Annotated in this window: 74 protein-coding genes and 1 rRNA gene (1 of these 75 cut by a window edge); 60 read left to right on the top strand and 15 right to left on the bottom strand. The window is 53.8% G+C overall.

Features of this window, described 5'->3' with window-relative positions; all coding sequences use genetic code 11:
- On the top strand, positions 1–1078 hold the 3' portion of the coding sequence (locus PFH44_RS01565; RefSeq protein WP_283824113.1) for a cytosine deaminase. The gene continues 245 nt to the left of window position 1, outside the view; only the last 1078 of its 1323 coding nucleotides appear in the window; its start codon lies off the left edge, out of view; its stop codon occupies positions 1076–1078.
- A 6-nt stretch (positions 1079–1084) separates the two neighbouring features.
- Here PFH44_RS01565 and tsgA read toward each other — a convergent pair whose 3' ends face one another.
- Positions 1085–2269, bottom strand: a complete 1185-nt coding sequence (gene tsgA, locus PFH44_RS01560; protein ID WP_123709748.1) for an MFS transporter TsgA — start codon at positions 2267–2269, stop codon at positions 1085–1087.
- Positions 2270–2546: 277 nt separating this feature from the next.
- On the opposite strand from tsgA, the gene ppiA reads away from it, so the two are divergent.
- The 5 genes from ppiA (at position 2547) to argD (ending at position 5892) form a co-directional block, all read left to right on the top strand.
- Positions 2547–3116, top strand: coding sequence for a peptidylprolyl isomerase A (gene ppiA, locus PFH44_RS01555; protein ID WP_045854052.1), 570 nt, complete (start codon positions 2547–2549; stop codon positions 3114–3116).
- Between the two features lie 109 nt (positions 3117–3225).
- On the top strand, positions 3226–3387 hold the full coding sequence (locus tag PFH44_RS01550; protein WP_283824112.1) for a YhfG family protein: 162 nt from the start codon (positions 3226–3228) through the stop codon (positions 3385–3387).
- A complete protein-coding gene (locus tag PFH44_RS01545; RefSeq protein WP_283824111.1) occupies positions 3384–3974 on the top strand; it encodes a putative adenosine monophosphate-protein transferase Fic in 591 nt (196 codons plus the stop codon). Before PFH44_RS01550 ends, PFH44_RS01545 begins: the two co-directional genes overlap by 4 nt.
- Before the next feature lie 44 nt (positions 3975–4018).
- On the top strand, positions 4019–4582 hold the full coding sequence (gene pabA / locus PFH44_RS01540; RefSeq protein ID WP_283824110.1) for an aminodeoxychorismate synthase component 2: 564 nt from the start codon (positions 4019–4021) through the stop codon (positions 4580–4582).
- An 89-nt stretch (positions 4583–4671) separates the two neighbouring features.
- Entirely contained in the window at positions 4672–5892 is a 1221-nt protein-coding gene (gene argD / locus PFH44_RS01535) for a bifunctional acetylornithine/succinyldiaminopimelate transaminase (RefSeq protein ID WP_283824109.1), read from the top strand.
- On the opposite strand, the gene PFH44_RS01530 is transcribed toward argD, so the two are convergent.
- Together PFH44_RS01530 and crp are read right to left on the bottom strand one after the other, a co-directional pair.
- A complete protein-coding gene (locus PFH44_RS01530) occupies positions 5882–7960 on the bottom strand; it encodes a YccS/YhfK family putative transporter (protein ID WP_283824108.1) in 2079 nt (692 codons plus the stop codon). The genes argD and PFH44_RS01530 overlap by 11 nt on opposite strands.
- A gap of 52 nt (positions 7961–8012) precedes the next feature.
- Entirely contained in the window at positions 8013–8645 is a 633-nt protein-coding gene (crp, locus tag PFH44_RS01525; protein ID WP_000242758.1) for a cAMP-activated global transcriptional regulator CRP, read from the bottom strand.
- Between the two features lie 306 nt (positions 8646–8951).
- On the opposite strand from crp, the gene PFH44_RS01520 reads away from it, so the two are divergent.
- On the top strand, positions 8952–9356 hold the full coding sequence (locus tag PFH44_RS01520; RefSeq protein ID WP_041142986.1) for an OsmC family protein: 405 nt from the start codon (positions 8952–8954) through the stop codon (positions 9354–9356).
- A gap of 57 nt (positions 9357–9413) precedes the next feature.
- Here PFH44_RS01520 and PFH44_RS01515 read toward each other — a convergent pair whose 3' ends face one another.
- From PFH44_RS01515 to PFH44_RS01500, 4 genes are all read right to left on the bottom strand, one after another.
- Positions 9414–10283, bottom strand: a complete 870-nt coding sequence (locus PFH44_RS01515) for a phosphoribulokinase (RefSeq protein ID WP_041142985.1) — start codon at positions 10281–10283, stop codon at positions 9414–9416.
- Between the two features lie 36 nt (positions 10284–10319).
- A complete protein-coding gene (locus PFH44_RS01510; RefSeq protein ID WP_041142984.1) occupies positions 10320–10538 on the bottom strand; it encodes a YheU family protein in 219 nt (72 codons plus the stop codon).
- Entirely contained in the window at positions 10535–11494 is a 960-nt protein-coding gene (locus PFH44_RS01505) for a hydrolase (protein WP_463666787.1), read from the bottom strand. The genes PFH44_RS01510 and PFH44_RS01505 overlap by 4 nt, the downstream gene beginning before the upstream one ends.
- Before the next feature lie 262 nt (positions 11495–11756).
- Complete coding sequence (locus PFH44_RS01500; protein WP_283824107.1) at positions 11757–13661, bottom strand: ABC transporter ATP-binding protein; 1905 nt, start codon at positions 13659–13661, stop codon at positions 11757–11759.
- 172 nt (positions 13662–13833) lie between these two features.
- On the opposite strand from PFH44_RS01500, the gene kefG reads away from it, so the two are divergent.
- From kefG to slyD, 4 genes are all read left to right on the top strand, one after another.
- Positions 13834–14400, top strand: coding sequence for a glutathione-regulated potassium-efflux system ancillary protein KefG (gene kefG, locus PFH44_RS01495; protein WP_045854058.1), 567 nt, complete (start codon positions 13834–13836; stop codon positions 14398–14400).
- A complete protein-coding gene (kefB, locus tag PFH44_RS01490) occupies positions 14387–16192 on the top strand; it encodes a glutathione-regulated potassium-efflux system protein KefB (protein WP_283824106.1) in 1806 nt (601 codons plus the stop codon). The genes kefG and kefB overlap by 14 nt, the downstream gene beginning before the upstream one ends.
- A gap of 13 nt (positions 16193–16205) precedes the next feature.
- On the top strand, positions 16206–16406 hold the full coding sequence (locus tag PFH44_RS01485) for a YheV family putative zinc ribbon protein (protein WP_013364433.1): 201 nt from the start codon (positions 16206–16208) through the stop codon (positions 16404–16406).
- 94 nt (positions 16407–16500) lie between these two features.
- On the top strand, positions 16501–17100 hold the full coding sequence (gene slyD / locus PFH44_RS01480; RefSeq protein WP_041142979.1) for a peptidylprolyl isomerase: 600 nt from the start codon (positions 16501–16503) through the stop codon (positions 17098–17100).
- A gap of 82 nt (positions 17101–17182) precedes the next feature.
- On the opposite strand, the gene PFH44_RS01475 is transcribed toward slyD, so the two are convergent.
- Positions 17183–17401, bottom strand: coding sequence for a protein SlyX (locus tag PFH44_RS01475; protein WP_041142978.1), 219 nt, complete (start codon positions 17399–17401; stop codon positions 17183–17185).
- A 222-nt stretch (positions 17402–17623) separates the two neighbouring features.
- On the opposite strand from PFH44_RS01475, the gene fkpA reads away from it, so the two are divergent.
- From fkpA to bfr, 11 genes are all read left to right on the top strand, one after another.
- The gene (fkpA, locus tag PFH44_RS01470) at positions 17624–18454 is read left to right on the top strand and encodes an FKBP-type peptidyl-prolyl cis-trans isomerase (RefSeq protein ID WP_283824105.1); all 831 of its coding nucleotides are present in this window, start codon (positions 17624–17626) and stop codon (positions 18452–18454) included.
- Positions 18455–18822: 368 nt separating this feature from the next.
- Positions 18823–19545, top strand: a complete 723-nt coding sequence (locus tag PFH44_RS01465) for a helix-turn-helix transcriptional regulator (RefSeq protein WP_004868391.1) — start codon at positions 18823–18825, stop codon at positions 19543–19545.
- Positions 19545–19931: a sulfurtransferase complex subunit TusD gene (gene tusD / locus PFH44_RS01460; protein WP_045854061.1), complete on the top strand. Its 387-nt coding sequence runs from the start codon at positions 19545–19547 to the stop codon at positions 19929–19931. The genes PFH44_RS01465 and tusD overlap by 1 nt, the downstream gene beginning before the upstream one ends.
- Entirely contained in the window at positions 19931–20290 is a 360-nt protein-coding gene (gene tusC, locus PFH44_RS01455) for a sulfurtransferase complex subunit TusC (RefSeq protein ID WP_283824104.1), read from the top strand. Before tusD ends, tusC begins: the two co-directional genes overlap by 1 nt.
- Positions 20291–20297: 7 nt before the next feature.
- Positions 20298–20585: a sulfurtransferase complex subunit TusB gene (gene tusB, locus PFH44_RS01450; protein ID WP_041142974.1), complete on the top strand. Its 288-nt coding sequence runs from the start codon at positions 20298–20300 to the stop codon at positions 20583–20585.
- Between the two features lie 124 nt (positions 20586–20709).
- Positions 20710–21084: a 30S ribosomal protein S12 gene (gene rpsL / locus PFH44_RS01445; protein WP_045854063.1), complete on the top strand. Its 375-nt coding sequence runs from the start codon at positions 20710–20712 to the stop codon at positions 21082–21084.
- A 96-nt stretch (positions 21085–21180) separates the two neighbouring features.
- The gene (gene rpsG / locus PFH44_RS01440; protein WP_004106370.1) at positions 21181–21651 is read left to right on the top strand and encodes a 30S ribosomal protein S7; all 471 of its coding nucleotides are present in this window, start codon (positions 21181–21183) and stop codon (positions 21649–21651) included.
- A gap of 96 nt (positions 21652–21747) precedes the next feature.
- Complete coding sequence (gene fusA, locus PFH44_RS01435) at positions 21748–23862, top strand: elongation factor G (RefSeq protein ID WP_045854064.1); 2115 nt, start codon at positions 21748–21750, stop codon at positions 23860–23862.
- A gap of 69 nt (positions 23863–23931) precedes the next feature.
- On the top strand, positions 23932–25116 hold the full coding sequence (tuf, locus tag PFH44_RS01430) for an elongation factor Tu (protein ID WP_045854065.1): 1185 nt from the start codon (positions 23932–23934) through the stop codon (positions 25114–25116).
- Positions 25117–25298: 182 nt separating this feature from the next.
- A complete protein-coding gene (bfd, locus tag PFH44_RS01425) occupies positions 25299–25493 on the top strand; it encodes a bacterioferritin-associated ferredoxin (protein ID WP_071844856.1) in 195 nt (64 codons plus the stop codon).
- Between the two features lie 73 nt (positions 25494–25566).
- Positions 25567–26043: a bacterioferritin gene (bfr, locus tag PFH44_RS01420; protein WP_041142971.1), complete on the top strand. Its 477-nt coding sequence runs from the start codon at positions 25567–25569 to the stop codon at positions 26041–26043.
- Here the strand turns inward: bfr and PFH44_RS01415 are convergent.
- Positions 26020–26499, bottom strand: coding sequence for a prepilin peptidase (locus PFH44_RS01415; protein ID WP_283824103.1), 480 nt, complete (start codon positions 26497–26499; stop codon positions 26020–26022). The genes bfr and PFH44_RS01415 overlap by 24 nt on opposite strands.
- Positions 26500–26876: 377 nt before the next feature.
- On the opposite strand from PFH44_RS01415, the gene rpsJ reads away from it, so the two are divergent.
- From rpsJ to PFH44_RS01260, 31 genes are all read left to right on the top strand, one after another.
- On the top strand, positions 26877–27188 hold the full coding sequence (gene rpsJ / locus PFH44_RS01410; protein WP_001181005.1) for a 30S ribosomal protein S10: 312 nt from the start codon (positions 26877–26879) through the stop codon (positions 27186–27188).
- Between the two features lie 32 nt (positions 27189–27220).
- Positions 27221–27850 carry a 50S ribosomal protein L3 gene (gene rplC, locus PFH44_RS01405; RefSeq protein WP_004868374.1) on the top strand — a complete coding sequence of 210 codons (630 nt, stop codon included), beginning with the start codon at positions 27221–27223 and terminating at the stop codon, positions 27848–27850.
- A 10-nt stretch (positions 27851–27860) separates the two neighbouring features.
- Positions 27861–28466, top strand: coding sequence for a 50S ribosomal protein L4 (gene rplD / locus PFH44_RS01400; RefSeq protein WP_015960716.1), 606 nt, complete (start codon positions 27861–27863; stop codon positions 28464–28466).
- A complete protein-coding gene (rplW, locus tag PFH44_RS01395; protein ID WP_004868363.1) occupies positions 28463–28765 on the top strand; it encodes a 50S ribosomal protein L23 in 303 nt (100 codons plus the stop codon). The genes rplD and rplW overlap by 4 nt, the downstream gene beginning before the upstream one ends.
- Before the next feature lie 17 nt (positions 28766–28782).
- Positions 28783–29604, top strand: coding sequence for a 50S ribosomal protein L2 (gene rplB, locus PFH44_RS01390; protein ID WP_002919786.1), 822 nt, complete (start codon positions 28783–28785; stop codon positions 29602–29604).
- A gap of 16 nt (positions 29605–29620) precedes the next feature.
- Complete coding sequence (gene rpsS, locus PFH44_RS01385; protein ID WP_001138115.1) at positions 29621–29899, top strand: 30S ribosomal protein S19; 279 nt, start codon at positions 29621–29623, stop codon at positions 29897–29899.
- Positions 29900–29913: 14 nt separating this feature from the next.
- Complete coding sequence (rplV, locus tag PFH44_RS01380) at positions 29914–30246, top strand: 50S ribosomal protein L22 (protein WP_002919773.1); 333 nt, start codon at positions 29914–29916, stop codon at positions 30244–30246.
- Positions 30247–30263: 17 nt separating this feature from the next.
- The gene (rpsC, locus tag PFH44_RS01375; protein ID WP_045854067.1) at positions 30264–30962 is read left to right on the top strand and encodes a 30S ribosomal protein S3; all 699 of its coding nucleotides are present in this window, start codon (positions 30264–30266) and stop codon (positions 30960–30962) included.
- Between the two features lie 12 nt (positions 30963–30974).
- Positions 30975–31385: a 50S ribosomal protein L16 gene (gene rplP / locus PFH44_RS01370; RefSeq protein ID WP_002919759.1), complete on the top strand. Its 411-nt coding sequence runs from the start codon at positions 30975–30977 to the stop codon at positions 31383–31385.
- Positions 31385–31576 (top strand): 50S ribosomal protein L29, encoded by a 192-nt coding sequence (gene rpmC / locus PFH44_RS01365; protein ID WP_002919754.1) that lies wholly within the window; start codon positions 31385–31387, stop codon positions 31574–31576. The genes rplP and rpmC overlap by 1 nt, the downstream gene beginning before the upstream one ends.
- A complete protein-coding gene (gene rpsQ, locus PFH44_RS01360; RefSeq protein WP_041142968.1) occupies positions 31576–31830 on the top strand; it encodes a 30S ribosomal protein S17 in 255 nt (84 codons plus the stop codon). The genes rpmC and rpsQ overlap by 1 nt, the downstream gene beginning before the upstream one ends.
- Before the next feature lie 160 nt (positions 31831–31990).
- Positions 31991–32362, top strand: coding sequence for a 50S ribosomal protein L14 (gene rplN / locus PFH44_RS01355; RefSeq protein ID WP_002919748.1), 372 nt, complete (start codon positions 31991–31993; stop codon positions 32360–32362).
- 10 nt (positions 32363–32372) lie between these two features.
- Positions 32373–32687, top strand: a complete 315-nt coding sequence (rplX, locus tag PFH44_RS01350) for a 50S ribosomal protein L24 (RefSeq protein WP_041142967.1) — start codon at positions 32373–32375, stop codon at positions 32685–32687.
- A gap of 14 nt (positions 32688–32701) precedes the next feature.
- A complete protein-coding gene (gene rplE, locus PFH44_RS01345; protein ID WP_041142966.1) occupies positions 32702–33241 on the top strand; it encodes a 50S ribosomal protein L5 in 540 nt (179 codons plus the stop codon).
- Between the two features lie 14 nt (positions 33242–33255).
- Positions 33256–33561 (top strand): 30S ribosomal protein S14, encoded by a 306-nt coding sequence (gene rpsN / locus PFH44_RS01340; RefSeq protein ID WP_002919667.1) that lies wholly within the window; start codon positions 33256–33258, stop codon positions 33559–33561.
- A gap of 33 nt (positions 33562–33594) precedes the next feature.
- Positions 33595–33987 carry a 30S ribosomal protein S8 gene (gene rpsH / locus PFH44_RS01335; protein ID WP_004106343.1) on the top strand — a complete coding sequence of 131 codons (393 nt, stop codon included), beginning with the start codon at positions 33595–33597 and terminating at the stop codon, positions 33985–33987.
- A 12-nt stretch (positions 33988–33999) separates the two neighbouring features.
- The gene (rplF, locus tag PFH44_RS01330) at positions 34000–34533 is read left to right on the top strand and encodes a 50S ribosomal protein L6 (protein ID WP_041142965.1); all 534 of its coding nucleotides are present in this window, start codon (positions 34000–34002) and stop codon (positions 34531–34533) included.
- Between the two features lie 9 nt (positions 34534–34542).
- Positions 34543–34896 (top strand): 50S ribosomal protein L18, encoded by a 354-nt coding sequence (gene rplR, locus PFH44_RS01325; RefSeq protein ID WP_000358960.1) that lies wholly within the window; start codon positions 34543–34545, stop codon positions 34894–34896.
- Positions 34897–34910: 14 nt separating this feature from the next.
- Entirely contained in the window at positions 34911–35414 is a 504-nt protein-coding gene (gene rpsE, locus PFH44_RS01320) for a 30S ribosomal protein S5 (RefSeq protein ID WP_004106339.1), read from the top strand.
- Positions 35415–35417: 3 nt separating this feature from the next.
- On the top strand, positions 35418–35597 hold the full coding sequence (gene rpmD, locus PFH44_RS01315) for a 50S ribosomal protein L30 (protein WP_001140434.1): 180 nt from the start codon (positions 35418–35420) through the stop codon (positions 35595–35597).
- 3 nt (positions 35598–35600) lie between these two features.
- Positions 35601–36035, top strand: coding sequence for a 50S ribosomal protein L15 (gene rplO / locus PFH44_RS01310; RefSeq protein WP_041142964.1), 435 nt, complete (start codon positions 35601–35603; stop codon positions 36033–36035).
- 7 nt (positions 36036–36042) lie between these two features.
- Positions 36043–37374 carry a preprotein translocase subunit SecY gene (secY, locus tag PFH44_RS01305; RefSeq protein ID WP_041142963.1) on the top strand — a complete coding sequence of 444 codons (1332 nt, stop codon included), beginning with the start codon at positions 36043–36045 and terminating at the stop codon, positions 37372–37374.
- 31 nt (positions 37375–37405) lie between these two features.
- Positions 37406–37522 (top strand): 50S ribosomal protein L36, encoded by a 117-nt coding sequence (rpmJ, locus tag PFH44_RS01300; RefSeq protein WP_000868187.1) that lies wholly within the window; start codon positions 37406–37408, stop codon positions 37520–37522.
- A gap of 146 nt (positions 37523–37668) precedes the next feature.
- Entirely contained in the window at positions 37669–38025 is a 357-nt protein-coding gene (gene rpsM, locus PFH44_RS01295; protein WP_004106333.1) for a 30S ribosomal protein S13, read from the top strand.
- Between the two features lie 16 nt (positions 38026–38041).
- The gene (gene rpsK, locus PFH44_RS01290; RefSeq protein WP_004138423.1) at positions 38042–38431 is read left to right on the top strand and encodes a 30S ribosomal protein S11; all 390 of its coding nucleotides are present in this window, start codon (positions 38042–38044) and stop codon (positions 38429–38431) included.
- Between the two features lie 33 nt (positions 38432–38464).
- Positions 38465–39085, top strand: a complete 621-nt coding sequence (gene rpsD / locus PFH44_RS01285) for a 30S ribosomal protein S4 (RefSeq protein ID WP_004868345.1) — start codon at positions 38465–38467, stop codon at positions 39083–39085.
- Positions 39086–39110: 25 nt separating this feature from the next.
- On the top strand, positions 39111–40100 hold the full coding sequence (locus PFH44_RS01280) for a DNA-directed RNA polymerase subunit alpha (protein WP_002919219.1): 990 nt from the start codon (positions 39111–39113) through the stop codon (positions 40098–40100).
- A gap of 40 nt (positions 40101–40140) precedes the next feature.
- Positions 40141–40527 carry a 50S ribosomal protein L17 gene (gene rplQ, locus PFH44_RS01275; protein ID WP_002919206.1) on the top strand — a complete coding sequence of 129 codons (387 nt, stop codon included), beginning with the start codon at positions 40141–40143 and terminating at the stop codon, positions 40525–40527.
- Positions 40528–40634: 107 nt separating this feature from the next.
- Positions 40635–41003, top strand: a complete 369-nt coding sequence (locus PFH44_RS01270; RefSeq protein ID WP_132512816.1) for a DnaJ family domain-containing protein — start codon at positions 40635–40637, stop codon at positions 41001–41003.
- Between the two features lie 2 nt (positions 41004–41005).
- On the top strand, positions 41006–41431 hold the full coding sequence (gene zntR / locus PFH44_RS01265) for a Zn(2+)-responsive transcriptional regulator (RefSeq protein ID WP_283824101.1): 426 nt from the start codon (positions 41006–41008) through the stop codon (positions 41429–41431).
- A gap of 57 nt (positions 41432–41488) precedes the next feature.
- Entirely contained in the window at positions 41489–41704 is a 216-nt protein-coding gene (locus PFH44_RS01260; protein ID WP_041142959.1) for an alternative ribosome-rescue factor A, read from the top strand.
- On the opposite strand, the gene mscL is transcribed toward PFH44_RS01260, so the two are convergent.
- From mscL to def, 5 genes are all read right to left on the bottom strand, one after another.
- A complete protein-coding gene (mscL, locus tag PFH44_RS01255) occupies positions 41705–42118 on the bottom strand; it encodes a large-conductance mechanosensitive channel protein MscL (protein ID WP_041142958.1) in 414 nt (137 codons plus the stop codon). It lies immediately after the preceding gene.
- A gap of 144 nt (positions 42119–42262) precedes the next feature.
- Positions 42263–43639 carry a Trk system potassium transporter TrkA gene (trkA, locus tag PFH44_RS01250; protein ID WP_041142957.1) on the bottom strand — a complete coding sequence of 459 codons (1377 nt, stop codon included), beginning with the start codon at positions 43637–43639 and terminating at the stop codon, positions 42263–42265.
- 13 nt (positions 43640–43652) lie between these two features.
- A complete protein-coding gene (gene rsmB / locus PFH44_RS01245) occupies positions 43653–44948 on the bottom strand; it encodes a 16S rRNA (cytosine(967)-C(5))-methyltransferase RsmB (protein WP_283824100.1) in 1296 nt (431 codons plus the stop codon).
- Positions 44949–45000: 52 nt separating this feature from the next.
- Positions 45001–45948 (bottom strand): methionyl-tRNA formyltransferase, encoded by a 948-nt coding sequence (fmt, locus tag PFH44_RS01240; RefSeq protein WP_045854069.1) that lies wholly within the window; start codon positions 45946–45948, stop codon positions 45001–45003.
- A gap of 14 nt (positions 45949–45962) precedes the next feature.
- On the bottom strand, positions 45963–46472 hold the full coding sequence (gene def / locus PFH44_RS01235) for a peptide deformylase (protein ID WP_283824099.1): 510 nt from the start codon (positions 46470–46472) through the stop codon (positions 45963–45965).
- A gap of 129 nt (positions 46473–46601) precedes the next feature.
- Between def and dprA the strand changes: the two genes are divergently transcribed.
- Genes dprA through PFH44_RS01205 form a run of 6 tightly spaced genes read left to right on the top strand, consistent with a single transcriptional unit; the run spans position 46602 to position 50393 of the window.
- The gene (gene dprA, locus PFH44_RS01230) at positions 46602–47726 is read left to right on the top strand and encodes a DNA-protecting protein DprA (protein ID WP_283824098.1); all 1125 of its coding nucleotides are present in this window, start codon (positions 46602–46604) and stop codon (positions 47724–47726) included.
- Positions 47698–48171, top strand: coding sequence for a DUF494 family protein Smg (gene smg / locus PFH44_RS01225; RefSeq protein ID WP_041142952.1), 474 nt, complete (start codon positions 47698–47700; stop codon positions 48169–48171). The genes dprA and smg overlap by 29 nt, the downstream gene beginning before the upstream one ends.
- 26 nt (positions 48172–48197) lie before the next feature.
- A complete protein-coding gene (locus PFH44_RS01220) occupies positions 48198–48752 on the top strand; it encodes a DNA topoisomerase family protein (RefSeq protein ID WP_071844854.1) in 555 nt (184 codons plus the stop codon).
- Complete coding sequence (gene tsaC, locus PFH44_RS01215) at positions 48745–49317, top strand: L-threonylcarbamoyladenylate synthase type 1 TsaC (RefSeq protein WP_283824097.1); 573 nt, start codon at positions 48745–48747, stop codon at positions 49315–49317. The genes PFH44_RS01220 and tsaC overlap by 8 nt, the downstream gene beginning before the upstream one ends.
- Positions 49318–49320: 3 nt before the next feature.
- A complete protein-coding gene (gene aroE, locus PFH44_RS01210) occupies positions 49321–50139 on the top strand; it encodes a shikimate dehydrogenase (RefSeq protein ID WP_283824096.1) in 819 nt (272 codons plus the stop codon).
- Positions 50136–50393, top strand: a complete 258-nt coding sequence (locus PFH44_RS01205; RefSeq protein WP_045854073.1) for a DUF1488 family protein — start codon at positions 50136–50138, stop codon at positions 50391–50393. The genes aroE and PFH44_RS01205 overlap by 4 nt, the downstream gene beginning before the upstream one ends.
- Here the strand turns inward: PFH44_RS01205 and PFH44_RS01200 are convergent.
- Positions 50369–50923, bottom strand: coding sequence for a gamma carbonic anhydrase family protein (locus tag PFH44_RS01200; protein WP_045854074.1), 555 nt, complete (start codon positions 50921–50923; stop codon positions 50369–50371). The two genes, PFH44_RS01205 and PFH44_RS01200, sit on opposite strands and share 25 nt — an antisense overlap.
- A gap of 474 nt (positions 50924–51397) precedes the next feature.
- Between PFH44_RS01200 and PFH44_RS01195 the strand changes: the two genes are divergently transcribed.
- A 16S ribosomal RNA gene (locus tag PFH44_RS01195) occupies positions 51398–51613 on the top strand; the annotation flags it as partial.

The raw sequence follows: 51613 nt of genomic DNA, 5'->3' as shown, positions 1-51613 counted from the left end.
GTTCGAGGGTATTGAGCGTTGGGCGGAGCGCAAGGCGCTGCTGAGCCATGAGGATGTCAAAGCCCGGGCGTGGAAAACCCTGAAGTGGCAAATTGCCAACGGCATACAGTTTGTACGCACGCATGTCGATGTTTCAGACCCGACGCTGACCGCCTTAAAAGCGATGCTGGAAGTGAAGCAGGAGGTAGCCCCGTGGGTAGATTTGCAGATAGTCGCCTTCCCACAGGAGGGGATTTTATCCTACCCCAATGGGGAGGCCCTGCTGGAAGAGGCGCTGCGCCTCGGCGCCGACGTGGTGGGGGCGATTCCCCACTTTGAGTTTACCCGCGAGTACGGCGTTGAGTCCCTGCATATCGCCTTTCGCCTGGCGCAGAAGTATCAGCGTCCGCTGGATATCCACTGCGATGAAATCGATGATGAGCAGTCGCGGTTTGTCGAAACGGTTGCGGCCCTGGCGCTAAAAGAGGGGATTGGCCCGCGGGTTACGGCCAGCCATACCACCGCCATGCACTCCTATAACGGCGCCTACACTTCGCGGCTGTTTCGCCTGCTGAAGCTCTCGGGGATCAACTTTGTCGCCAACCCGCTGGTGAATATCCACCTGCAGGGGCGCTTCGACGAGTACCCCAAGCGGCGCGGTATTACCCGGGTCAAAGAGCTGATGGCCGCAGGGATCAACGTGTGCTTTGGTCACGACGACGTTTTCGACCCGTGGTATCCGCTGGGCACCGGCAATATGCTGCAGGTACTGCATATGGGACTGCACGTCTGTCAGCTGATGGGCTACCAGCAGATTAACGACGGCCTGAAGCTGATTACCGACAATAGCGCCCGCACCTTTGGTCTGAGCGACTACGGCATCAGTACGGGGAATACCGCCAACCTGATTATTCTGCCTGCGGAAAACGGTTTTGAAGCCGTGCGCTGTCAGGTGCCGGTACGCTGGTCGATTCGTCAGGGGCGGGTTATTGCCACCACGCAGCTGGCGCAGACCTGGATACAGACCGATAGAGGCGGGGAGGAGCTGTTCTTTACTCGCAATAGCCCCTCTGCGGATGCAAAGGGGCCAAAGGGCTAGCGTGGCTTAGTGTGACCCCGCCTGCGCGCCGTGCTGGCGGTGGCGGGAGACGAAGCCGAGGATAATGCACATCACGAATACCACGGCATAGAGGCCGTTAGCGGTTTGCAGCGCTGCCTGCGGGCCGCTGGCGGCAACGATAGGACCGGTGACCACGAAGGTCAGCATCGTCCCGATGGTGCCGCAGGTGAGCACAAAGTTAACCAGCTTCGGCGAGGAGACTTTGGTCTGCTGCGAACCCAGGGTAATCAGCGAGGTGTAGATAGCGCTGGAGAAGAAGCCAAGGGTCAGGATAAACCACGGCATATGCTCCGGCGAACCGTTAATAAACAGGTACATCAGCACCGTTGCCAGGCCCGCCAGAACGGTAAGAATGCGCTGCAGGTCGAAGAAACGCAGGATGAAGCTGAATGACCACATACCTATCATGTACGACATCCAGAAATCGCTTACCAGCTTACCTGCGTCGCCAAGGCTCATGCCCAGGCCCTTGGCATACTCCGGCACCCAGGAGATAAAGCCCAACTGGCCAAGGATGTAGCACAGCGCGGCGATGGACAGGAACAGTACGCCGATACCCCATTTCTCTTTGACGACCGGCTGGCTGTCCTGCTGCGCTTTATGGCCCAGCACCGGGAATTCACAGCCGAAAGTCAGAACGAAGATGGCGACGTAAACCAGACCAATGCAGACATACACCCAGTACCACTCGATGCTGCGCGCCAGCAGATAGGCGGCAACCATCGGGAAAATCATTCCCGCCATGCTGAAGAAGGAGTCGGTGAACAGCAGGCGCGCGCCGCGCTGGCGGCCTTCATACATATGGGTTATCAGGAAGGTGCCGATCGACATGGTGATCCCGCTGACCAGACCCAGCACGAACATCGACGCGGAGAACAGCGTCAGGCTGTGGCCAAAGATCAGCCCGATTACCGCCAGTACCATCAGGATAAAGCCAAAGCGCAGCTGCGTTTTCAGCGGCACGATCTCCATCAGCCAGGCGTTGAGGAAGATAGAGATCAGGATCCCGGCATTGAGGAAAGTGAAGGTGTTGCTCATACTCGAAACGGGTACATGGAAGTAATCGGCGATATTGCCCATCACCATCCCGGTGACGATCACCAGCGCTCCGGTCAGGGCGTAGGAGAAGAAGCTGATCCATGTGAGCTTGATACGATTGCTGTTAGTCATGACTGGCCTGTGAATAGAAATGTAAAGCGCGTTGACTCTGCGCCAGGGCGGACAGATTTTATTCGTTCGGGTGATGTAAGCAAACGTTTATTATGAAATGTAGATCTTTTTGCATAGATTAGTGTGATGCAGATCGCTTTTATAGATTTGGCCGAGCGAAGTGCGCCTCGTTACAACTGTTTCAGCTACGTAAAATTAGGTAAAAGGCTGGCCCAGGATGCAAAGGCTCTTTAGAATCAATGCACTTGCTTTTTTTCAGCTCCGTTAAGGAATCTCGATGCTCAAATCAACTCTGGCGGCGGTGGTTGCCGTTTTCGCTATTTCCGCTTTCTCCCCGGCCATGGCAGCAAAGGGCGATCCTCATGTCTTGCTGACGACTTCTGCGGGAAATATTGAGCTGGAGTTAAATAGCCAGAAAGCACCGATTTCCGTCGATAACTTCCTGAAGTACGTGAACAGCGGCTTCTACAACAACACCACTTTTCACCGCGTAATTCCTGGCTTTATGGTGCAGGGCGGCGGCTTCAGCGAGCAGATGCAGCAAAAGCAGCCGAACCCGCCAATCAAAAACGAAGCGGATAACGGCCTGCGTAACACCCGTGGCACCATCGCGATGGCGCGCACCGCCGATCAGGACAGCGCGACCAGCCAGTTCTTCATCAACATCGCCGACAACGCCTTCCTCGATCACGGACAGCGCGATTTTGGCTACGCGGTGTTTGGTAAAGTCGTCAAAGGCATGGACGTCGCCGACAAGATTTCCCAGGTCCAGACGCATAACGTTGGGCCGTACCAGAATGTACCGTCCAAACCCGTTGTGATCCTCTCCGCGAAGGTTCTGCCTTAAGCTCTCCCGCGCGCGGGCGGCCTACGCTCGCGCCGTTGTTTCGGCCTTTCTGCGTGACCCGAAATTGCTGCTTATACTTGTGGCACAGGGGACGATAAGAGAGGCGAGCATGCGTTCACTCACCGATAAGCAAAAATCCCGGCTCTGGGAACAGACTCGAAACGTGAATTTTCAGGCCAGCCGTCGGCTGGAAGGCGCCGCTGTACCTTTGGTGACGCTAAGCGCCGATGAAGCGCTGGCGCGCCTTGCTGAGCTGAGGGGGGCGTCATGAGCAGTAAATTTGGCAACGACCGCGATCCCTATCTCTACCCCGTGCTCGACGTATTGCGCAATCTTCCCGGTATTCGCCAGGCCCGGCGGCTCGAGCAGGTCATGCTGGAGATAACCTCCCTACGCGCGGCAACGATTCCCCTGGGGCCGCGCGGGCGCGGGCTGCCCTATCTCTGCGCGATTCACCATCAGCTCTACCAGGATATTTTTGCCTGGGCCGGACGATTCAGGGAGATTGATATCTATCAGGGAGATACGCCTTTTTGTCATTTCGCATGGATTGAAAAGGAGGGCAACGCGCTGATGCGGGCTCTGGAAGAGGAGAACTATCTTAGCGGCCTTGAGCGCAGCGCTTTTATTACGCGCCTGAGCTGGTACTACGGTGAAATCAATGTGCTGCACCCTTTTCGCCTCGGCAGCGGGCTGGCGCAGCGTATTTTCTTTGAGCAGCTGGCGATTCATGCCGGCTTTATCCTCGACTGGCGCGATATCGATCCCGAGGCGTGGGGCCGGGCTAATCAGCTGGGGGCCATGGGCGATGCGCAGCCGCTGGAAGCGATCTTTGCCAAAGTGGTAAGCGAAGCGTGAGATTCTGAGTAGAATAGCCCGGTTTTGTTTTTTCCGGAGCCGCTATGATCCTGCTTATCGACAACTATGATTCTTTCACCTGGAATTTGTACCAGTATTTTTGCGAGCTGGGGGCTGAGGTGCTGGTTAAGCGTAACGATGAGCTGACGCTGGAGGAGATCGCGGCGCTGGCGCCGGAGAAAATCGTTATCTCTCCTGGCCCCTGCACGCCGGATGAGTCGGGGATCTCCCTGGCCGTCATCGGGCATTATGCCGGGAAGGTGCCGCTGCTGGGCGTGTGCCTTGGGCATCAGGCTATCGCCCAGGTCTTCGGGGCGACCATCGTCCGCGCCGCTAAAGTCATGCATGGAAAAACCGCCCCCATCAGCCACGACGGACGCGGCGTGTTTCGGGGGTTAAACAACCCCCTCACCGTGACCCGCTACCACTCTCTGGTCATTGACCCGGACACCCTGCCTGACTGCTTCGCAGTGACGGCCCGCAGCGAGAGCGGAGAGATTATGGCCATTCGCCATCGAGAGTGGGATCTCGAGGGGGTGCAGTTTCACCCGGAAAGCATCCTCAGCGAGCAGGGGCATCAGCTGCTGGCAAACTTCCTCAGGCGGTGATTTGTAGTTGCCATTGACTGATTTTTTATGCATATTTTGTGATTATAATATCACTATCATCATGGCATAACGAAGAAGGATGGCATCACATGGCAACTGAGCAACCGGCAATTACCCGCGCCACGTTCGATGAGGTTATTTTGCCGATTTATGCACCGGCAGAATTTATTCCGGTAAAAGGTAAAGGTAGCCGCGTATGGGATCAGCAGGGCAAGGAGTACGTTGATTTTGCGGGCGGTATTGCCGTCACGGCGCTCGGCCATTGTCATCCGGCGCTGGTTGCGGCGCTGCATGAGCAGGGGGAAACGCTGTGGCATACCAGCAACGTTTTCACCAACGAACCGGCGCTGCGCCTGGGCAGAAAGCTGGTCTATGCCACCTTCGCCGACCGCGTGGTGTTTATGAACTCCGGCACTGAAGCCAACGAAACGGCATTCAAGCTGGCGCGCAACTACACGATCACCCGCCATAGCCCCTATAAAACCAAAATCATCGCCTTCCATAACGCTTTCCACGGCCGTTCGCTGTTTACGGTCTCCGTTGGCGGGCAGCCGAAATATTCTGACGGCTTCGGGCCGAAGCCGGCGGATATCATTCACGTACCCTTCAACGACCTGCACGCGGTGAAGGCGGTTATGGACGATCACACCTGCGCGGTGGTGGTTGAGCCGATTCAGGGCGAAGGCGGCGTGATGGCCGCGACCCCGGAGTTCCTCAAAGGCCTGCGTGAACTGTGCGATCGGCACCAGGCGCTGCTGGTGTTTGATGAAGTGCAGTGCGGAATGGGGCGTACCGGTTCGTTGTTCGCCTATATGCATTACGGCGTGACGCCGGATATCCTCACCAGCGCGAAAGCGCTCGGCGGCGGTTTCCCGATTAGCGCCATGCTGACCACCCATGATATCGCCAGCGCGTTCCATGCCGGTTCCCACGGTTCGACCTACGGGGGAAATCCGCTCGCCTGCGCCGTCGCCGGAGCGGCGTTTGATTTGATTAATACGCCTGAGGTTCTGGACGGCGTCAACGCGAAGCGCGAGCGCTTTGTGCAGCATCTGCAGCAGATTGACGCCCGCTTCGATCTGTTTAGCGATATTCGCGGTATGGGGCTGCTGATCGGCGCGGAGCTGAAGCCTCAGCATCACGGCCGGGCGCGTGATTTCCTGTATGCCGCGGCGGAGGCGGGCGTTATGGTGCTCAATGCCGGGCCTGACGTGATGCGCTTTGTGCCTTCGCTGGTCATTGACGATAGCGATATTGACGAAGGAATGGCGCGCTTCGCACAGGCGGTACAGCGCGTACTTAGCGCTTAGTTGCGCGTAGCCAGATGCCGTGATGCGGGCGCTGACGCCATGCCACCGACGAGATGGTGTGCATGGTGTTCAGATGATCGAGGATCCGCTGCAGGTGCTGCTCCATGGTGCTCAGCGGGCCGCGGGGCACGTCCGCATCCTGCGACTCCATGATATTCACCTCGCCGGCGCTACCCGGCCCGTCGCTATCCAGCCGCTGCTGGCAGCGCTGCAGCGCAATCTCACAGGATTCAAGATAGCGCCGGGCCAGATCCGGCGTCAGCATATTGTGCTCGCGGGCCAGCGTGGTCATGGCGTTGATATGCTCGACAATAAACTGGCTATGGGTGACCCACAGCTTCATATCGTCAAGGTATTGCGAGTTAAAGCCGGGCTCCTGCATCGCCTGATTCAGCGAGTTATACAGCGAGTTGTGCGCCTGGTTGACCCGCATCCGCCGATAGGCCAGCGCCGGCGCCTGGTGATCGTCGCTGAGAATGAGGCGGATGGCTTCCTGGTCCGCCTCCAGCGCGTCATGGGCGTTTTTACGCAGCAGGCCGCTTTGCCACTGCGGCCACAGCCATACCATCCCGCCGAAGGCAATCAGGCACCCGATAAGCGTATCGATAAGCCTGGCGACAATAAACTGCTCGCCGTTGAGCGTCAGCAGCTGCAGGGTATACACCGCCGTGACGGTAAAGCCCACCATCGCCCAGCCGTAGCTCTTGCGAATAATCAGATAGCTCAACAGCGTGATAATCAGCATCGCGGTCAGCGTATAGCCCTCCGGGACGTGGAAGTGCAGCGTCAGTCCGGCAATCACCAGGCCGGCAAGGGTCCCCGCCGCGCGGTGGACGATGCGGACCCGCGTCGCGCCGTAGCCGTTCTGGGTGACAAAAAGCACCGTCATCAGGATCCAGTAGGGTTTGGGCAGGTTTAGCGCGCTGCCCATCAGGCTCGCTGCGGTGAGCATCACGCAGATCCGGGCGGCGCTGCGTAAAGCCGGCGATTTGTAAGAGAGATAGTTTTTCAGCGCAGGCAGCAGCGGCAGGCGCCGTTCCTTATCGGCCATCAGGTTACGCGGGTACAGCGGGCGCTGGGTGCGCAGCACCCGGGCAAGGCGGCTGAAGTGCCATGCGCAGAATTGCCCGACCGGGTTGTCGGGGTGCTGAGAGGCAATCTTCTCCAGGGCGCCGATCTGCTTATCCATGTTAAAGCGCTGCGGATAGCGGTGGTACAGGATGTCATCAGCCAGCACCCTTAGCCGCGCGGCGACGGTTTGCGCATTCCAGCGGATTACCGCTTCCGCGTGGCTGCGTTCGACCAGCTTCTGCACCTCTTCCGGCTGATGCAGGCTGACGGAAATATGCTCCTGCAGATCGAGGGCCACCTGAAACGCCCGCAGCAGGCGCTTATGATCGTTACGCTGATTGGCCGCCAGCATATGCATCTGCTGGTAGCACTGGGTGATCAGGTCGACGACCTTTTGCTGACGGGTAAGCAGCGGAGGCAGCGAGGTTGCCGGGTCGATATGCTGGGTCAGCAGGCTGTATTTGGCTTCACAATAGTTGGCCAGCTCCCGGTAGAGCAGGCTTAGCGATTCGCGCAGCGGCTGCTCGCGCCACAGCCAAAACCAGAACCAGTTGAATAGCCCGTACCACAGCGTGCCGAGCGCGTAGATCAGCAGCGGTTCCCAGACCGGCATATTGCCGGCGAGGCTCAGGGTAAAGATGGCGGCAATCAGCGAGGCGGGCAGCAGCCTCGCGTGCAGCGAGCTGATTTCCGCCGTGACGCCAAGGAGCAGGGTCAGGCCGCTGAGAATTAAAGGCAGCGGGATATCCTGCTGGAGAAGGAGCTGAACGATCAGGCTGCAGCCTGCAAAGAGCGAGCCGCCGATAATCAGGCGTTTAAAGAAGCGCTTGTGCGGCGTATCAAGGCCGGCGACGTTGCAGCATGCGGGTACCAGCGAGAACAGCAGGCCCTGCTGCAGGTGGCCGAGAAGGAGGCCAATTGCGACCGGCAAACACAGCACCAGCGTTTGCCGCAGTGCGTAGTTGACTTCCGGGTGGTAAATCAGCCTGCGCCACATAGAGGGAAAACAAAAACGGCGTATTGCAGGAGCAACACGCCGTTTTATCAGCTTAACGCGTGCCGTAGACGACGATAGTTTTACCGTGTGCGGAGATCAGATTTTGATCTTCCAGCATCTTCAGAATACGGCCAACGGTTTCACGTGAACAGCCGACGATCTGACCGATTTCCTGACGGGTAATTTTGATTTGCATACCGTCCGGGTGGGTCATGGCGTCAGGTTGTTTTGCCAGGTTCAGCAACGTCTGGGCGATACGGCCGGTGACGTCGAGGAAGGCAAGGTTACCGACTTTCTCAGAGGTAACCTGCAGACGGCGGGCCATCTGCGACGAGAGACGCATCAGAATATCCGGGTTTACCTGGATCAGCTGACGGAATTTTTTATAGGAGATTTCGGCCACTTCACATGCGGTTTTCGCACGTACCCAGGCGCTACGCTCCTGGCCTTCTTCGAACAAGCCTAATTCACCGATGAAATCGCCCTGGTTGAGGTAAGAGAGAATCATCTCTTTGCCTTCTTCATCCTTGATGAGCACAGCCACAGAGCCTTTGACGATGTAGTACAACGTTTCTGCTTTTTCACCCTGGTGGATCAGCGTGCTTTTAGATGGGTACTTATGAATGTGGCAATGAGACAAGAACCATTCGAGGGTAGGGTCTGTTTGCGGTTTGCCAAGCACCATGCGCGGTTATCCTCTGTTATAAGCTATCTCCGGGTGCCGACACTACACGGCATCCGGGCATGCAATCGTATTGTTTCCCTATGCCTGGGAAGCTGGCTGGTGATTTTTCTTCAGCCTGTAATGTGAATTCCTCTGCATACATGCAGTACATCAATGTAATACTGTAGCATCCTGACTGTTTTAGCATAGCTTTTGCCGCGTGTCTCCTGGTGTCTCGCTTCAGCATGATGCAGGTCGCCTTCCGTTGCGAGATTTGTTATGTGCGCGTAATCTGTCAGGAAAATTGCAACCTTGGAGTTAAATTTTATGCAAGCTCGTGTGAAATGGGTGGAAGGGTTAACCTTCATCGGTGAGTCGGCTTCCGGCCACCAGATTTTGATGGACGGTAACTCCGGGGATAAGGCGCCGAGCCCGATGGAAATGGTGCTGATGGCCGCCGGCGGCTGCAGCGCCATCGACGTGGTCTCAATTTTGCAGAAAGGACGTCACGATGTGACCAACTGTGAGGTGAAGCTGACCTCAGAGCGTCGGGAAGAGGCGCCGCGCCTGTTTACCCACATCAACCTGCACTTTATCGTGACCGGCCGCGAGCTGAAGGATGCGGTCGTTTCGCGCGCGGTAGACCTGTCGGCGGAGAAATACTGCTCGGTGGCGCTGATGCTGCAAAAAGCGGTAAATATCACGCATTCGTACGAGGTTATCGAGGGCTAAGCCGAATGGCCAGCCCGTCGCCCCGGTTTGCGTCGCGCAGCCGGGGTGTTTACCGGCTTAACCGATCTTTTTCCCCGCCATCAGCCGTTCAACCAGCGGCGCCATGATCAGCTCCATCGCCAGCCCCATTTTGCCGCCCGGTACCACCAGCGTATTGATATGTGAGATAAACGACCCTTGCAGCATCGCCAGCAGCCACGGGAAGTCGATATCCTGCAGGTTGCGGAAGTGGATCACCACAAAGCTTTCATCCAGCGAGGGAATACCTTTGGCGGCGAAGGGGTTCGACGTATCAACGGTGGGAACCCGCTGGAAGTTGATATGGGTACGCGAGAACTGCGGGGTGATGAAGTTAATATAATCTTCCATTGAGCGGACGACCGAATCCATTACCGCTTCGCGAGAGTGGCCGCGCTCGCTGGTATCGCGGATGAGCTTCTGGATCCACTCCAGGTTGACGATGGGCACGACGCCCACCAGCAGGTCGACATTGTGCGCCACGTTGTGCTGCGGGGTGACAACGCCGCCGTGCAGCCCTTCGTAAAACAGGACGTCGGTCGGCTCCGGCAGCGGCTGCCAGGGCGTGAAGGTGCCCGGTACCTGATTCCACGGCACGGCCTCGTCATAGGTATGCAGATATTTTCTCGACTGGCCGGTTCCGCTGCGCCCGTATTCGAGGAAGGTATTTTCCAGCAGGCCGAAGTCGTTTGCTTCCGGGCCAAAATAGCTGATGTGCTTCCCCTGATCCCGCGCTTTGCGGATCGCCATGTCCATTTCCGGGCGGGTATAGCGATGGAAGCTATCGCCCTCGACTTCGGCGGCACGCAGGTTCAGCTGGGCGAAGATTTTGCGAAAGGCGAGGCTGGTGGTGGTGGTTCCCGCGCCGCTGGAGCCCGTGACGGCAATCACCGGATGTTTGGCAGACATATCAACTCCCAGATTAAACGATGGTGTGGCGCCGCCTTAGCCGTGGAACTGCTTGCGGGGCATGATGTTGACCGTCTCGTGCAGCTCTGACCACACCAGTACGGCCTCTCCGCTTTTCAGCTGCTGTTTTACATCGGCGACCTTATCGGCCAGCGAGCGTTCATGTTCACCATAATCGGTGCCTTCGCGCAACACAAAGGTTTCAATCAGGTTATCCAGCGTTTCGGGATCCAGATCCTGCCAGGGAATAATCATTTTTTTCCTTCCAGCCAGCGCGTTAGCCAGTCCGGGATCCGTCTTTCCAGCCACATCTCCGGCCTGCGCAGCGTGCCGCCAACAAACCCGACGTGCCCGCCCTGTTCGGTCAGCTGGTACTCGACGTTGGCCGGCAGCTGCTCCTGCGGCGGAATGGAATGATGGTCCATGAACGGATCGTCTTTCGCGTGAATGATCAGCGTGGGTTTCGTGATATCGCTCAGACGCGGCATCGCGCTGCACTGGCGATAGTAGTCCAGCGCATCGGCAAAACCGTGAATTTTGGCGGTGATGGTATCGTCAAACTCGCGAATGCGCCGCATGCCTTTGAGCTGGCGTAAATCAACCGGCAGTGAGCCCGGGTAGGCTTTCAGCTTGCGCGCGGCGTTCGCTTTTAACAGGTTAAGCAGATAGCGCTGGTAGACGCGGGAGAAGCCTTTATCCATATGGTAGCTGCAGGCTTCCAGCATGAACGGGGCCGACACGATGACCGCCGCGTCGAGCGGGACGCTGTCGCCCTCGTTTGCCAGCAGGCAGCCGAGCATATTGCCGCCCAGCGAATAGCCGACGGCGGCCGTGGGCGCGGGACCAAATTCGCGCTGCAGCCAGCGCAGGAACCAGGTGCCGTCTTCCGTCTCTCCGGAGTGGTAGATGCGGTTATTACGGTTAGGCTCGCCGCTACAGCCGCGGAAATGCATCACCACGCCGAGCCAGCCGCGCTGCATTGCCGCGTGGATCAGACCGTGAGCGTAAGGGCTGTGCAGGCTTCCTTCCAGACCGTGAAAAACCACCAGCCGCGGCTTATGGCGGGCTGATTCGGGATCTTCGCTCCAGGCCAAATCGATAAAATCACCGTCGGGGAGTTCAAGGCGCTGCCAGTGTGGAGTAAAGCCCAGTTTGCGGCGGATCAGTCGCGGCAGCATGGTTTGCAGATGACGATTGCCCACGCCGCGCATCGGGTGAAACTCGCGCGAGTCGTCTTCGGGGGGCGTCATTTCTGTAGGGGTGATTTCAACCATAGCACCAGAGCAATTAATAATCTTATAAACACTATACCGCGCATGAGGTGCGCAGGTTAGCCAATATGTGGTCTTGCGGCCAGCTGGTGGAGATTACGCGAAAAAGAGCGGGTGCTACAGGGCCTTTTGCGGCATGAAGAGTGGCCTCGAAAGCTCATTGCCAGTGAACCGTCGAGGGCACGCGCTCGGCCCGCAGGACTTAGCCTTCCTGCAGCATCTGCTCCAGCTGTTCCTGCGCCTCCAGCCAGGCCATTTCGCACTCTTCCAGACCTGATTTGGCACCGGCCTGCTGCTGCAGGCAGGCGGTCAGGTCCGCTTTGCGGGATGCCTCATACAGGCCGCTGTCGCCCAGTTTCTCTTCCGCCTGCGCGAGCTGGGCGTTGAGTTTATCCATCTCTTTCTCAAGACGGGTAATCTCTTTACGCAATGGCTGAGTCAGAGTGCGCAGCTCCGCTTCCCGGCGCTTTTGGTCTTTGCGGGACTGGGCGCTGTTGCCGTTATCTTTGATCGCGTCAGACGACTGGCTCTCCTGCTTCTGCGAGTCGCTCAGCCACTGCTGGTAATCTTCCAGATCGCCGTCGAACGGTTCAACCTTGCCGTCGTGGACCAGATAGAGATCGTCGGTGGTCGAACGGATCAGGTGGCGATCGTGCGAGACCACCACCAGCGCGCCTTCGAAATCAATCAGCGCTTCGGTTAAAGCCTGGCGCATATCGAGGTCAAGGTGGTTAGTCGGTTCATCGAGCAGCAGAAGATTAGGGCGCTGCCAGACGATCAGCGCCAGCACCAGCCGCGCTTTTTCGCCGCCGGAGAAGCGCTGGGTTGCTTCGTTGACCTTATCGCTCTGGAAACCGAAGCCGCCGAGATAGTCGCGCAGCTTCTGCTCCAGCTCCTGCGGCGCCAGGCGAGCCAGGTGCTGCAGCGGTGATTCATCCGCCCGCAGAAACTCCAGCTGATGCTGAGCGAAGTAGCCCAGCTTAATCCCTTTTGCCAGCCCCACTTCGCCCTGCAGCGGCTGCAGCTCGCCGGCCAGCAGCTTGATGAGCGTCGATTTACCGGCGCCGTTACGCCCCAGCAGGCCGATGCGTGAGCCGGGAACCAAGTTCAGCTTGATCGAGTCGAGGATAATGCGTTCACCGTAGCCGGCGCTGACTTTTTCCATCTTCAGCAGCGGGTTGGGCAGGCTTTCCGGCGCGCGGAAGCTAAAGTGGAACGGGTTATCGACGTGGGCCGGGGCGATAAGCTCCATGCGCTCCAGCATTTTAATGCGGCTCTGGGCCTGCTTCGCCTTGGTGGCCTTGGCGCGGAAGCGATCGATGTAGCTTTGCAGATGGGCGACGCGCAGCTGCTGGCTTTCATACATCGACTGCTGCTGCGACAGACGGGTGGCGCGCTGTATTTCGAACGAGCTGTAGTTGCCGGTGTACTCGAACATGTTTTGCTGTTCGATATGTATAATTTTATCGACGATAGGATCGAGAAAATCGCGATCGTGCGAGATAAGGATCAGCGTGCCGGTATAGCTTTTGAGCCACTTTTCCAGCCAGATCACCGCATCGAGATCGAGGTGGTTAGTCGGTTCATCCAGCAGCAGCAGGTCGGAGCGGCAAATCAGCGCCTGCGCCAGGTTCAGACGCATGCGCCAGCCGCCGGAGAAGTCGCTCACCGGGCGATCCAGCTGTTCGTTGCTGAAGCCCAGGCCGTGCAGCAGGCTCGAGGCGCGTGAGCGGATGGTCCAGGCGTCAATGGCGTCCAGCTTGCCGTGCACCGTCGCAATGGCGTGACCGTCGTTGCGCTCGTTGGCCTGATTTAAATCGGCCTCGAGCTGGCGATATTCCCGATCGCCGTCAATAACATAATCAATGGCCGGCTGCGCCAGAGCAGGGGTTTCCTGATTAACCCACGCCAGCTGCCAGTTGCCCGGAAAGGTCATACTGCCGCCGTCGGCGCTAATCTCGTTTTTCAAAAGCGATAGCAGCGTGGATTTACCGCAGCCGTTTTTGCCCACCAGACCGACCTTTTGGCCAGGGTTGATGGTAGCGGTGGCGTTGTCCAGCAGGACGCGTACGCCGCGACGAATTTGTAACGAGGAGAAAACAATCATAAGGCGCCGTATGTTCAGACTATGTTAGTTTGTCATTATGATAATGTAATGTGGTAGCAAATAGCTCCACCGGGCCGCAATGGTAGCCCAAAATGAAGACGATACACAAAGTCATTCTGGTTGCGTTGAGGCGCAGCCGTTGTTCAGGCCACTACAAGACGTTGGGAGGGGAATGATGTCTCAGACAGCGAAGGTTTTGCTGCTGTATGCCCACCCAGAATCTCAGGATTCCGTGGCCAACCGGGTTTTGCTTGAACCGGCCTTACAGCTGCCGAACGTCACCGTGCACGATCTTTACGCACACTATCCCGATTTTTTTATCGATATTGCCTGGGAGCAGGATCTCCTGCGTCAGCATGAGGTGATTGTTTTCCAGCATCCGCTCTATACGTGGAGCTGTCCGGCGCTGCTAAAAGAGTGGCTGGACAGAGTGCTGAGCCGCGGTTTTGCCAGCGGCGCCGGGGGGAATCAGCTGGCGGGAAAGTACTGGCGTAGCGTGATCACCACCGGCGAGCCGGAAAGCGCCTACCGTCGCGACGCTAACCGCTATCCAATGAACGATATTCTCCGACCTTTCGAACTGACCGCCGGCATGTGCCGGATGCACTGGATGAGCCCGATTATTGTCTACTGGGCCCGCCGGCAATCGCCCGCCGATCTGAAAAGCCATGCGCGCGCCTATCGTGACTGGTTGGCCAACCCCATCGCGGCAGGAGGAGTAATAAATGGCGGGAGCTGATCTGCTGTTGGCTGGCGTGCTGTTTCTGTTCGCCGCCGTCGTCGCGGTACCGCTGGCCGCCCGGCTGGGCATTGGTGCGGTACTCGGCTATCTGCTCGCCGGGATCGCCATTGGCCCGTGGGGGCTGGGGTTCATCAGCGACGTCGATGAAATTCTTCATTTCTCCGAGCTGGGCGTGGTGTTCCTGATGTTTATCATCGGGCTCGAGCTTAACCCGTCGAAGCTCTGGCGCCTGAGAAGCTCCATCTTTGGCGTTGGGGCGGCCCAGGTTTTGTGCAGCGCGGCAATCCTCGGCGGCATGCTGATGGTCACCGGATTCACGTGGCAGGCGGCGGTTGTCGGCGGGATTGGCTTAGCGATGTCCTCTACGGCGATGGCGCTGCAGCTGATGCGCGAGAAGGGGATGAGCCGCAGTGAGTCCGGACAGCTGGGATTCTCCGTTCTGCTGTTTCAGGATTTGGCGGTGATCCCCGCGCTGGCGCTGGTGCCGCTGCTGGCCGGCTCCGGCGGCGATCGCTTTGATTGGGTGACGATCGGGATGAAGGTGTTGGCCTTTGCCGGCATGCTGATCGGCGGTCGCTTTTTGCTGCGACCGGTGTTCCGCTTTATCGCGGCCTCCGGCGTGCGGGAGGTTTTTACCGCCGCGACGCTGCTGCTGGTGCTGGGTTCGGCGCTGTTTATGGATGCGCTCGGCCTGTCGATGGCGCTGGGAACCTTTATCGCCGGGGTGCTGCTGGCAGAAAGCGAATATCGCCACGAGCTGGAAATCGCCATTGAGCCTTTTAAAGGTCTTCTGCTCGGCCTGTTTTTTATCTCCGTTGGCATGGCGCTGAATCTGGGCGTTCTCTACACCCATCTGCTGTGGGTTGCCGCCAGCGTCGCGGCGCTGGTGATGGTGAAAGCTCTCGTGCTGTACGTTCTGGCGCGGGTGTACGGCCTTCGCAGCTCGGAGCGGATGCAGTTTGCCGGAGTGCTGAGCCAGGGCGGGGAGTTTGCCTTCGTGCTGTTCTCGTTACCGGCTTCGCTGCGGCTGTTCGAAAATGACCAGATGGCGCTGCTGCTGGTCACGGTTACGCTGTCGATGATGACCACGCCGCTGCTGATGACCCTGATTGATTCCGTGCTCTCCCGACGCTTTAACCAGTCGGAGGAAGAGGACGAAGCGCCGTGGGTTGAGGATGATAAACCGCAGGTGATAATCGTCGGCTTCGGCCGCTTTGGTCAGGTTATTGGCCGTCTGCTGATGGCCAACAAAATGCGCATTACCGTGCTCGAGCGCGACATCAGCGCGGTGAACCTGATGCGTAAATATGGCTATAAGGTTTACTTCGGCGATGCGACGCAGCTGGAGCTGCTGCGCTCGGCGGGAGCGGAGGACGCGCAGTCAATCGTGATTACCTGCAACGAGCCGGAAGATACCATGAAGCTGGTTGAGATGTGTCAGCAGCACTTTCCGCATCTGCACATTCTGGCGCGAGCGCGGGGCCGCGTAGAGGCCCATGAGCTGCTGCAGGCCGGGGTGGCGCAGTTCTCGCGCGAAACCTTCTCCAGCGCGCTGGAGCTGGGGCGCAAGGCGCTGGTCAGCGTCGGAATGCATCCGCATCAGGCGCAGCGCGCGCAGCTGCACTTCCGTCGTCTGGATATGCGAATGCTGCGAGAGTTAATGCCGGTACATACTGATACTCTGCAGATATCGCGCGTGCGGGAAGCCCGGCGCGAGCTGGAGGAGATTTTTCAGCGTGAAATGCAGAAAGAGAGCAGGCAGCTTGACGGCTGGGATGAGTTTGAATAAAGGGTAAATCATTATGGCAGTGCGTAAACGTTTTATCGCCGGGGCAAAATGCCCGGCGTGCCAGGCCCAGGATTCTCTGGCAATGTGGCGGGAAAATAATGTCGATATTGTTGAGTGTGTTAAGTGCGGACACCAGATGCGCGAGGCGGATAAAGAGGCCCGCGAGCACGTACGTAAAGACGAACAAGTGATCGGCATTTTTCATCCGGACTAGCGTTATCTGTCGCCTTTTTTTAAGCTAGAGGGTACACGGCTGCAGAATTCCGCTACAATCTGCGCCACTATTCTTCCCATGCTCAGGAGATATCATGAAAGTAGCAAAAGACCTGGTGGTCAGCCTGGCCTATCAGGTACGTACAGAAGACGGTGTGTTGGTTGATGAGTCTCCGGTAAGCGCGCCGTTGGACTACCTGCATGGTCACGGTTCCCTGATTTCCGGCCTGGAAACTGCGCTGGATGGTCATGAAGTGGGCGATAAATTTGACGTTGCGGTCGGCGCGAACGATGCGTACGGCCAGTACGACGAAAACCTGGTTCAGCGCGTTCCTAAAGACGTCTTCATGGGCGTTGATGAGCTGCAGGTTGGCATGCGTTTCCTGGCGGAAACCGATCAGGGTCCGGTACCGGTTGAAATTACCGAAGTTGACGACGAGCACGTAGTTGTTGACGGTAACCACATGCTGGCTGGCCAAAACCTGAAGTTCAACGTTGAAGTTGTGGCGATTCGTGAAGCGACGGCTGAAGAGCTGGAACACGGTCACGTGCATGGCGCGAATGGTCACGATCACGACCATGACCACGATCATGACGGATGCTGCGGTGGCCACGGTCACAGCCATGACCACGACCACGGTCACGAACATGGCAAAGGCGGCTGTGGCGGTAACGGCGGCTGCGGCTGTCACTAAGAGCTGTCGTCTTACAAGCCGCAGGCGCGTAGGCTAGCGCTGCCGGCTATAAAAAAGCGGGGAAACCCGCTTTTTTTACGCCTCAATAATGTGGAGGCGGCGTCTCTTCAGACTGCGATGCGATATACGATGACTGCGTCGCCTTCAGCTTTTCTACCATCAGACGCATATGTTCACGCATCTTTGCCATTTCGATCTCATGGGCGGTAACGGTCTTGTTGAGGTCTTCAATGGTGATTTCCTGATACGCCAGCCGGCTTTCCAGCTCCGCCAGGCGAGTCTCCAGTTTGCTATCGTGCATGAGTAACCTCTTCTGTCTTATCTCGCGGGCGGATTCTACTGAATTTTCAGCATTCGTGCAGCATCGTGACGCCGGACAGGAAACTAATTCATACAAAAATAGTCTGAAAACAGGCGATATTCAGGTACGTCCGTATGTAGATTTGTCCTGCAACGTTCTATAGTACATTTTTTGCTTTTTACGCTAACCCTGGGGTGAGATGCCCCGGCCCTGGAGAAATGGATGAAATCACTGTTTAAAGTAACGCTGCTGGCGACCACGATGGCCGTCGCGCTGAATGCACCGCTGACCTTTGCTGCGGATACCGCTGCAAAGACGGCACCGGCAACGGAAAGTAAATCGGCATTTAAAAATGACGATCAGAAATCTGCTTATGCGCTGGGTGCATCGCTGGGGCGTTACATGGAAAACTCCCTGAAAGAACAAGAAAAACTGGGCATTAAACTGGATAAAGATCAGCTGATCGCTGGCGTGCAGGACGCATTTGCCGATAAGAGCAAACTCTCCGATCAGGAAATCGAACAGACTCTGCAAGCGTTTGAAACTCGTGTGAAAACTGCTGCTCAGCAAAAAATGGAAAAAGATGCATCTGAGAACGATGCTAAAGGTAAAGCCTATCGCGACACCTTCGCTAAAGAGAAGGGCGTGAAAATCTCTAAATCTGGCCTGCTGTATAAAGTCGAGAAAGCCGGTACCGGTGACGCACCGAAGGACAGCGATACCGTGGTTGTGAACTACAAAGGGACGCTGATCGACGGTAAAGAGTTCGATAACTCCTACACCCGCGGCGAGCCGCTGTCTTTCCGTCTGGACGGCGTGATCCCGGGCTGGACTGAAGGCCTGAAGAACATTAAGAAAGGCGGTAAAATCCAGCTGGTTATCCCACCGGATCTGGCATACGGCAAAACCGGCGTTCCGGGTATCCCGGCTAACTCTACTCTGGTCTTCGACGTAGAGCTGCTGGATATCAAACCGGCTCCGAAAGCGGACGCGAAGCCTGAAGCTGCCGCTGACGCAAAAGCGGATGCCGCGAGCGCAGACGCTAAGAAGTAATGGAATTGACGCCGCCGCCCTCAAAGGCGGCGGCTTTTTTATTTGGGGCAGATATAATTAAAACTGGAAAGTGCCTCAAGCGCTGTATTACTTTAGATAGCTTAATCTTATTAATGACGATGAGCCTGCCCTGACAAGCTACACCTCATCCTTCAAGCTGCCTCTGAGCTGGCTGCATTTACTGACTCCAGCCTCTTACTGGATTCGGTCCTGGGTATCGATAAGAGACAACCTTGTCTCTTACAAGAGCCAGCCTTCGGCTGGTCAAATTCGCTGCTGACGAATTTGTCTCAGATTTGCCGCCGCGGCGTACCTTGAACGGTTTTGTGTAAAAAATGACAGGCTCCTGAAAAGGAGTGCTTTTTTTCATGTCCAGGTCGCTTTTAACCAACGAAACCAGCGAGCTTGACCTGCTGGATCAACGTCCTTTCGACCAGACCGACTTCGATATCCTAAAATCCTATGAAGCGGTGGTGGACGGGTTAGCGATGCTCATTGGTTCCCACTGTGAAATCGTGCTGCATTCTTTACAGGATCTGAAATGTTCCGCCATTCGCATCGCCAACGGTGAACATACCGGTCGTCAAATCGGCTCGCCAATCACTGACCTGGCGCTGCGTATGCTGCACGATATGACTGGAGCTGATAGCAGCGTTTCCAAATGCTATTTTACTCGCGCTAAAAGCGGAGTGCTGATGAAGTCGGTGACGATTGCGATACGCAACCGCGAGCACCGGGTGATCGGCCTTTTGTGCATTAACATGAACCTCGATGTCCCGTTCTCCCAGATTATGAGCACCTTTATTCCGCCGGAAACGCCGGAAGTGAACTCGCAGGTCAACTTTGCCTCATCGGTTGACGATCTGGTCGCGCAAACCCTCGAGTTTACGATTGAAGAAGTGAACGCCGATCGCAACGTTTCCAATAACGCCAAAAATCGTCAGATCGTCCTGAATCTTTATGAGAAAGGGATCTTTGATATCAAGGATGCTATCAACCAGGTTGCCGATCGCCTGAATATCTCGAAGCACACGGTGTACCTCTATATCCGCCAGTTCAAAAGCGGTGATTTCCAGGGGCTGGATAAGTAATGCGTTTTGCCATTACGGTGACGGGCCCGGCCTACGGTACGCAGCAGGCCAGCAGCGCCTGGCAGTTTGCGCAGGCCGTGCTGGAGGAGGGGCATGAGCTGATTTGCGTCTTTTTCTATCGCGAAGGCGTCTATAACGCGAACCAGCTGACCGCTCCCGCCAGCGATGAGTTTGACCTCGTGCGGGCATGGCAAAAATTACACGAAGCGCATGCAGTCTCGCTGCATATCTGCGTTGCGGCGGCGCTGCGACGCGGCGTGACGGACGAACATGAGGCGCAGCAGCTTGGTTTGTCAGCGTCTAATCTGCAACCAGGATTCACGCTCAGCGGCCTTGGGGCGCTGGCGGAAGCTGCATTAACCTGCGATCGGATGGTGCAGTTCTGATGAAACGCGTTGCCTTTGTTTTTTCCTCCGTGCCTCATGGCTCCGCGTCTGGCCGGGAAGGCCTGGATGCGCTGCTGGCTACTTCAGCGCTGACCGACGAGCTCGGCGTTTTCTTTATCGGCGACGGCGTGTTTCAGCTGCTGCCGGGGCAGCGGCCAGGCGCCATTCTGGCCCGCGACTATATCTCAACCTTTAAGCTCCTCTCTCTGTACGATATCGAACAGTGCTGGATGTGCGCCGCTTCTGCCCGCGAGCGCGGCCTGTCGCCCTCCACGCAGTGGGCCATAGATGGCGAGTGGCTGGAGCCAGAGGCGCTGCGCGCCCGACTCGATGATTTCAACGTGATTCTGCGCTTCTGAGGCCACTATGCTCCACACTCTCAGCGTTTCCCCATGGCATACCGATCTGGCAGCAATGCTGCGTCTGGTAAAGGATGGCGACGATCTGCTGCTGCTTTCCGATGGCGTCATCGCGGCAGCCGACGGCGGGCGCTACCTTGAAATCCTGCTTTCCGCCCCCATAACCATCCATGCGCTGCAGGATGATATTGAAGCCCGCGGCCTGACGGGGCAAATTGCGGGCAGTGTCATCAGGGTTGGCTATACTGACTTCGTCAGACTTGTGCTCAAACACCCTGGACAGTTGGCCTGGTAATGGCAGGATTGTTGTATATTTCTTGACACCTTTTCGGCACCGCCCTAGAATTCTGCGTCCTCATATTATCTGAGGCGATTTATTACATGTTTACGAAGCAAAAGCTAAAACCAGGAGCTATTTAATGGCAACAATTAACCAGCTGGTACGCAAACCACGCGCACGCAAAGTTGCAAAGAGCAACGTGCCTGCACTGGAAGCCTGCCCGCAGAAACGTGGCGTATGTACTCGCGTATATACTACCACTCCTAAAAAACCAAACTCCGCACTGCGTAAAGTATGCCGTGTGCGTTTGACCAACGGTTTTGAAGTGACTTCCTACATCGGTGGTGAAGGTCACAACCTGCAGGAACACTCCGTGATCCTGATCCGTGGCGGTCGTGTAAAAGACCTTCCGGGTGTTCGTTACCACACCGTTCGTGGTGCGCTTGACTGCTCCGGCGTTAAAGACCGTAAGCAATCTCGCTCCAAATATGGCGTGAAACGTCCTAAGGCTTAATGGTTCTCCGTTAAGTAAGGCCAAACTGTTTTACCTTAATGTCAAACTAAACTCTTAGAGTTTTGGACAATCCTGAATTAACAACGGAGTATTCCCATGCCACGTCGTCGCGTCATTGGTCAGCGTAAAATTCTTCCGGATCCTAAGTTCGGATCAGAACTGCTGGCAAAATTTGTAAATATCCTGATGGTAGATGGTAAAAAATCTACTGCAGAAGCTATCGTATACAGCGCGCTGGAGACCCTGGCTCAGCGTTCTGGTAAAAATGAACTGGAAGCTTTCGAAGTCGCTCTCGACAACGTTCGCCCGACTGTAGAAGTTAAGTCCCGCCGCGTTGGTGGTTCTACTTATCAGGTTCCAGTTGAAGTCCGTCCGGTTCGTCGTAATGCTCTGGCAATGCGTTGGATCGTTGAAGCTGCTCGTAAACGTGGTGATAAATCCATGGCTCTGCGTCTGGCGAACGAACTTTCTGATGCTGCAGACAACAAAGGTACTGCAGTTAAGAAACGTGAAGACGTTCACCGTATGGCAGAAGCCAACAAGGCGTTCGCTCACTACCGTTGGTAATCCCTTCGGAGTCATAGTCACCAGACGGGCGCTTCAGGTAAGTCGCCCGTTTTGGATAACTTAACTGAACGCCTATAGAAACAAACGAGGAATCAAATGGCTCGTACAACACCCATCGCACGCTACCGTAACATCGGTATCAGTGCGCACATCGACGCCGGTAAAACCACTACTACCGAACGTATTCTGTTCTACACCGGTGTAAACCACAAAATCGGTGAAGTTCATGACGGCGCAGCAACCATGGACTGGATGGAGCAGGAGCAGGAGCGTGGTATTACTATCACCTCCGCAGCGACTACTGCATTCTGGTCTGGTATGGCTAAGCAGTATGAACCGCACCGCGTTAACATCATCGACACCCCGGGGCACGTTGACTTCACTATCGAAGTAGAACGTTCCATGCGTGTGCTTGATGGTGCAGTAATGGTTTACTGCGCAGTTGGTGGTGTTCAGCCACAGTCTGAAACCGTATGGCGTCAGGCAAACAAATATAAAGTTCCACGTATCGCGTTCGTTAACAAAATGGACCGTATGGGTGCGAACTTCCTGAAAGTTGTTGGTCAGATCAAATCCCGTCTGGGCGCGAACCCTGTTCCGCTGCAGCTGGCAATTGGTGCTGAAGAAGGTTTCACCGGTGTTGTTGACCTGGTGAAAATGAAAGCCATCAACTGGAACGAAGAAGACGCAGGCGTAACCTTCACCTATGAAGATATCCCAGCAGACATGCAGGATCTGGCCGAAGAATGGCACCAGAACCTGATCGAGTCCGCAGCGGAAGCTTCAGAAGAGCTGATGGAAAAATACCTGGGTGGTGAAGAACTGACTGAAGAAGAGATCAAGAAAGCTCTGCGTCAGCGCGTTCTGAACAACGAAATCATCCTGGTAACCTGTGGTTCTGCGTTCAAGAACAAAGGTGTTCAGGCGATGCTGGATGCGGTAATTGATTACCTGCCATCCCCGGTTGACGTACCTGCGATCAACGGTATTCTGGACGACGGTAAAGATACTCCGGCTGAGCGTCACGCTAGCGATGAAGAGCCGTTTGCTGCTCTGGCATTCAAAATCGCTACCGACCCGTTCGTGGGTAACCTGACCTTCTTCCGCGTGTATTCCGGTGTGGTTAACTCTGGTGATACCATCCTGAACTCCGTGAAATCTGCACGTGAGCGTTTTGGCCGTATCGTTCAGATGCACGCCAACAAACGTGAAGAGATCAAAGAAGTTCGTGCGGGCGACATCGCTGCTGCTATCGGTCTGAAAGACGTAACTACTGGTGACACCCTGTGTAACCCAGATGCGCCGATCATCCTGGAGCGTATGGAATTCCCTGAGCCGGTAATCTCCATCGCTGTAGAACCGAAAACCAAAGCTGACCAGGAAAAAATGGGTCTGGCTCTGGGCCGTCTGGCTAAAGAAGACCCGTCTTTCCGCGTATGGACTGACGAAGAATCTAACCAGACCATTATCGCCGGTATGGGTGAACTGCACCTCGACATCATCGTTGACCGCATGAAGCGTGAATTCAACGTTGAAGCGAACGTCGGTAAACCTCAGGTTGCTTACCGCGAAGCAATTCGCGCTAAAGTTACCGATATCGAAGGTAAACACGCTAAGCAGTCTGGTGGTCGCGGTCAGTATGGTCACGTTGTGATCGACATGTACCCGCTGGAGCCGGGCTCAAATCCGAAAGGATACGAGTTCGTCAACGACATCAAAGGTGGTGTAATTCCTGGCGAATACATCCCTGCCGTTGATAAAGGTATCCAGGAACAGCTGAAAGCTGGTCCGCTGGCTGGTTACCCGGTAGTTGATCTCGGCGTGCGTCTGCACTTCGGTTCTTACCACGACGTTGACTCCTCTGAACTGGCGTTTAAACTGGCCGCTTCTCTTGCCTTTAAAGATGGCTTTAAGAAAGCGAAACCAGTTCTGCTTGAGCCGATCATGAAGGTTGAAGTAGAAACTCCGGAAGAGAACACTGGTGACGTCATCGGTGACCTTAGCCGTCGTCGTGGTATGCTGCGTGGTCAAGAATCCAACGTTACTGGCGTTGTGATTCACGCTGAAGTTCCGCTGTCTGAAATGTTCGGATATGCAACTCAGCTGCGTTCTCTGACCAAAGGTCGTGCTTCTTACTCCATGGAGTTCCTGAAGTATGATGACGCGCCGAACAACGTTGCTCAGGCCGTAATCGAAGCCCGTGGTAAATAAGCCGTAGGGTTAAACCAAAATCCCGTGCTCTCTCCTGAAGGGGAGAGCGCTATAGTAAGGAATATAGCCGTGTCTAAAGAAAAATTTGAACGTACAAAACCGCACGTCAACGTCGGTACTATCGGCCACGTTGACCATGGTAAAACTACTCTGACCGCTGCAATCACTACCGTTCTGGCTAAAACCTACGGTGGTTCTGCTCGTGCATTCGACCAGATCGATAACGCACCGGAAGAAAAAGCTCGTGGTATCACCATCAACACTTCCCACGTTGAATATGACACCCCGACTCGCCACTACGCGCACGTAGACTGCCCGGGCCACGCCGACTATGTTAAAAACATGATCACCGGTGCTGCTCAGATGGATGGCGCGATCCTGGTTGTTGCTGCGACTGACGGCCCGATGCCGCAGACTCGTGAGCACATCCTGCTGGGTCGTCAGGTAGGCGTTCCGTACATCATCGTGTTCCTGAACAAATGCGACATGGTTGATGACGAAGAGCTGCTGGAACTGGTAGAGATGGAAGTTCGTGAACTGCTGTCTCAGTACGATTTCCCGGGCGACGACACTCCGATCATCCGCGGTTCTGCTCTGAAAGCGCTGGAAGGCGAAGCAGAGTGGGAAGCTAAGATCGTTGAACTGGCTGGCTACCTGGATTCTTACATCCCGGAACCAGAACGTGCTATCGACAAGCCGTTCCTGCTGCCTATCGAAGACGTATTCTCCATCTCCGGCCGTGGTACCGTTGTTACCGGTCGTGTAGAGCGCGGTATCGTTAAAGTTGGCGAAGAAGTTGAAATCGTTGGTATCAAAGAGACTGCTAAGTCTACCTGTACCGGCGTTGAAATGTTCCGCAAACTGCTGGACGAAGGCCGTGCTGGTGAGAACGTTGGTGTTCTGCTGCGTGGTATCAAACGTGAAGAAATCGAACGTGGTCAGGTACTGGCTAAGCCGGGTTCTATCAAGCCGCACACCAAATTCGAATCTGAAGTTTACATCCTGTCCAAAGATGAAGGCGGCCGTCATACTCCGTTCTTCAAAGGCTACCGTCCGCAGTTCTACTTCCGTACAACTGACGTGACTGGCACCATCGAACTGCCGGAAGGCGTAGAGATGGTAATGCCGGGCGACAACATCAAAATGGTTGTTACCCTGATCCACCCGATCGCAATGGACGACGGTCTGCGTTTCGCAATCCGTGAAGGCGGCCGTACTGTAGGTGCGGGCGTTGTTGCTAAAGTTCTGAGCTAATCCTTTAGTTCTGAATTAAAAAGGGCGCTTCGGCGCCCTTTTTGCTGTCCGTCATTCAGACCCGCTAAGCGCGAGAACAACTAATATAAAAAAGTGCCCTATCGGATCTATTATATAGAGAGGCTATTGTAATCATAACTATTCTCATTTACACTTTGAGCATAAATTGAACGGGAGTGAATATGTACGTTTGTTTGTGTAATGGTGTAAACGATAAAAAAATTCGTCAGGCCGTGCGTCAATTTCACCCTCAATCTTTTCAGCAGTTGCGTAAGTTTATTCCCGTTGGAAATCAATGTGGTAAATGCGTCCGCGCCGCTCGCGAGATCATGGAAGATGAATTAACTCGCATGCCGGAATATAAAGAGATCGCCTGAGACCTCCGGCTTTTCTTTGACATCTATATAGTGCGAACTACGCTTCAATGAGTGGAAGCGGAGGGACTATATAATGAAAGGTGATGTCAAAGTCATAAGTTATCTCAATAAATTATTGGGAAATGAGCTTGTCGCAATAAATCAGTACTTTCTCCATGCCAGGATGTTCAAGAACTGGGGCCTGATGCGCCTCAACGATGTCGAATACCATGAATCCATTGATGAAATGAAGCACGCCGATAAATATATCGAGCGTATTTTGTTTCTTGAAGGACTGCCCAATCTGCAGGATCTCGGCAAGCTGGGTATCGGTGAAGACGTTGAGGAGATGCTGCAGTCCGATCTAAGGCTGGAGCTGGAAGGCGCCAAAGATTTACGCGAGGCTATCGCCTATGCTGACAGCGTCCACGATTATGTCAGCCGCGATATGCTGATTGAAATCCTTGCCGATGAGGAAGGCCATATTGACTGGCTGGAAACCGAGCTGGACCTGATCGGCAAAATTGGTCTGCAGAATTATCTCCAGTCACAGATTAAAGTTGCTGACTAAAAGCGTTTGCCATCCACAGTAAAAACCCGCTGCAGCCAAAAAAGGGCCAAACGGCAGCGGGTTGTTCATAACCCCCCGGCGATTCAAGATAACGACGCGCAGTAGCAGCGTGGCGCAGGCGATGAGCGTCGCCATGAATACCAGCTGCGGCAGCGACTGCCAGCCGTGCCAGGCGCCGAGAGCGGCAAGAAATTTCACGTCGCCATAGCCTAACCCCTCATACCCGCGAACCCCTCTGTAAACCCAGTAGACTAAAGCAAAGGCCAGATACCCCGCGATAGCACCCCAAACGGCATTTTCCAGGTCCGTCGGCATCAGACAAAGATAAAACAGCAGGCCAAGCCAGAGCAGGGGACAGGTTAAACGGTCGGGAAGCAGCCCATACCGCAGGTCGTGCCAGCAGAGCGCCAGAGAAAGCCCGCAGTAGAAAAGCAGGAAGGGGAGGGCCATGTACATGCGATACCCCGACGGATGAGTTGTTTACGTCGATTCTGACCAGGCAAGGTGCGAACGGCAAAGCGCGATGGATGGCTTTACGCGCGGCAATCCACGCAGTTTGCTATTTTTCAGCCGGCAGCATCGCTTTCTCCAGCAGCCTCGCAAATATAAATGATGATTTTCTACGCAGCCCTTGTGTTGGGTCCGATTTTGCGTATAATGCGCGGGCCTGTCAAAATTGGCAGGCCGGTTCGATATGAACCCTGATAGAGCTTTTAGCTATCAAACAATGTTCCCAATCGGGGAACTATGTAAGAACGGTTACACTCTCCCATCAATCGTAATGGGTATGAGGAGTAATCATTTCGTCTATAAATAATTGGAGCTCTGGTCTCATGCAGAACCAAAGAATCCGTATCCGTCTTAAAGCGTTTGATCATCGTCTGATCGATCAATCAACCGCGGAAATCGTCGAGACTGCTAAGCGCACTGGTGCGCAGGTCCGTGGTCCGATCCCGCTGCCGACCCGCAAAGAGCGCTTTACCGTTCTGATCTCTCCGCACGTCAACAAAGATGCGCGCGATCAGTACGAGATTCGCACTCACAAGCGTCTGGTTGACATCGTTGAGCCAACTGAGAAAACCGTTGATGCTCTGATGCGTCTGGATCTGGCTGCCGGTGTAGACGTGCAGATCAGCCTGGGTTAATCAGGTCATCGAGCGATTGAGAGGTTGAAACAATGATTGGTTTAGTCGGTAAAAAAGTGGGTATGACCCGCATCTTCACTGAAGATGGCGTTTCTATCCCAGTAACCGTAATCGAAGTTGAAGCAAACCGTGTTGCACAGGTTAAAGACCTGGCTAACGACGGTTACCGCGCAATTCAGGTTACCACCGGTGCTAAAAAAGCTAACCGTGTAACCAAGCCGGAAGCTGGTCACTTCGCTAAAGCTGGCGTTGAAGCCGGCCGCGGCCTGTGGGAATTCCGTCTTGCTGACGGCGAAGAATTCACCGTAGGTCAGAGCATTAGCGTTGAACTGTTTGCTGACGTTAAAAAAGTTGACGTAACCGGTACCTCTAAAGGTAAAGGTTTTGCTGGTACCGTTAAGCGCTGGAACTTCCGTACCCAGGACGCTACTCACGGTAACTCCTTGTCTCACCGCGTTCCGGGTTCTATCGGTCAGAACCAGACTCCGGGCAAAGTGTTCAAAGGCAAGAAAATGGCAGGTCAGCTGGGTAACGAACGTGTCACCGTTCAGAGCCTGGACGTAGTACGTGTTGACGCTGAGCGCAACCTGCTGCTGGTTAAAGGTGCGGTCCCGGGTGCAACCGGTAGCGACCTGATCGTTAAACCAGCTGTGAAGGCGTAAGGGGATAGCAATGGAATTAGTATTGAAAGACGCGCAGAGCGCGCTGACTGTTTCCGAAACTACCTTCGGTCGTGATTTCAACGAAGCGCTGGTTCACCAGGTTGTAGTTGCTTATGCAGCTGGTGCTCGTCAGGGTACTCGTGCTCAGAAGACTCGTGCTGAAGTAACTGGTTCAGGCAAAAAGCCGTGGCGCCAGAAAGGTACCGGCCGTGCGCGTTCAGGTTCTATCAAGAGCCCGATCTGGCGTTCCGGTGGCGTAACCTTCGCTGCTCGTCCGCAGGACCACAGTCAAAAAGTTAACAAAAAGATGTACCGCGGCGCGCTGAAAAGCATTCTGTCCGAACTGGTACGTCAGGATCGTCTGATCGTTGTCGAGACGTTCTCTGTAGAAGCGCCTAAAACTAAGCTGCTGGCACAGAAACTGAAAGACATGGCTCTGGAAGATGTGCTGATCATCACCGGTGAGCTGGACGAGAACCTGTTCCTGGCTGCGCGCAACCTGCACAAGGTTGACGTACGCGATGCAACTGGTATCGACCCGGTTAGCCTGATCGCCTTCGACAAAGTCGTAATGACTGCTGATGCTGTTAAGCAAGTTGAGGAGATGCTGGCATGATTCGTGAAGAACGTCTGCTGAAGGTGCTGCGTGCACCGCACGTTTCTGAAAAAGCGTCTGCTGCGATGGAAAAAACAAACACCATCGTTCTCAAAGTTGCTAAAGACGCGACTAAAGCAGAAATCAAAGCTGCTGTGCAGAAACTGTTTGAAGTCGAAGTCGAAGTCGTTAACACCCTGGTAGTTAAAGGGAAAGTTAAACGTCACGGACAGCGTATCGGTCGTCGTAGCGACTGGAAAAAAGCTTACGTCACCCTGAAGGAAGGCCAGAATCTGGACTTCGTTGGCGGCGCTGAGTAAGTCGGAGGAGTAATACAATGGCAGTTGTTAAATGTAAACCGACATCTCCGGGTCGTCGCCACGTTGTTAAAGTGGTTAACCCTGAGCTGCACAAGGGCAAACCTTTTGCTCCGTTGCTGGAAAAAAACAGCAAATCCGGTGGTCGTAACAACAATGGCCGTATCACCACCCGTCATATCGGTGGTGGCCACAAGCAGGCTTACCGTATTGTTGACTTCAAACGCAACAAAGATGGTATCCCGGCAGTTGTTGAGCGTCTTGAGTACGATCCGAACCGTTCCGCGAACATCGCGCTGGTTCTGTACAAAGATGGCGAGCGCCGTTACATCCTGGCCCCTAAAGGCCTGAAAGCTGGCGACCAGATTCAGTCTGGCGTTGATGCTGCAATCAAAGCAGGCAACACCCTGCCGATGCGCAATATCCCGGTTGGTTCTACCGTTCATAACGTAGAAATGAAACCAGGTAAAGGCGGTCAGCTGGCACGTTCCGCTGGTACTTACGTTCAGATCGTTGCTCGCGACGGTGCTTATGTCACCCTGCGTCTGCGTTCTGGTGAAATGCGTAAAGTCGAAGCAGACTGCCGCGCTACTCTGGGCGAAGTTGGCAATGCTGAGCATATGCTGCGCGTTCTGGGTAAAGCAGGTGCTGCACGCTGGCGTGGTGTTCGTCCTACCGTTCGCGGTACTGCGATGAACCCGGTCGACCACCCACATGGTGGTGGTGAAGGTCGTAACTTTGGTAAGCACCCGGTTTCCCCGTGGGGCCTGCAGACCAAAGGTAAGAAGACCCGCAGCAACAAGCGTACTGATAAATTCATCGTACGTCGCCGTAGCAAATAATTTTAGAGGATAAGCCATGCCACGTTCTCTCAAGAAAGGTCCTTTTATTGACCTGCACTTGCTGAAGAAGGTAGAGAAAGCGGTGGAAAGCGGAGACAAGAAGCCCCTGCGCACTTGGTCCCGTCGTTCAACGATCTTTCCTAACATGATCGGTTTGACCATCGCTGTCCATAATGGTCGTCAGCACGTTCCAGTATTTGTTTCCGACGAAATGGTTGGTCACAAACTGGGTGAATTCGCACCGACTCGTACTTATCGCGGCCACGCTGCTGATAAAAAAGCGAAGAAGAAATAAGGTAGGAGGAAGAGATGGAAACTTTAGCTCAACATCGCCATGCTCGTTCTTCTGCTCAGAAGGTTCGCCTCGTAGCTGACCTGATTCGCGGTAAGAAAGTGTCGCAGGCCCTGGATATTCTGACCTACACCAACAAGAAAGCTGCTGTACTGGTCAAGAAGGTACTGGAATCTGCCATTGCTAACGCTGAACACAACGATGGCGCTGACATTGACGATCTGAAAGTTGCGAAAATTTTCGTAGACGAAGGCCCGAGCATGAAGCGCATTATGCCGCGTGCGAAAGGTCGTGCAGATCGCATCCTGAAGCGCACCAGCCACATCACTGTGGTTGTGTCCGATCGCTGAGACTCTGGAGACTAGCAATGGGTCAGAAAGTACATCCTAATGGTATTCGCCTGGGTATTGTCAAACCATGGAACTCTACCTGGTTCGCGAACACCAAAGAATTCGCTGACAACCTGGACAGCGATTTTAAAGTACGTCAGTTCCTGACTAAGGAACTGTCTAAAGCGTCCGTATCTCGTATCGTTATCGAGCGTCCGGCTAAGAGCATCCGTGTGACCATTCACACCGCTCGCCCGGGCATCGTCATCGGTAAGAAAGGCGAAGACGTAGAAAAACTGCGCAAGGTCGTAGCGGATATCGCTGGCGTTCCTGCACAGATCAATATCGCCGAAGTTCGTAAGCCAGAACTGGACGCTAAATTGGTTGCTGACAGCATCACTTCTCAGCTGGAACGTCGCGTTATGTTCCGTCGTGCTATGAAGCGTGCTGTACAGAACGCAATGCGTCTGGGCGCTAAAGGTATCAAAGTTGAAGTTAGCGGCCGTCTGGGCGGCGCGGAAATCGCACGTACCGAATGGTACCGTGAAGGTCGCGTACCGCTGCACACTCTGCGTGCTGACATCGACTACAACACCTCTGAAGCGCACACCACTTACGGTGTAATCGGCGTTAAGGTATGGATCTTCAAAGGCGAGATCCTGGGTGGTATGGCTGCTGTTGAACAACCGGAACCGGCTGCTCAACCTAAAAAGCAGCAGCGTAAAGGCCGTAAATAAGGAGCGTCGCTGATGTTACAACCAAAGCGTACAAAATTCCGTAAAGTGCACAAAGGCCGCAACCGTGGTCTGGCGCAGGGTACGGATGTTAGCTTCGGCACTTTCGGTCTGAAAGCTGTTGGCCGTGGTCGTCTGACTGCACGTCAGATCGAAGCAGCACGTCGTGCTATGACCCGTGCAGTTAAGCGTCAAGGTAAAATCTGGATCCGTGTTTTCCCGGACAAACCGATTACCGAGAAGCCGCTGGAAGTTCGTATGGGTAAAGGTAAAGGTAACGTGGAGTATTGGGTTGCCTTGATTCAGCCGGGTAAAGTCCTGTATGAAATGGACGGTGTTCCGGAAGAGCTGGCCCGTGAAGCCTTCGGCCTGGCAGCAGCGAAACTGCCTATCAAAACCACCTTTGTAACTAAGACGGTGATGTAATGAAAGCAAAAGAGCTGCGTGAAAAAAGCGTTGAAGAGCTGAACGCTGAGCTGCTGAACCTGCTGCGTGAGCAGTTCAACCTGCGTATGCAGGCTGCAAGTGGCCAGCTGCAACAGACTCATCTGCTGAAGCAAGTGCGTCGTGATGTTGCACGCGTTAAGACTTTACTGACTCAGAAGGCGGGTGCGTAATGACCGATAAAATCCGTACTCTGCAAGGTCGTGTAATTAGCAACAAAATGGAGAAATCCATCGTTGTTGCTATCGAACGTGTGGTGAAACACCCGGTATACGGTAAGTTCATCAAGCGTACGACCAAACTGCACGTACATGACGAGAACAACGAATGCGGTATCGGTGACGTGGTCGAAATCCACGAATGCCGTCCGCTGTCCAAGACTAAGTCCTGGACGCTGGTTCGCGTCGTAGAGAAAGCGGTTCTGTAATAGAGCCGTATTCTCAACGGATAAACGGCTCAGCGATGAGCCGTTTATTTTTTCTACCCATATCCGATTTCCGGTGTTATAATGCCGCGCCCTCGATATGGGGATATTTAACGGCTCGATTTTGGGTCTCAGTAGTAGTTGACATTAGCGGAGCACTAAAATGATCCAAGAACAGACTATGCTGAACGTCGCCGACAACTCCGGTGCACGTCGCGTAATGTGTATCAAGGTTCTGGGTGGCTCGCACCGTCGCTACGCAGGCGTAGGCGACATCATTAAGATCACCATCAAGGAAGCAATTCCGCGTGGTAAGGTCAAAAAAGGTGATGTGCTGAAGGCGGTAGTGGTGCGCACCAAGAAGGGTGTTCGTCGCCCGGACGGTTCTGTCATTCGCTTCGATGGTAATGCATGCGTTATTCTCAACAATAACAGCGAGCAGCCCATCGGTACGCGTATTTTTGGGCCGGTAACTCGTGAGCTTCGTACCGAGAAGTTCATGAAAATTATCTCTCTGGCACCAGAAGTACTCTAAGGAGCGAATCATGGCAGCGAAAATCCGTCGTGATGACGAAGTTATCGTGTTAACCGGTAAAGATAAAGGTAAACGCGGTAAAGTTAAGAATGTCTTGTCTTCCGGCAAGCTCATTGTTGAAGGTATCAACCTGGTTAAGAAACATCAGAAGCCGGTTCCGGCCCTGAACCAACCAGGTGGCATCGTTGAAAAAGAAGCTGCAATTCAGGTTTCTAACGTTGCACTCTTCAATGCGGCAACCGGCAAGGCTGACCGTGTAGGCTTTAGATTCGAAGACGGCAAAAAAGTCCGTTTCTTCAAGTCTAACAGCGAAACTATCAAGTAATTTGGAGTAGTACGATGGCGAAACTGCATGATTACTACAAAGACGAAGTAGTTGGTAAACTCATGACTGAGTTTAACTACAATTCTGTCATGCAAGTCCCTCGGGTCGAGAAGATCACCCTGAACATGGGTGTTGGTGAAGCGATCGCTGACAAGAAACTGCTGGATAACGCAGCAGCGGATCTGACAGCAATCTCCGGTCAAAAGCCGTTGATCACCAAAGCACGCAAATCAGTTGCAGGCTTCAAAATCCGTCAGGGCTATCCGATCGGCTGTAAAGTAACCCTGCGTGGCGAACGCATGTGGGAGTTCTTTGAGCGCCTGATCACTATTGCTGTACCGCGTATCCGTGACTTCCGTGGCCTGTCCGCTAAGTCATTCGATGGTCGTGGTAACTACAGCATGGGTGTCCGTGAGCAGATCATCTTCCCAGAAATCGACTACGATAAAGTCGACCGCGTTCGTGGTTTGGATATTACCATTACCACTACTGCGAAATCTGATGAAGAAGGCCGCGCTCTTCTGGCTGCCTTTGACTTCCCGTTCCGCAAGTAAGGTAGGGTTACTTAATGGCTAAGCAATCAATGAAAGCACGCGAAGTAAAGCGCGTGGCTTTAGCTGATAAATTCTTCGCTAAACGCGCTGAACTGAAAGCTATCATCTCTGATGTGAACGCAACCGACGAAGATCGTTGGAATGCTGTTCTCAAGCTGCAGACTCTGCCGCGTGATTCCAGCCCGTCTCGTCAGCGTAACCGCTGCCGTCAAACAGGTCGTCCGCATGGTTTCCTGCGGAAGTTCGGGTTGAGCCGTATTAAGGTCCGTGAAGCCGCTATGCGCGGTGAAATCCCGGGTCTGAAAAAGGCTAGCTGGTAATTGTCACCAATTGAATCACGGGAGTAAAGACAGATGAGCATGCAAGATCCGATCGCGGATATGCTGACCCGTATCCGTAACGGTCAGGCCGCGAATAAAGCTGCGGTCACCATGCCTTCCTCCAAGCTGAAAGTGGCAATTGCCAACGTGCTGAAGGAAGAAGGCTTTATTGAAGATTTTAAAGTTGAAGGCGACATCAAGCCGGAACTGGAACTGACTCTTAAGTATTTCCAGGGTAAAGCTGTTGTAGAAAGCATTCAGCGTGTCAGCCGCCCAGGTCTGCGCATCTACAAACGTAAAGATGAGCTGCCTAAAGTTATGGCGGGTCTGGGTATCGCAGTTATTTCTACCTCTAAAGGTGTTATGACTGATCGTGCAGCGCGCCAAGCTGGTCTTGGTGGCGAAATTATCTGCTACGTAGCCTAATCGGAGGAAAAAATGTCTCGTGTTGCTAAAGCACCGGTCGTTGTTCCTGCCGGCGTTGATGTAAAAATCAACGGTCAGGTTATTACGATCAAAGGTAAGAATGGCGAGCTGACTCGTACTCTCAACGATGCTGTTGAAGTTAAACATGCAGATAATGCACTGACTTTCGGTCCGCGTGATGGTTTCGCAGACGGTTGGGCTCAGGCTGGTACCGCGCGTGCCCTGCTTAACTCAGTAGTTATCGGTGTTACCGAAGGCTTCACTAAAAAGCTTCAGCTGGTTGGTGTAGGTTATCGTGCAGCGGTTAAAGGGGATGTAGTAAACCTGGCTTTAGGTTTCTCTCATCCTGTTGAACACAAGCTGCCGGCCGGTATCACTGCAGAATGTCCGACTCAAACTGAAATCGTGCTGAAAGGCGCTGATAAGCAGGTGATCGGCCAGGTTGCAGCAGATCTGCGCGCCTACCGTCGTCCTGAGCCTTATAAAGGCAAGGGTGTTCGTTACGCCGACGAAGTCGTGCGTACCAAAGAGGCTAAGAAGAAGTAAGGTAACACTATGGATAAGAAATCTGCTCGTATCCGTCGTGCGACCCGCGCACGCCGCAAGCTCCAGGAGCTGGGTGCAACTCGCCTGGTGGTACATCGTACCCCGCGTCATATTTACGCACAGGTAATTGCACCGAACGGTTCTGAAGTTCTGGTAGCTGCTTCTACTGTAGAAAAAGCTATCGCTGAACAACTGAAGTACACCGGTAACAAAGACGCGGCTGCAGCTGTGGGTAAAGCTGTCGCTGAACGCGCTCTGGAAAAAGGCATCAAAGATGTTTCCTTTGACCGTTCCGGGTTCCAATATCATGGTCGTGTCCAGGCACTGGCAGATGCTGCCCGTGAAGCTGGCCTTCAGTTCTAAGGTAGAGGTGTAAGATGGCTCACATCGAAAAACAAGCTGGCGAACTGCAGGAAAAGCTGATCGCGGTTAACCGCGTATCTAAAACCGTTAAAGGTGGTCGTATTTTCTCCTTCACAGCTCTGACTGTAGTTGGTGACGGTAACGGTCGCGTAGGTTTTGGTTACGGTAAAGCGCGTGAAGTTCCAGCAGCGATCCAGAAAGCGATGGAAAAAGCCCGTCGCAATATGATTAACGTCGCGCTGAACCACGGCACCCTGCAGCACCCGGTTAAAGGTGTTCACACGGGTTCTCGTGTATTCATGCAGCCAGCTTCCGAAGGTACCGGTATCATCGCCGGTGGTGCAATGCGCGCCGTTCTGGAAGTTGCTGGAGTTCATAACGTTCTGGCCAAAGCATATGGTTCCACCAACCCGATTAACGTGGTTCGTGCAACAATTGATGGCCTGGAAAATATGAATTCTCCAGAAATGGTCGCTGCCAAGCGTGGTAAATCCGTTGAAGAAATTCTGGGGAAATAAACCATGGCAAAGACTATTAAAATTACTCAAACCCGCAGTGCAATCGGTCGTCTGCCGAAACACAAGGCAACGCTGCTTGGCCTGGGTCTGCGTCGTATTGGTCACACCGTAGAACGCGAGGATACTCCTGCTGTTCGTGGTATGGTCAACGCGGTTTCCTTTATGGTTAAAGTTGAGGAGTAAGAGATGCGTTTAAATACTCTGTCTCCGGCCGAAGGCTCTAAAAAGGCGGGTAAGCGCCTGGGTCGTGGTATCGGTTCTGGCCTCGGTAAGACCGGTGGTCGTGGTCACAAAGGTCAGAACTCTCGTTCTGGCGGTGGCGTACGTCGCGGTTTCGAGGGCGGTCAGATGCCTCTGTACCGTCGTCTGCCGAAATTCGGCTTCACTTCTCGTAAAGCAATGATCACTGCAGAGATTCGTCTCTCCGATCTGGCTCACGTAGAAGGCGATGTAGTCGACCTGAACACGCTGAAAGCAGCTAACATTATCGGTATTCAGATTGAGTTCGCGAAAGTGATTCTTTCTGGCGAGGTAGCTCGTCCGGTAACTGTTCGTGGCCTGCGCGTGACTAAAGGTGCTCGTGCTGCTATCGAAGCTGCTGGCGGTAAAATTGAGGAATAAGTAGCAGATGGCTAAGCAACCGGGATTAGATTTTCAAAGTGCCAAAGGTGGACTTGGCGAACTGAAACGCAGACTTTTGTTTGTTATCGGTGCGCTGATTGTATTCCGTATTGGTTCTTTTATTCCGATCCCTGGTATCGATGCCGCTGTACTTGCCAAACTGCTTGAGCAACAGCGAGGCACTATCATTGAAATGTTTAACATGTTCTCTGGTGGTGCCCTCAGCCGTGCTTCTATCTTTGCCTTGGGCATCATGCCGTATATTTCGGCATCGATCATTGTCCAGCTGTTGACGGTTGTTTATCAGCCGTTAGCAGAGATGAAGAAAGAAGGGGAGTCTGGTCGTCGTAAGATCAGCCAGTACACCCGCTACGGTACTCTGGTGCTGGCGATATTCCAGTCGATCGGTATTGCTACCGGTCTGCCGAATATGCCTGGTATGCAGGGCCTGGTGATGAATCCAGGCTTTGCATTCTATTTCACCGCTGTTGTAAGTCTGGTCACAGGAACGATGTTCCTGATGTGGCTCGGCGAACAGATTACTGAACGTGGTATCGGTAACGGTATCTCGATCATTATCTTCGCTGGTATCGTTGCGGGTCTTCCGCCGGCCATCGCCCATACTATCGAGCAAGCGCGTCAAGGCGACCTGCACTTCCTCCTGTTGCTATTGGTTGCAGTATTAGTGTTTGCCGTGACCTTCTTTGTTGTATTCGTTGAACGTGGTCAACGCCGCATTGTGGTGAACTACGCGAAGCGTCAACAGGGTCGTCGCGTCTATGCTGCACAGAGCACACATTTGCCGCTGAAAGTGAATATGGCGGGTGTAATCCCTGCAATCTTCGCTTCCAGTATTATTCTGTTCCCTGCAACCATCGCGTCATGGTTCGGGGGCGGTACCGGTTGGAACTGGCTGACAACAATTTCGCTGTATTTGCAGCCTGGGCAACCGCTTTATGTGTTACTCTATGCGTCTGCAATCATATTCTTCTGTTTCTTCTACACGGCTTTGGTTTTCAACCCGCGTGAAACAGCAGATAACCTGAAGAAGTCCGGTGCATTTGTACCAGGAATTCGTCCGGGAGAGCAAACGGCGAAGTATATCGATAAAGTAATGACTCGCCTGACTTTGGTTGGTGCACTGTATATTACCTTTATCTGCCTGATCCCGGAGTTCATGCGTGATGCAATGAAGGTGCCGTTCTACTTCGGTGGAACCTCGCTGCTAATTGTTGTCGTCGTGATTATGGACTTTATGGCTCAAGTGCAAACTCTGATGATGTCGAGTCAGTACGAGTCTGCATTGAAGAAGGCGAACCTGAAAGGCTACGGCCGATAACTGGTCGCCTGAGAAGTTACGGAGAGTAAAAATGAAAGTTCGTGCTTCCGTCAAGAAATTATGCCGTAACTGCAAAATCGTTAAGCGTGATGGTGTCATCCGTGTGATTTGCAGTGCCGAGCCAAAGCATAAACAGCGCCAAGGCTGATTTATTCGCATATTTTTCTTGCAAAGTTGGATTGAGCTGGCTAGATTAGCCAGCCAATCTTTTGTATGTCTGTGCGTTTCCATTTGAGTATCCTGAAAACGGGCTTTTCAGCATGGTGCGTACATATTAAATAGTAGGAGTGCATAGTGGCCCGTATAGCAGGCATTAACATTCCTGATCACAAACATACCGTAATCGCATTAACTGCTATTTTCGGTATCGGCAAGACCCGTTCTAAAGCCATCTGTGCTGACACGGGTATCGCTGAAAATGTTAAGATCAGTGAGCTGTCTGAGGAACAAATTGAATCCCTGCGTGAAGCAGTAGGTAAATTTGTCGTTGAAGGTGATCTGCGCCGTGAAATCACCCTGAGCATCAAGCGTCTGATGGACCTTGGTTGCTATCGTGGTTTACGCCATCGTCGTGGTCTTCCGGTTCGCGGTCAGCGTACTAAGACCAACGCACGTACCCGTAAGGGTCCGCGTAAACCGATCAAGAAATAATCGGGGTGATTGAATAATGGCAAAGGCACCAGTTCGTGCACGTAAGCGTGTAAGAAAACAAGTCTCTGATGGCGTGGCTCATGTCCATGCGTCTTTTAACAACACCATCGTTACCATCACTGATCGTCAGGGTAACGCACTGGGTTGGGCAACAGCCGGTGGTTCCGGTTTCCGTGGTTCGCGTAAATCAACTCCGTTTGCAGCTCAGGTTGCAGCAGAGCGTTGCGCTGAAGCCGTAAAAGAATACGGCATCAAGAATCTGGAAGTTATGGTCAAAGGTCCGGGTCCGGGTCGCGAATCTACTATTCGTGCTCTGAACGCCGCTGGTTTCCGCATCACTAATATTACTGATGTGACTCCGATCCCTCATAACGGTTGTCGTCCGCCGAAAAAACGTCGCGTATAACGCGCTCGTTTCTAGGATTGTTGGAGAAAGAAAATGGCAAGATATTTGGGTCCTAAGCTCAAGCTGAGCCGTCGTGAGGGCACAGACCTGTTCCTTAAGTCTGGCGTTCGCGCGATCGATACCAAGTGTAAAATTGAACAAGCTCCTGGCCAGCACGGTGCGCGTAAACCGCGTCTGTCTGACTATGGTGTGCAGTTGCGTGAAAAGCAAAAAGTTCGCCGTATGTACGGTGTGCTGGAGCGTCAGTTCCGTAACTACTATAAAGAAGCAGCACGTCTGAAAGGCAACACCGGTGAAAACCTGTTGGCTCTGCTGGAAGGTCGTCTGGACAACGTTGTATACCGTATGGGCTTCGGCGCAACTCGTGCTGAATCACGTCAGCTGGTTAGCCACAAAGCTATCATGGTAAACGGTCGTGTTGTTAACATCGCTTCTTATCAGGTTAAAGCGAACGACGTCGTCAGCATTCGTGAGAAAGCGAAAAAGCAATCTCGCGTGAAAGCCGCTCTGGAGCTGGCTGAGCAGCGTGAAAAGCCAACCTGGCTGGAAGTTGATGCTGGCAAGATGGAAGGTACGTTCAAGCGTCAGCCGGAACGTTCTGATCTGTCTGCGGACATTAACGAACACCTGATCGTCGAGCTTTACTCCAAGTAAAGCTTAGTACCAAAGAGAGGACACAATGCAGGGTTCTGTGACAGAGTTTCTAAAACCGCGCCTGGTCGATATCGAGCAAGTGAGTTCGACGCACGCCAAGGTGACCCTTGAGCCTTTAGAGCGTGGCTTTGGCCATACTCTGGGTAACGCACTGCGCCGTATTCTGCTCTCATCGATGCCGGGTTGCGCGGTGACCGAGGTTGAGATTGATGGTGTACTTCATGAGTACAGCACCAAAGAAGGCGTTCAGGAAGATATCCTTGAAATCCTGCTCAACCTGAAAGGGCTGGCGGTGAGAGTTCAGGGTAAAGATGAAGTTATCCTTACTTTGAATAAATCTGGCATTGGCCCTGTGACCGCAGCCGACATCACCCATGATGGTGATGTCGAAATCGTCAAGCCGCAACATGTGATCTGCCACCTGACCGATGAGAACGCTGCTATTAGCATGCGTATCAAAGTTCAGCGCGGTCGTGGTTATGTGCCGGCTTCTGCCCGAATTCATTCGGAAGAAGATGAGCGCCCAATCGGCCGTCTGCTGGTCGACGCATGCTACAGCCCCGTAGAGCGTATTGCCTACAATGTTGAAGCAGCGCGTGTAGAACAGCGTACCGACCTGGACAAGCTGGTCATCGAAATGGAAACCAACGGCACAATCGATCCTGAAGAGGCGATTCGTCGTGCGGCAACCATCCTGGCAGAACAACTTGAAGCTTTCGTTGACTTACGTGATGTACGTCAGCCGGAAGTGAAAGAAGAGAAACCAGAATTCGATCCGATCCTGCTGCGCCCTGTTGACGATCTCGAATTGACTGTCCGCTCTGCTAACTGCCTGAAGGCAGAAGCTATCCACTATATCGGTGATCTGGTACAGCGTACCGAGGTTGAGTTGCTGAAAACGCCGAACCTGGGTAAAAAATCTCTTACTGAGATTAAAGACGTGCTGGCTTCACGTGGTCTGTCTCTGGGCATGCGCCTGGAAAACTGGCCACCGGCAAGCATTGCTGACGAGTAACCGGATCACAGGTTAAGGTTTTACTGAGAAGGATAAGGTCATGCGCCATCGTAAGAGTGGTCGTCAACTGAACCGCAACAGCAGCCATCGCCAGGCTATGTTCCGTAACATGGCTGGTTCGCTGGTTCGTCATGAAATCATCAAGACGACCCTGCCGAAAGCGAAAGAACTGCGTCGCGTAGTTGAGCCGCTGATTACTCTTGCCAAGACTGATAGCGTAGCTAATCGTCGTCTGGCATTCGCCCGTACTCGTGATAACGAGATCGTGGCAAAACTGTTTAACGAGCTGGGCCCGCGTTTTGCGAGCCGCGCCGGTGGTTACACTCGCATTCTGAAGTGTGGCTTCCGTGCAGGCGACAACGCGCCGATGGCATACATCGAGCTGGTTGATCGTGCTGAGCCGAAAGCAGAAGCTGCTGCAGAGTAATCTGTAGTAACGTAAAAAAACCCGCCTCGGCGGGTTTTTTTATATCCTCCACATCTCTGCTTCATTACACTATCTGTATTCTTTTTGTTCATCCCCGGAGCCGTATGATGTGGTTGCTGGATCAGTGGGCAGAACGCCATATCCTTGACGCACAAAATAAAGGTGATTTCGATAATCTTCCCGGCCGCGGTGAACCGCTGACCCTGGATGACGATCTGCATGTACCACCTGAGCTACGCGTCAGCTACCGTTTACTCAAGAACGCCGGCTGTCTACCTCCTGAACTGGAACATCGTAGAGAAGCCGTTGAGCTGGTTGATTTGCTTAACGTCGTTCGTCAGGATGACCCGCAGCATGCCGAACTGAGCCGTAGGCTTGCTTTGCTCGAGCTAAAGCTACGCCAGGCCGGGCTCAACACAGATTTTCTGCGCGGTGAGTATTCTGCCAGGCTGCAAAACAAAATGAGTGAGGAGTAAGTATGTATCGTATCGGTGAGCTCGCGAAGCTGGCGGATGTCACACCCGACACCATTCGCTACTACGAAAAGCAGCAGATGATGGCCCACGATGTTCGTACTGAGGGGGGATTTCGCCTTTATACCGACAATGACCTTCAGCGGCTACGTTTTATCCGTTACGCGCGGCAGCTGGGCTTCACGCTTGAATCGATCCGCGAACTGCTGTCGATCCGCATCGATCCTGAACACCATACCTGCCAGGAATCAAAAGGGATCGTACAGGCGCGCCTGAGCGAAGTGGAATCGCGTATTAAGGAATTACAGACGATGCGCCGATCCTTACAGAGGCTTAACGACGCATGCTGCGGTAGCGCTCACAGCAGCGTCTACTGCTCCATTCTTGAAGCGCTTGAGCAGGGGGCCAGCAACGGTAATGCAGGACGTTGATTTTTTGCGTGCGGAGATCTACACTCGCGTCGATCTCATTCACTATCAGGAGTTACTATGAGTCGCTATCAGCACACTAAAGGGCAAATAAAAGATAATGCCATCGAGGCACTGCTTCATGACCCGCTATTCAGGCAACGCGTTGAGAAAAACAAGAAAGGGAAAGGAAGCTATCAGCGAAAAGAAAAATATGCAGTACGGGGTGACCGGGAGGCCAGTGGCAAGAAAGTGAATCACTTTTTTACCACTGGCTTTCTGCTTTCTGTAGCCTGATTACGAGCGGTTGTTCTGCTCTTTTAACAGGTCACGAATTTCACTCAGCAGCACTTCTTCTTTAGTCGGTGCCGGCGGAGCTGCAGGGGCCTCTTCTTTTTTACGGTTCAGATTATTCATCAGTTTAATTGCCATAAAGATGGCAAACGCTACGATAACGAAGTCAAAAACGTTCTGAATAAACACGCCATAATGCATTACAACGGCCGGGATATCTCCCTGAGCATCGCGCAGCGTGACGGCAAAAGATTTAAAATCGATCCCACCAATAAGTAAGCCAAGCGGCGGCATAATAATATCGGCAACCAGCGACGATACAATTTTACCGAACGCTGCACCAATGATGACACCCACTGCTAGATCGACCACATTCCCGCGCATCGCGAAGTCGCGAAACTCTTTTAAAATACTCATTTCATTCTCCTTGAACCAGCTGACAGAGATAAGTTTATCAAATGTATTTCCATTTTCCATTATTGTTGAATAATTGCATAAAAATATTATCCATTGATAAATAAAGGTTAATGGATATGGGCGCGATACCGGCGCCCAAATAAATTACAGGAAGAAAGGACTTGGCTGGAACAGCCGTTCGACATCGGAGATAAATTTTTTGTCGGTCAGAAACATAATTACGTGATCGCCCTGCTCAATACGTAAATTATTATTGGCGATCATCACGTCATTTCCGCGAACCACGGCGCCAATGATCGTCCCCGGGGGGAGCTTGATCTCATCGATCGACCGACCCACGACGCGCGAGGTGCTTTCATCTCCATGGGCGACGGCTTCGATCGCTTCAGCTACGCCGCGGCGCAGGGAAGAGACGCCCACGATATCGGCTTTACGGACATGACTCAGCAGCGCGGAAATTGTCGCCTGCTGCGGGGAGATAGCGATATCGATAACGCTGCCCTGAACCAGATCGACGTAGGCTTTTCGCTGAATAAGCACCATGACCTTTTTGGCGCCCATCCGCTTGGCCAGCATTGCGGACATGATGTTGGCTTCGTCATCATTGGTAACGGCAATGAAGAGGTCGACTTGATCGATATGTTCTTCTGCGAGGAGCTCCTGATCCGAGGCGTCACCATAAAAGACGATGGTGTTTTGCAGCTTTTCCGCCAGCTCGGCGGCGCGCTGCTGATCGCGTTCAATTAACTTGACGCTATAGTCTTTTTCCAGCCGATGGGCCAGACCCGCACCGATATTTCCGCCGCCAACCAGCATGATGCGCTTGTAGGGTTTCTCCAGGCGCTGCAGCTCGCTCATCACGGCACGAATATGCTGGGAGGCGGCGATAAAGAATACTTCATCGCCGGCTTCAACAATGGTGGAACCCTGGGGTCGAATAGGGCGATCGTGACGGAAAATCGCCGCCACGCGCGTGTCGATATGCGGCATGTGTTCACGCATTGTCGAGAGCGCGTTGCCGACCAGCGGACCACCGTAGTAGGCTTTAACAACCGCCAGACTTACTTTCCCTTCGGCAAAGTTTACGACCTGCAGCGCGCCTGGATACTCAATCAGGCGATAAATATTGTCGATAACAAGCTGTTCCGGCGCGATCAAATGGTCAATCGGCACGGCTTCAGAGTGGAAAAGCTTATCGGCGTCACGCACGTAGTCCGGAGAACGAATACGGGCAATGCGATTAGGGGTATTAAACAGGGAATAGGCGACCTGGCAGGCCACCATATTGGTTTCATCAGAACTGGTGACGGCAACCAGCATGTCGGCATCATCCGCTCCGGCTTCGCGCAGTACGCGCGGATGAGAGCCATGCCCCTGAACAACACGCAGGTCAAACTTATCCTGCAGGCTGCGCAGGCGGTCACCGTTGGTATCAACCAGGGTAATATCGTTGTTCTCTCCGACGAGGTTTTCCGCGAGAGTTCCGCCAACCTGTCCGGCGCCCAGAATAATAATCTTCATCAGCAGTGATCCATTATTTCCGATGTTTGATCAGCTTAGCGTAAAAGAACCCGTCACCCTCTTCCGCACCGGGCAGATTTTGCTGTCCTGGCTGCTCAGGTGTCCCGGTAATGCTAAGTTCTGCATCAGGCGTGCGTGCCAGGAATGCCGCAATTTGCTGGCTATTTTCTTCCGGCAGAATTGAGCAGGTCGCATAGACCAGGGTGCCACCGGGTTTTAAATGCCCCCAGATGGCGTCAAGAATCTCAGCCTGAAGCTGCGCCAGCTCCGCGATATCACGGTCACGACGCAGCCATTTAATATCCGGATGGCGGCGAATGACGCCAGTTGCCGAGCAGGGCGCATCGAGCAGAATACGATCGAATTTTTCATCATCGCACCACTGCGCTGGATATCTACCATCACCCTGTTTTACCTGGGCTTTCATTCCCAGACGCTTCAGGTTGTCATAGACACGGGACAGCCGTTGCTCATCGATGTCGACAGCCATTACGCTGGCCTGCGGGGCGACTTCCAGGATATGGGTTGTTTTTCCGCCGGGCGCGGCGCAAAGGTCGAGGATCTTTTCGCCATTTTCCGGAGTCAGGTAGCGCATGCAGCCTTGAGCGGAAGCATCCTGAACGGTGACCCAGCCTTGCTCAAAGCCGGGCAAGGCCTGTACAGGCGCCGGCGTCGCCAGACGAACGGCGTCCGGATAGTCGGGGTGAGGAAAACCCTGCATGCCTACCTCTTCAAGGAGCGCCAGCCACTCATCGCGTGAGTGGTGATTGCGATTAACGCGTAGCCACATCGGCGGACGCTGGTTGTTGGCATCCGCGATGGCCTGCCACTGCTGTGGCCAGGCTTTTTGAATCCGTTTGATTAACCATGCGGGATGCAGGAAGCGGCTCTCGCTTTTGGCGAATTCGCCAAGCAATTCTTCCTGCTGACGCTGGAACTGGCGCAGTACGCCGTTGATCAGCCCTTTGAGCTGCGGGCGTTTAATGGCTACCGCGCCCTCAACCGTTTCTGCCAGCGCTGCATGGGCGGGAATGCGGGTGTGCAGCAGTTGATAAAAGCCGACCATAATTAAATAGTGAACGGTGCGCTGTTTTCCCGTCATCGGGCGAGCCATCAGCTTATTGATCAGCCATTCCATCTGACTGAGAGTGCGCAGGACGCCAAAGCACAGCTCCTGCAGCAGTGCTTTATCTTTTTCACCGACTTTCTGCTGCAAAGGCGGCAGCACGTTGCTTAACGACTGGCCCTTCTCGACAACCTGTTCAACGGCCTGAGCCGCCAGACTACGTAAATTAAGATTTTTTTTCATAACCGTAAAAATAAAAAGGCCCGGTAGATCCGGGCTTTAGAAGGGACTACCGTCAGGAAAGACGGTTACCTGGGATAAACCACTCCCGGCGAGAATTTAGCAAATCCTGGGCGCTCATCGCTTTTTTACCTGCCGGCTGCAGGGATTCCAGATTCAGAATACCGTTGCCGGTTGCCACCTGAATACCCTGCTTGCTGGCAGCCACAATGGTGCCAGGCTCAGCGGTACTGGCTTCGGCAATGGCCGACGCCTGCCAAACCTTCACCGGCTGATCGTCAATTTCCAGCCAGCTCATCGGCCACGGATTGAAGGCGCGGATACAGCGTTCGAGCTGTTCGGCTGAAAGTGACCAGTCGATACGGGCTTCTTCTTTGCTGAGCTTCTCAGCGTAGGTGGCTAAGGCTTCATCCTGGACTTCTGGTTGAGTGGCTGCGTTAGCTAACTGGGTCAGCGTATCCAGCAGCCCCTGCGGGCCGAGGCTTGCAAGCTTGTCATACAGGCTGGCGCTGGTATCTTTTGCGGTTATTGGGCAGGATAGCTTATACAGCATATCGCCGGTATCGAGACCGACGTCCATCTGCATAATCGTTACGCCTGTTTCCGTATCGCCGGCCCATAATGAACGCTGAATAGGGGCGGCACCGCGCCAGCGAGGCAGCAGGGAACCGTGGACGTTAATACAGCCAAGGCGCGGCATATCCAGAACCGCTTTGGGCAGAATCAGTCCGTAGGCGACAACCACCATAACATCGGCATTAAGCGAGGAGACCAGCTCCTGGTTTTCCTGTGGACGCAGGGATGCGGGCTGGAATACCGGCAAATTGTTGGCTTCAGCCAGAACTTTTACCGGACTCGGCATAAGCTTTTTACCGCGGCCAGCGGGGCGATCGGGCTGAGTAAAAACGCCAACGATCTGGTGCTCAGACGACAACAGCGCGTCAAGATGACGCGCTGCAAAATCGGGTGTACCCGCAAAAATAATACGTAGTGATTGTGACACGTTAATCCTTGTCCTCAGACACGCGTACGCAAACGATCCAGTTTTTCAACTTTCTGACGAATGCGCTGTTGTTTGAGCGGCGACAGATAATCGATGAACAGTTTGCCTACCAGATGATCCATTTCATGCTGAATACAGATAGCCAGCAGGCCGTCAGCATCCAGTTCGAACGGCTTGCCTTCACGATCCAGGGCACGGATTTTCACGGTTTCGGCACGTGGTACCAGCGCACGCTGTTCCGGAATGGACAGGCAGCCTTCTTCAATACCGGTTTCACCGTCTTTTTCCAGCAGCTCAGGGTTAATTAACACCAGCTGACCTTCACGGTTCTCCGACACATCAATAACAATAATGCGCTGATGGATATCAACCTGCGTTGCCGCCAGGCCAATACCCTCTTCCGCGTACATCGTCTCGAACATATCATCGACGATACGCTGAATTTCTGCATTGACTTCTTTTACCGGCTCGGCGACTTTGCGAAGGCGCTCGTCCGGAATATGTAACACTTGCAAAACTGCCATAAAGATCCAGAGTCGTATTCAGGAGTTGATAAGATTATTACCTCTATTCTAGACAAAACCCCTTCTAATTGACAGTCTCACTGTCCAATCGCAAGGATTGTTAAAGCCGCTTATGGCAGGGGAGTATGGATGGTGCCTGCAGAGATTTGGCTCCGCCTGATGAGGGTAAACGGCCTGTATGGTGAGACGATGGTGACCGTCGCTCGCCGGATAGGCACCGCGGCCGGGCTTGATAGTGAAGCTTTACGTCTCTGCGGCCTGAGCGTGGCGCAGGCGAGGCAATTTTTGACCTTTGGCCAGCGGGATATCGACGCCGCTCAGGAGTGGCTGGAACAGCCAGAGCACCATCTGCTCTCGGCCGACAGTCCTCTCTATCCACCGCAGCTGCGCGCAACCGCTGATTATCCCGGCGCGCTTTTGGTTAAAGGTGACCTCGCTATTTTGCAGAGCCGGCAGCTAGCGGTTGTCGGTAGCCGCGCGCACTCCTGGTACGGCGAACGCTGGGGGCGAGTGTTCAGCGAAGCCCTGGCGCGCTATGGCATCACGATTACCAGCGGGCTGGCGATTGGTATAGACGGCGTTGCCCATCGCGGCGCGCTTGTCGCGAATGGAAAGAGTATTGCGGTGCTCGGGAATGGGTTAGGGGATATTTACCCGCGTCGGCACGCCGCTTTAGCAAGGCAGATTGTCGATAGCGGAGGGGCGCTGCTGTCTGAGTTTCCTCTCACCACACCGCCATTACCTGGAAATTTCCCTCGCCGTAACCGGATTATCAGCGGCTTGAGTATTGGGGTATTGGTTGTGGAGGCCGCATTGAGAAGCGGCTCGTTGGTTACCGTCCGCTGTGCACTTGAACAGGGAAGGGAGGTTTTTGCGCTGCCCGGGCCGATAGGCAGCCCAGGCTCAGAGGGCCCGCATTGGCTCATCAAGCAGGGCGCAGTCCCCGTTACGGCGCCCGAGGATATCGTCGAATACTGGCAGCATGAGCTGCTATGGCTGCGCGAGACGCCGTACGACATAAATAATTGCACGGATCGGCCACCCGTAGCATTGCCATTTCCCGAGCTCCTGGCTAACGTAGGAGATGAGGTAACACCTGTTGACGTTGTCGCTGAACGTGCCGGCCAATCTGTACCAGTGACCGTAGCTCAGCTACTTGAACTGGAGTTAGCAGGCTGGATCGCAGCTGTACCCGGCGGCTATGTCCGATTAAGGAGGGCAAGCCATGTTCGACGTACTCATGTATTTGTTTGAGACTTACATCCATAACGAAGCAGAAATGCGCGTAGACCAGGATAAGCTGACCCGGGATCTCACCGACGCCGGTTTTGAACGGGAAGATATTTATAACGCGCTGATGTGGCTCGAGAAACTGGCTGATTATCAGGAAGGCCTTGTCGCGCCCATGCAGCTGGCTTCTGACCCACTCTCTTTACGGATTTACACCGAAGAAGAGTGTCAGCGTCTGGATGCTAGTTGCCGAGGATTCTTATTATTCCTCGAGCAAATTCAGGTGTTGAACCTCGAAACGCGAGAAATGGTAATAGAACGCGTTCTGGCGCTGGATACGGCAGAGTTTGAACTGGAAGACCTTAAATGGGTGATCCTGATGGTGCTGTTTAATATTCCGGGCTGTGAAAACGCCTACCAGCAGATGGAAGAATTACTCTTCGAAGTAAATGAAGGTATGCTGCATTAATCTTTTTGCAGCAACGTCGAGTATTTATGACCAAATCAGCACTGTTTCAGGTGCGTAAAAATGAGCCCTGTCCACAGTGCGGGGCTGAACTGGTAATCCGCTCCGGGAAGCATGGACCGTTTCTTGGCTGTTCGCACTATCCGGACTGTAACTACGTCCGTCCCCTGAAAAGTCAGGCGGACGGACATATCGTTAAAGTGCTGGAGGGGCAGGAGTGTCCATCCTGCGGCGCCGTGATGGTGCTGCGTCAGGGACGCTTCGGTATGTTTATTGGCTGCAGCAGCTATCCGCAATGCCAGCATACTGAACTCATTGATAAGCCCGATGAGACGGCTATCGCGTGCCCGCAGTGTGGTCAGGGACATTTGGTTCAGCGCCGCTCTCGTTTTGGCAAAACTTTTCACTCCTGCGATCGTTACCCCGATTGCCAGTTCGTCATTAACTTCAAACCGATAGCGGGCGAGTGTCCTGAATGCCACTATCCGCTATTAATCGAAAAGAAAACGGCGCAGGGCGTTAAATGCTTTTGTGCCAGTAAACAATGTGGAAAGCCGATATCGGCGGAACAAATCAGTGAATAATAACCTGCAATCAGAAACCGTCGCCCATGCAGTGGCGGTTCTGAATACCGAACACGTCATCGCCTATCCCACAGAAGCCGTTTTTGGCGTTGGCTGCGATCCCGACAGCGAAACGGCCGTCATGCGCCTGCTGGACCTCAAGCAGCGGCCGGTCGAGAAAGGCCTGATTCTTATCGCCGCCCGCTTTGAACAGCTACTTCCTTATATAGATGAATCTCAGCTTAGTGAGGCGCAGCTGGCGACAATTTTTAGCTGCTGGCCTGGACCGGTGACGTTCGTCTTTCCGGCGCGTAAAACAACTCCGCGCTGGTTGACCGGGCGTTTTGACTCTCTGGCGGTACGCGTTACCGATCACCCTCTGGTGGTTGAGCTATGCGAGGCCTATGGAAAACCGCTGGTCTCGACCAGTGCGAATTTATCCGGCCAGCCTCCCTGTCGCACCACGGCTGAAGTTCACGCCCAGTTTGGCGCCGATTTTCCGGTGGTTAATGGGTTAACTGGCGGTCGTCAGAATCCGTCTGAAATTCGCGACGCCCTGACGGGCGAACTCTTCCGCCAGGGGTAAGTGATGGAAAGCTACGCAGTCTTTGGAAATCCTATCGCTCACAGCAAATCGCCCGCTATCCATCAGCTTTTTGCGCAGCAGCTGCAGATTGCACATCCGTACGGACGTATTCTGGCGCCACGAGATGAATTTATCAGTACCCTGAATGCTTTCTTTAATGAAGGGGGGCGAGGCGCCAACGTTACCGTTCCGTTTAAAGAGGAAGCGTTCGCTCGCGCCGATGAGCTTACCGAGCGAGCGGCGCTGGCCGGGGCCGTGAATACTCTGAAACGTCTGGAAGATGGCCGTTTGCTGGGGGATAACACCGATGGCATTGGGTTATTGAGCGATCTGGAGCGGCTCGGTTTTATTAAACCTGGCTTTCGTGTCCTGCTTATCGGGGCGGGAGGCGCATCGCGCGGCGTGCTGTTACCGCTTCTGTCCCTCGATTGCGCCGTGACGATTGTCAACCGCACCAGCTCCCGCGCGCATGAACTGGCGGCGCTCTTTTCTCATACCGGCAGTATTCGTGCGCTGGAAATGGATACGCTGGCTGAACATGAGTTTGATCTCATCATTAATGCGACCTCCAGCGGTATTGGCGGGGAGGTCCCAGCGATACCCGCTGCGTTAATTAATACGCACGTTCATTGCTACGACATGTTTTATCAGCAGGGCAATACGCCGTTTCTGAGCTGGTGCCAGGAGCATGGTGCAAAAAAGTGTGCTGACGGTTTAGGTATGCTGGTGGCCCAGGCCGCCCATGCCGTATTACTCTGGCATGGCGTACTGCCAGACATTACTCCGGTGATTCAAACCTTGCATAAGGAATTGAATCCGTGAATCAGGCGATTCAGTTTCCTGACAGGGAAGAGTGGGATACTGAAAAACAGTGCATTACATTCCCCGCGTTGGTTCATGGTATGCAGCTGACCTGCGCAATGAGCAGCGTAACGCTAGAAAAACGCTTTGGTGGAAAAGAGCCAGCGCAGTGGCTGGCTGCATTTCGCGAACATCGCTGGGATCTGGAAGAAGAAGCGGATGAGATGATCCGTGACCAGCAGGAAGACGATCAGGGCTGGGTTTGGTTTTCCTGATCCAGGTAATCGTTCTTCCATTTCACGTAGTTGTTTGCTGAATAGATCAGTCCCGCTATTTCCGCCTCCGTCAGGGGGCGGATTTGTTTCACCGGGTTGCCAAAGTAAAGATAGCCGCCTGCCAGCCGCTTATTCTGCGGTACCAGACTACCGGCACCGATCATGACGTCATCCTCTATGACGACACCATCCAGCAGAATTGATCCCATTCCCACCAGTACCCGATTACCTATGGTGCAGCCGTGCAGCATGACTTTATGGCCGATGGTGACATCTTCCCCAACGATCAGGGGATTACCCTGCGGGTTATAGGAGGATTTATGGGTGACATGCAGCACGCTACCGTCCTGGATATTGGTGCGAGGGCCGATTTGCACATAGTTAACGTCTCCGCGAATGGCAACCAGTGGCCAGATGCTGACATCATCAGCCATCCTGACATCGCCGATCGCTACGCTGGTGGCATCGATCATCACGCGCAGGCCTGTTTGTGGGAATAAATCTTTATAGGGACGTAAATTTGCGGACATGCTTACCTCGATAATTCAGGGTTGTGCGAAGACTTTGGTGGCTTTCTCCGCCGCCTGCAACCCTTTGTTGTGGTAAAAACTAAGCAGATCGAACAATAACGCTGCGAAAAGGGCGAAAAAGCATCATCCGGAAAAAAAGATCGATAAAAGACTTGTGCAATAAAATGGGATCCCTATAATGCGCTCCCACTGACACGGCGGATGTGAATCACTTCACAGCAACTAGCCGGTTCGGTTGAAGAGAAAAATCCTGAATTAAAGGGTTGACTCTGAAAGAGGAAAGCGTAATATACGCCACCTCGCAACGGTGAGCGAAAGCCGCGTTGCACTGCTCTTTAACAATTTATCAGACAATCTGTGTGGGCACTCAAAGTGACATGGATTCTTAACGTCCTCGGACGAAAAATGAATACCAAGTCTCATGAGTGAACATACGTAATTCATTACGAAGTTTAATTCACGAGCATCAAACTTAAATTGAAGAGTTTGATCATGGCTCAGATTGAACGCTGGCGGCAGGCCTAACACATGCAAGTCGAGCGGTAGCACAGAGAGCTTGCTCTCGGGTGACGAGCGGCGGACGGGTGAGTAATGTCTGGGAAACTGCCTGATGGAGGGGGATAACTACTGGAAACGGTAGCTAATACCGCATAACGTCGCAAGACCAAAGTGGGGGACCTTCGGGCCTCA

It is taken from the genome of Klebsiella sp. Ech2A (genome assembly GCF_030078455.1).
Classification (GTDB): domain Bacteria; phylum Pseudomonadota; class Gammaproteobacteria; order Enterobacterales; family Enterobacteriaceae; genus Klebsiella; species Klebsiella terrigena.
The sequence above is the reverse complement of the archived record's forward strand: the minus strand, read 5'-3'. Positions and strand labels throughout refer to the sequence as shown.

Excerpts from the sequence above, each read along its gene's own strand:
- tsgA (WP_123709748.1), bottom strand. The coding sequence starts at position 2,269 with ATGACTAACAGCAATCGTATCAAGCTCACATGGATCAGCTTCTTCTCC.
- ppiA (WP_045854052.1), top strand. The coding sequence starts at position 2,547 with ATGCTCAAATCAACTCTGGCGGCGGTGGTTGCCGTTTTCGCTATTTCC.
- PFH44_RS01550 (WP_283824112.1), top strand. The coding sequence starts at position 3,226 with ATGCGTTCACTCACCGATAAGCAAAAATCCCGGCTCTGGGAACAGACT.
- PFH44_RS01545 (WP_283824111.1), top strand. The coding sequence starts at position 3,384 with ATGAGCAGTAAATTTGGCAACGACCGCGATCCCTATCTCTACCCCGTG.
- pabA (WP_283824110.1), top strand. The coding sequence starts at position 4,019 with ATGATCCTGCTTATCGACAACTATGATTCTTTCACCTGGAATTTGTAC.
- argD (WP_283824109.1), top strand. The coding sequence starts at position 4,672 with ATGGCAACTGAGCAACCGGCAATTACCCGCGCCACGTTCGATGAGGTT.
- PFH44_RS01530 (WP_283824108.1), bottom strand. The coding sequence starts at position 7,960 with ATGTGGCGCAGGCTGATTTACCACCCGGAAGTCAACTACGCACTGCGG.
- crp (WP_000242758.1), bottom strand. The coding sequence starts at position 8,645 with ATGGTGCTTGGCAAACCGCAAACAGACCCTACCCTCGAATGGTTCTTG.
- PFH44_RS01520 (WP_041142986.1), top strand. The coding sequence starts at position 8,952 with ATGCAAGCTCGTGTGAAATGGGTGGAAGGGTTAACCTTCATCGGTGAG.
- PFH44_RS01515 (WP_041142985.1), bottom strand. The coding sequence starts at position 10,283 with ATGTCTGCCAAACATCCGGTGATTGCCGTCACGGGCTCCAGCGGCGCG.
- PFH44_RS01510 (WP_041142984.1), bottom strand. The coding sequence starts at position 10,538 with ATGATTATTCCCTGGCAGGATCTGGATCCCGAAACGCTGGATAACCTG.
- PFH44_RS01505 (WP_463666787.1), bottom strand. The coding sequence starts at position 11,494 with ATGCGCGGCGTGGGCAATCGTCATCTGCAAACCATGCTGCCGCGACTG.
- PFH44_RS01500 (WP_283824107.1), bottom strand. The coding sequence starts at position 13,661 with ATGATTGTTTTCTCCTCGTTACAAATTCGTCGCGGCGTACGCGTCCTG.
- kefG (WP_045854058.1), top strand. The coding sequence starts at position 13,834 with ATGATGTCTCAGACAGCGAAGGTTTTGCTGCTGTATGCCCACCCAGAA.
- kefB (WP_283824106.1), top strand. The coding sequence starts at position 14,387 with ATGGCGGGAGCTGATCTGCTGTTGGCTGGCGTGCTGTTTCTGTTCGCC.
- PFH44_RS01485 (WP_013364433.1), top strand. The coding sequence starts at position 16,206 with ATGGCAGTGCGTAAACGTTTTATCGCCGGGGCAAAATGCCCGGCGTGC.
- slyD (WP_041142979.1), top strand. The coding sequence starts at position 16,501 with ATGAAAGTAGCAAAAGACCTGGTGGTCAGCCTGGCCTATCAGGTACGT.
- PFH44_RS01475 (WP_041142978.1), bottom strand. The coding sequence starts at position 17,401 with ATGCACGATAGCAAACTGGAGACTCGCCTGGCGGAGCTGGAAAGCCGG.
- fkpA (WP_283824105.1), top strand. The coding sequence starts at position 17,624 with ATGAAATCACTGTTTAAAGTAACGCTGCTGGCGACCACGATGGCCGTC.
- PFH44_RS01465 (WP_004868391.1), top strand. The coding sequence starts at position 18,823 with ATGTCCAGGTCGCTTTTAACCAACGAAACCAGCGAGCTTGACCTGCTG.
- tusD (WP_045854061.1), top strand. The coding sequence starts at position 19,545 with ATGCGTTTTGCCATTACGGTGACGGGCCCGGCCTACGGTACGCAGCAG.
- tusC (WP_283824104.1), top strand. The coding sequence starts at position 19,931 with ATGAAACGCGTTGCCTTTGTTTTTTCCTCCGTGCCTCATGGCTCCGCG.
- tusB (WP_041142974.1), top strand. The coding sequence starts at position 20,298 with ATGCTCCACACTCTCAGCGTTTCCCCATGGCATACCGATCTGGCAGCA.
- rpsL (WP_045854063.1), top strand. The coding sequence starts at position 20,710 with ATGGCAACAATTAACCAGCTGGTACGCAAACCACGCGCACGCAAAGTT.
- rpsG (WP_004106370.1), top strand. The coding sequence starts at position 21,181 with ATGCCACGTCGTCGCGTCATTGGTCAGCGTAAAATTCTTCCGGATCCT.
- fusA (WP_045854064.1), top strand. The coding sequence starts at position 21,748 with ATGGCTCGTACAACACCCATCGCACGCTACCGTAACATCGGTATCAGT.
- bfd (WP_071844856.1), top strand. The coding sequence starts at position 25,299 with ATGTACGTTTGTTTGTGTAATGGTGTAAACGATAAAAAAATTCGTCAG.
- bfr (WP_041142971.1), top strand. The coding sequence starts at position 25,567 with ATGAAAGGTGATGTCAAAGTCATAAGTTATCTCAATAAATTATTGGGA.
- PFH44_RS01415 (WP_283824103.1), bottom strand. The coding sequence starts at position 26,499 with ATGTACATGGCCCTCCCCTTCCTGCTTTTCTACTGCGGGCTTTCTCTG.
- rpsJ (WP_001181005.1), top strand. The coding sequence starts at position 26,877 with ATGCAGAACCAAAGAATCCGTATCCGTCTTAAAGCGTTTGATCATCGT.
- rplC (WP_004868374.1), top strand. The coding sequence starts at position 27,221 with ATGATTGGTTTAGTCGGTAAAAAAGTGGGTATGACCCGCATCTTCACT.
- rplD (WP_015960716.1), top strand. The coding sequence starts at position 27,861 with ATGGAATTAGTATTGAAAGACGCGCAGAGCGCGCTGACTGTTTCCGAA.
- rplW (WP_004868363.1), top strand. The coding sequence starts at position 28,463 with ATGATTCGTGAAGAACGTCTGCTGAAGGTGCTGCGTGCACCGCACGTT.
- rplB (WP_002919786.1), top strand. The coding sequence starts at position 28,783 with ATGGCAGTTGTTAAATGTAAACCGACATCTCCGGGTCGTCGCCACGTT.
- rpsS (WP_001138115.1), top strand. The coding sequence starts at position 29,621 with ATGCCACGTTCTCTCAAGAAAGGTCCTTTTATTGACCTGCACTTGCTG.
- rplV (WP_002919773.1), top strand. The coding sequence starts at position 29,914 with ATGGAAACTTTAGCTCAACATCGCCATGCTCGTTCTTCTGCTCAGAAG.
- rpsC (WP_045854067.1), top strand. The coding sequence starts at position 30,264 with ATGGGTCAGAAAGTACATCCTAATGGTATTCGCCTGGGTATTGTCAAA.
- rplP (WP_002919759.1), top strand. The coding sequence starts at position 30,975 with ATGTTACAACCAAAGCGTACAAAATTCCGTAAAGTGCACAAAGGCCGC.
- rpmC (WP_002919754.1), top strand. The coding sequence starts at position 31,385 with ATGAAAGCAAAAGAGCTGCGTGAAAAAAGCGTTGAAGAGCTGAACGCT.
- rpsQ (WP_041142968.1), top strand. The coding sequence starts at position 31,576 with ATGACCGATAAAATCCGTACTCTGCAAGGTCGTGTAATTAGCAACAAA.
- rplN (WP_002919748.1), top strand. The coding sequence starts at position 31,991 with ATGATCCAAGAACAGACTATGCTGAACGTCGCCGACAACTCCGGTGCA.
- rplX (WP_041142967.1), top strand. The coding sequence starts at position 32,373 with ATGGCAGCGAAAATCCGTCGTGATGACGAAGTTATCGTGTTAACCGGT.
- rplE (WP_041142966.1), top strand. The coding sequence starts at position 32,702 with ATGGCGAAACTGCATGATTACTACAAAGACGAAGTAGTTGGTAAACTC.
- rpsN (WP_002919667.1), top strand. The coding sequence starts at position 33,256 with ATGGCTAAGCAATCAATGAAAGCACGCGAAGTAAAGCGCGTGGCTTTA.
- rpsH (WP_004106343.1), top strand. The coding sequence starts at position 33,595 with ATGAGCATGCAAGATCCGATCGCGGATATGCTGACCCGTATCCGTAAC.
- rplF (WP_041142965.1), top strand. The coding sequence starts at position 34,000 with ATGTCTCGTGTTGCTAAAGCACCGGTCGTTGTTCCTGCCGGCGTTGAT.
- rplR (WP_000358960.1), top strand. The coding sequence starts at position 34,543 with ATGGATAAGAAATCTGCTCGTATCCGTCGTGCGACCCGCGCACGCCGC.
- rpsE (WP_004106339.1), top strand. The coding sequence starts at position 34,911 with ATGGCTCACATCGAAAAACAAGCTGGCGAACTGCAGGAAAAGCTGATC.
- rpmD (WP_001140434.1), top strand. The coding sequence starts at position 35,418 with ATGGCAAAGACTATTAAAATTACTCAAACCCGCAGTGCAATCGGTCGT.
- rplO (WP_041142964.1), top strand. The coding sequence starts at position 35,601 with ATGCGTTTAAATACTCTGTCTCCGGCCGAAGGCTCTAAAAAGGCGGGT.
- secY (WP_041142963.1), top strand. The coding sequence starts at position 36,043 with ATGGCTAAGCAACCGGGATTAGATTTTCAAAGTGCCAAAGGTGGACTT.
- rpmJ (WP_000868187.1), top strand. The coding sequence starts at position 37,406 with ATGAAAGTTCGTGCTTCCGTCAAGAAATTATGCCGTAACTGCAAAATC.
- rpsK (WP_004138423.1), top strand. The coding sequence starts at position 38,042 with ATGGCAAAGGCACCAGTTCGTGCACGTAAGCGTGTAAGAAAACAAGTC.
- rpsD (WP_004868345.1), top strand. The coding sequence starts at position 38,465 with ATGGCAAGATATTTGGGTCCTAAGCTCAAGCTGAGCCGTCGTGAGGGC.
- PFH44_RS01280 (WP_002919219.1), top strand. The coding sequence starts at position 39,111 with ATGCAGGGTTCTGTGACAGAGTTTCTAAAACCGCGCCTGGTCGATATC.
- rplQ (WP_002919206.1), top strand. The coding sequence starts at position 40,141 with ATGCGCCATCGTAAGAGTGGTCGTCAACTGAACCGCAACAGCAGCCAT.
- PFH44_RS01270 (WP_132512816.1), top strand. The coding sequence starts at position 40,635 with ATGTGGTTGCTGGATCAGTGGGCAGAACGCCATATCCTTGACGCACAA.
- zntR (WP_283824101.1), top strand. The coding sequence starts at position 41,006 with ATGTATCGTATCGGTGAGCTCGCGAAGCTGGCGGATGTCACACCCGAC.
- PFH44_RS01260 (WP_041142959.1), top strand. The coding sequence starts at position 41,489 with ATGAGTCGCTATCAGCACACTAAAGGGCAAATAAAAGATAATGCCATC.
- mscL (WP_041142958.1), bottom strand. The coding sequence starts at position 42,118 with ATGAGTATTTTAAAAGAGTTTCGCGACTTCGCGATGCGCGGGAATGTG.
- trkA (WP_041142957.1), bottom strand. The coding sequence starts at position 43,639 with ATGAAGATTATTATTCTGGGCGCCGGACAGGTTGGCGGAACTCTCGCG.
- rsmB (WP_283824100.1), bottom strand. The coding sequence starts at position 44,948 with ATGAAAAAAAATCTTAATTTACGTAGTCTGGCGGCTCAGGCCGTTGAA.
- def (WP_283824099.1), bottom strand. The coding sequence starts at position 46,472 with ATGGCAGTTTTGCAAGTGTTACATATTCCGGACGAGCGCCTTCGCAAA.
- dprA (WP_283824098.1), top strand. The coding sequence starts at position 46,602 with ATGGTGCCTGCAGAGATTTGGCTCCGCCTGATGAGGGTAAACGGCCTG.
- smg (WP_041142952.1), top strand. The coding sequence starts at position 47,698 with ATGTTCGACGTACTCATGTATTTGTTTGAGACTTACATCCATAACGAA.
- PFH44_RS01220 (WP_071844854.1), top strand. The coding sequence starts at position 48,198 with ATGACCAAATCAGCACTGTTTCAGGTGCGTAAAAATGAGCCCTGTCCA.
- aroE (WP_283824096.1), top strand. The coding sequence starts at position 49,321 with ATGGAAAGCTACGCAGTCTTTGGAAATCCTATCGCTCACAGCAAATCG.
- PFH44_RS01200 (WP_045854074.1), bottom strand. The coding sequence starts at position 50,923 with ATGTCCGCAAATTTACGTCCCTATAAAGATTTATTCCCACAAACAGGC.